This is a genomic window from Xanthomonas sp. LF06-19 (genome assembly GCF_034105425.1).
Classification (GTDB): domain Bacteria; phylum Pseudomonadota; class Gammaproteobacteria; order Xanthomonadales; family Xanthomonadaceae; genus Xanthomonas_A; species Xanthomonas_A sontii.
Window position 1 is genome coordinate 507,546 of sequence record NZ_JAXGGH010000002.1, and the last position, 57,671, is coordinate 565,216.

Genomic DNA, 57,671 nt, shown 5'->3' on the forward strand with positions numbered 1-57,671 from the left:
TTGTAGGTCTTCTGCCCGGCGAACACGCTGCGGTAGCCGGCCTCGGCCAGCGCCGTGTCGGGAAACTTGTGGTCCTCCAGCTTGGTCTCCTGGATCCCGACCACGTCCGGCGCGAACGCGGCCAGCCACTGTTGCAGGTGCGGCAGGCGCACGTTGAGCGAGTTGACGTTCCAGCTGGCGATCTTCAAGGGAAATCCGGGACGGGGAAGCCGGCCGCTATTCTGACCGCAGCCGCCGCGGCGGCCAAACCGTGGGCACCAGGCCGTTCAGCGCCGCGCGCAGCACTGCGCGAACAGCGCCGGCGCCAGGCTCAGCGCCTGCTGGCGCTGCGCCTCGTTCAAGCCGTCGAGCAGTTCCTCGGCACCGAGCGCCTGTTCCGGCGGCGGGAACGGCCGCTCCGGCGCCTGCCGCGCGGCCAGTTGCCAGGCCGCGGCGTACGGCGGATCGGCCACCGCCAGCCAGGGCGCGCGCAGCAGTTGCGCCAAGGCGTCGATCGACGTGCGGTCGCCGTGCAGCGCGCGGTCTTCAAGTTGCGTCACCACGTCCTCGGCATCGCGCTCGTCGGCGGCCGACAGCGAAGCGCGTTGCCCTTCCGCGTCGACGCTGCCGGCGCGCGCGACCAACTGCGCCACGCGCTGCGCCAGCAACTGGCGTTGCGCATCGGCATCGCCGCGCGCGGCCGCACTGCGCAGCATCGCCTCGATCTGCGCGGCATCGAGCCCGGCAACGCCGCGGCAGGCCGCGAGACGTTGCCGTTCGGCCGCCCGGCGTGCCGCGACGGCCGCGGCGTCCTCGGCGTCTGCACCCGGCAGCACCACCGGGCGGGACGGCGGCGCTTGCGCGCGTTGCCGGCAATCCAGCGCCAACAGCGCGGTGGCGGTCAGACGCTGCGCCTCGCTGGTGCCGGCCGCCAGCGCCGCATCGGGCGGCGTGGTCGCGGACATCGCCAACGGCGACGGTGCTGCCGAGCGCGGTAGAGCCGTTGCCTGCACCTTGCTCGCGGCAACGGCGGGTGCGGCCGTCGGCGGCATCAGCTTCGCCGCGAGCGCGACCATTCCCACGACCACCGCGCCGGCGAACCAACACAGCGGGCACCGCATCGCCGCCATGCTCAGCGCGCCGCGGCCGTGTAGGCGGCGCGGTCGAACGCCATCGGCTGCGCCTGGCGCAGGCGCTGCATGGCGTCGGCCGCGGCCTGCTCGCGCAGTTGCAGATCGATCTGCCCGCGCACCGCGTCGAAGCGCGCCGCGGTCTTCGCATCGAGCCGGATCAGGTGGTAGCCGTCGGGGCCGCGCACCGGCGCGGAGACCTGCTCCACCGCGAGCTGGCGGATCGACGCGTCGAACGCGTCGGCCAGGTAGCGGCCGAAGGTCGGCGACAACTGCCCACCCTCGCCGGCGGTGGCGGTGTCGTCGGACTCGCGCATCGCCAGCGTGGCGAAATCGGCGCCGCCGTCGAGCTGGCGCTTGAGCGCTTCGGCGCGCTGCAGAGCCTGCGCCTCGGTCAGGGTATGCCCGCTGCGCGGCCCGCCCTGCGGATGCAGCGCGACGAACAGATGGCGCAGGTGGTATTCGGTGTAGTCGTCCGGATGCGCGGCGAACTGCCGGCGCAGCATCGCCTCGTCGATGTGCGCGTCGGCGCTGAGCCGTGCCTGCGCGGCCTCGGCCAGGATCGCGTCGGCGGCGCGGCGCAGGCGCGCGGCCACTACCGGATCGTCCTGCAGATGCTGTTGCCGCGCCTGGTCGAGCAGGATCGCGCGGTCGGCGAAACGGCGCACCACCGAGTCATCGTCGATGCCGGCATCGCCGCGCGTGGCGTCGCCGGCCAGGGCGTGGTACTCGCTGGCAGTGAACTGCTGCGCGCCGACGCGCAGTACCACCGGGTCGGCGGTGGCGGGCTCGGCGGCCGGCGCAGCCAGGGCGGCGAACGCGGCCAGCGCGCAGGTGGCCAAGGTGATGGAGCTGGCCACGGCGGATTTGGCGAAAGACAGGGACATGCGCTTCTCCAGGAGAGGGCGGCCCACGGCGCCGGAGCGCCGCGGCCGCGACACGGCGGCCGACCGCGGGGTCGGCCGCCAGGACGTGCAAGGACTCAGTCGTGCTTGCCGCGTGCCTTCAGGTACGCGATCGCCGCCTTCGGGTCGTCGGTGGTGATCAGGCTGAACGCCTCCTGGTTGACGATGAAGTTGAGATCGCCACGGTTGTCGGCGGTGTCGCGGCCGCCGGAGTAGGAGAAGTACAGGTCCGACAGCTGATAGCAGCAGGCGCCGCTGTTCTGGTAGAACTTCCCGGCCAGCGGGCTGTCCGGAATCGCCTGGAACACGCCCACGCGCACGCCGCGCTCGCGCACGCGGTCGGCCTGGCCCTGCAGCAAGCCACCGAGCTGCTTGACGTTGATCTCCATCGCCTCCTTGGTATCGCTCCAGGCCGATATGGCGTTGTCGACATTGATCTTGGTCAGCATGTTGGTGGTGAACACCGGAATGCCGACCATGCTGGTGGTGTCGGCGCGGAACGCCGAGCGGCTCGGGTACAGGGTGGCATTGACCTTGGCGGCGACGAAGTTGGACGCACCCACCGAGAACGCGGCGTCGGCGGCGCGCGACACCGCACGCACCGAGGCGGCGTCCTTGATGTCGAACACGATGGGCGTCTTCAGGCCATGCGCCTTGAAGTAGGAGAACAGCTCATCCACGCGCGGCACGTGGTAGCCGGTGGTGGTGCGACGGTCGGGGGTCAGCAGGAACAGGCCGCTGACCACCGACCACGGGGTCACGGTGATCGACGGGTTGTAGCCCTGGTTGCTCATCGGGTCGTACTTGGTTTCGCCGGCACGGCTGGTCCACACGTTGGTGGTGCGACCGAGGTTCCAGTCGTGCAGCACCACCGGCACGCCGTCGCTGGTCATCTTGATGTCCAGTTCCACGCCGTCCATGCACTGGTCGTTGGCCAGCTGCAGCGCACCGCGCGAGTTTTCCGGCATGTCGGGGAAGTTGCCGTACTTGCCCCACAGACCGCGGTGGGCCAGCACGACGGTGTCGCCGCTGCTGTCGCCGAACAGGATGTTGCTCATCTTGGTGCCGACGGTGTCGTTGCAGTTGGCCATGGCCAGCTGCGGCACGACGGCCAGCACCGTCAGGGCGGCGAGCACGCGACAGGCGCGCGCCAGGGGCGAGGGAACGAATGCGATCTTCATTGGGCTGCGTCCGGTTCTGAAGGAAAGGGGGAGACACGGGGGACGAGCGCCGGTCAGGTCGACGCATGGCGGCATCTCGTGTGTTGCGCTCCGCACGGACGTCTCGCGCAGGAGCCTGAGCCGCCGTGATCGGCGGCGGCGTCGGGCGAGAACCTAATAACTTACTGTGAATTATTTATTTCCGGGGTGCGACCCCGCGTTGGACTGTGGACTGCGCCGCGATTTGCTGCAGTCTGAGTCGCACTGCTTCCCGGTGACGGGGCTGCGGACACGGCCCAGGGGTGGATCGCGCGTGCGAGGCCACGGGGCGTAGCGCCGCATCGGAAGCTTCGCCGATCGCGGCCGAGGCAGGCCTTGCAGGAGCGGCTTCAGCCGCGACGCTCTACCGGTAATGCTTCTTCGCGGCTCAAGCCGCGCCTGCACGCAGGTGCCCTATCGCCACCCCATGCACCCGCATCTGGACGTCGGCTACGCCCCGCTCACCGCACCAGGAACGAGAGCATGCGCGCGATCCGCGCGTACGGCGGCTTCAGCAGGTCGCTGCCGGCGCGGCGCGACTGCCACAGGATCGGCAGCGCCTTGCTGAAGGCGTCGAAGCCGGCGCGGCCATGGTAGGCGCCCATGCCGCTGGGGCCGATGCCGCCGAACGGCAGCGCGTTGGCGGCGAAATGCAGCAGGCTGTCGTTGACGGTGACGCCGCCGGCGATGGTGGCATGCAGGATCGTCTCGATCCGCGCGCGGTCATGGCTGAAGGGATACAGCGCCAGCGGCCGGTCGCGGCTGTTGATCTCGGCGATGGCCGCGTCCAGGGAGCGGTAGCTGCGCACCGGCAGGATCGGGCCGAAGATCTCCTCCTGCATCAGCAGCGCGTCGTCGCCCGGCTGCAGTACCAGCGTGGGCACGATCAGCCGTTCGCGCTCGGCACGCTCGCGCGCCACCGTGGCCAGTTCGATGACCTCCAGGCCGCGCGCGTGGGCATCGTCCAGGTAGCCGCGCAGGCGCCGGTACTGACCCTCGTTGACGATGCGGGTGTAATCCTCGGCGCTGGCGAAATCGCCGTAGCGCGCCAGCACCTGCGCACGCAGCGCCTGCACCAGCGCCGCCTCGCGGCCGGCGTCGATCAGCACGTAGTCCGGGGCGATGCAGGTCTGCCCGGCGTTGAACCACTTGCCGGTGGCCAGGCGCGCGGCGGCCTGTTCCAGCGGGTAGTCGGCGCAGACGATGGCCGGCGACTTGCCGCCCAGTTCCAGGGTCAGCGGGGTCAGATTGGGGGCGGCGGCAGCCATCACCTTGCGCCCGACCGCGGTGGAACCGGTGAACACCAGGTGATCCAGCGGCAGCGCGGCGAAGGCGGACGCCACCTCGGCACCGCCCAGCGCCACCGCCACCCGCTGCGGCGGGAACACCTCGGCCAGCAGCGACTGCAGGAACTGCGCGCTGCGCGGGGTGTGTTCGGAGGGTTTCAGGTAGACGTGGTTGCCGGCGGCGATCGCGGTGGCCAGCGGGATCAGCGCCAGGTTGACCGGGTAGTTCCACGGCGCGATCACCCCGACCACGCCGACCGGCACCGGCCGCACTTCCGCACGCGCCGGCCACAGCCGCCAGCCGGCGCCGACCCGCTGCGGGCGCATCCAGCGCTTCAGATGACGCAGCAGATGATCGATCTCGCCAAGCACGGTCATGCCGTCGGCGATCAGCGATTCGTGGCGCGAGCGGTGGCCGAAATCGGCGGCGATGGCATCGGCCATCTCCGGCAACCGCAGCTTCAGCACCGCGCGCAGCCGCAGCAGGTCCTCGCGGCGCTGCGCCCGCTCCGGCTTGGCCGACTGCCAGGCCGCGCGCAGGCGCTGCAGGGTGACTGGCAAGGCGGCCAGTGGCGTGTCGGTGGAAGCGGCGTCGGCGGCGAGGGTCGGCATGGGCGCACTATACGATGGCGGTCGCGGCTGCCGTGCGCCACGTCGGGGGTCGGCGGCATGCGACCGAGACCCCGGGTCTGACGGTGGCTCGCGTCGGGACTGAAGTCCCTCCCACAAGAGAGCAGCAGCGACCGGGCGAGATGATGCGGCATCCCGTCTCGGGACCGGCAACCCCCACCCTTCCGGGGTCGGGACTGAAGTCCCTCCCACGAGGGGCGCGCCGGCATCGCCGCGAACTGAAGTTTCCACCTGTGGGAGGGACTTCAGTCCCGACCCGATGGCACCAGGCACGCGAGCAGATGTGCTACAGCGCCGCCGGCTCTTCCAGCAACCATGCCTGCAACTGCGCCAGCGAGGCGACCTGGTGGTGCGGCACGATGCCCTCCGGCGCGGCGGCGCCGCGCGCATTGAACCAACAGGTGTGCAGGCCTGCGGCCAGGCCGCCGGCGATGTCCGCCTGCGGATTGTCGCCGACCATCAGCACCTGCGCCGGCGGTGGGTCGCCGAGTTGCGCCAGCGCGTGCGCGAAGATCCCCGGGTGCGGCTTGGCCACGCCCACCACCTCGGAAATGGCGATGACTTCGAAGCGGTCGTGCAGCCCGGTACGCTGCAGGCGCGCGTTCTGCAGCGCGCCGAAGCCGTTGGTGACCAGGCCCAGGCGCGCGCGCCCACGCAAGGCGTCGAGCAGATCCACCGCTCCGTCCAGCGGCGCACACAGCTCGGCCATCGCCGCCAGGAACGCCGTGTTCAAGGTCTCCGGCGCGGTCTGCAGGCGCTGCGCCCAGTCGGCGAAACGGCGCTGCTGCAATTGCAGCGCGGTGATCGCGCCGTTCTGGTACTGCACCCACAGCGGCCGGTTGCAGGCGGTGTATTCGGCGTAATCCGCCTCGCCGAACTGCACGCCGTAGCCGGCGAACATCCGCTGCAGGCCGGCGAAGGCATCGAAGTGGAACAACGTGTCGTCGGCGTCGAACAGGATCCAGCGGTAGCGCATGCGGCGAGATGATGCAGCGGCGGGCGGCCATGGTAGCGCCGCGACGGCCTCCCGCGCACGGACGGCGGCGCAGCGCTGCGCCGCCGTCCGCTGCCTTCATCCGCCCGTCCGCGCCAGGTCCTCGACCAGCAACTCGTAGGCATCGGCCGTGTTGCGCTTGAGGGTATAGGACAGCGCCCGGACCTGCCGCTCGCCGTAGGCATGGTCGTCGGTGCCCCGCACTGCCGTCCAGTGCGACGCCTCGTGCACCAGGGTTCCCGCCTGCTCCACCGCATCCAGGGTGAAGTACGCCGCGCACAGGTAGATCCGCTGCGGATTGTTCGGCCAGACGTATGCGATCGTGTTCTTGGCCTCGTGTTCGTCGAACTCGAACGCGGCCTTACGGTCCAGACGCTGCAGCGCCGCGACAATCTGTCGGTAGTCCCGACGGTAGCCGTCCAGATGCGCGGCCGTGCCGCGGCTGTCGAAGTGCTTGCCGACCAACCTGGCGAGCGCCTGGTCCGACAATCCGAGGACCTGGTTGCAGAGGGCCAAGGCGTTTGTGAGCGCCTGATCGGCGACCTGGAATTCCTGCTGGTTCAATGCGCGTGTCATCGTCTTGCCTCGTCATCGGCCACATGGCCGTGACGCCAGCGTGCGGCGGCGTGCGCAAGCCAACACTCGGTCGGCACCCTAGATCGGCAGATGCAGAAGCTGATGCGATCAGCGCCCGGGCCAACGCAGGACGCCGGCACGAGGCCGGCGTCCTGGTCGATGGCAGCCGTGTCGATGGCTCAGTGCCCCGACCCGCGCGAGGCGCCCAGCCCGGTCTCGGCGCGGATCTGCTGCGCCTTGAACGCGGCGCGTTCCTTGCCGGCCTGCGCGCTGCGGTCCAGCACCGAGAACAGCCAGATGCCGACGAAGCCGATGGTGACCGAGAACAGCGCCGGCGAGGTGTACGGAAACGGCGCCGAACCGGTCGGGTTGCCCAGCGTATCCACCCACACCGACGGCGACAGCACCGTCAGCACCAGCGAGGAGATCAGGCCCAGGAAACCGCCGATCACCGCACCGCGGGTGGTGCAGTTCTTCCACAGCAACGACAGGATCAGCACCGGGAAGTTGGCCGAGGCGGCGATGGCGAAGGCCAGCGACACCATGAAGGCCACGTTCTGCTTCTCGAACACGATGCCCAGCAGCACCGCGATCACGCCCAGTGCAATGGTGGTGACGCGCGACACCTTCAGCTCCGAGCCCGGGCCGGGATTGCCCTTCTTGATCACCGTGGCGTACAGGTCGTGGGACACCGCCGAGGCGCCGGACAGGGTCAGGCCGGCGACCACCGCCAGGATGGTGGCGAAGGCCACCGCGGAGATGAAGCCCATGAACACGTTGCCGCCCACCGCGTTGCCGACCAGCACCGCCGCCATGTTGGCCGCGCCCTTGCCGCCGTGGATGGTGCCGGTGGCGACGTCGGCGAACTGCGGGTTGGTCAACACCAGGGCGATGGCGCCGAAGCCGATGATGAAGATCAGGATGTAGAAGTAGCCGATCCAGGTGGTGGCCCACAGCACCGACTTGCGTGCCTGCTTCGCATCGGGGACGGTGAAGAAGCGCATCAGGATGTGCGGCAGACCGGCGGTGCCGAACATCAGCGCCATGCCGAAGGAGATCGCCGAGATCGGATCCTTGACGAAGCCGCCCGGGCCCATGATCGACAGGCCGGCAGTGGCCGCCTCTTCCGGCGAGGCGCCGCCGTTGGCCGCCACCGCGGTCTTCACCCGCACGCCCTCGGCGAACAGCGCCTCGAAGCTGAAGTTGAAGTGCCACATGATCGCCACGGCCATGAAGGTCACGCCGGTCAGCAGCAGCACTGCCTTGATGATCTGCACCCAGGTGGTGGCGGTCATGCCGCCGAACAGCACGTAGACCATCATCAGCACGCCGACCAGGCTCACCGCCACCCAGTAGTCCAGGCCGAACAGCAGCTTGATCAGCGCGCCGGCGCCGACCATCTGCGCGATCAGGTAGAACAGCACCACCACCAGCGTGCCGGAGGCGGCGAAGCTGCGGATCGCGGTCGGCGCGAAGCGGTAGCCGGCCACGTCGGCGAAGGTGTACTTGCCGAGGTTGCGCAGGCGCTCGGCCATCAGGAAGGTCAGGATCGGCCAGCCGACCAGAAAGCCGATGGCGTAGATCAGGCCGTCGTAGCCGTTGGTCATCACCGCCGCGGTGATGCCCAGGAACGAGGCCGCCGACATGTAGTCGCCGGCGATCGCCAGGCCGTTCTGGAAGCCGGTGATGCCGCCGCCGGCGGTGTAGAAGTCCGACGCCGAGCGGGTCTTCTTCGCCGCCCACTTGGTGATCCACAGCGTGCCGGCGACGAAGAAGGCGAACATCCCGATCGCCACCCAGTTGGTCGGCTGCTTGTCGGTCTGGCCGACATCGCCGCCGGCGGCCAGGGCCGCGCCGGCCGGCAGCAGCGCGGCCAGCAGCAGCAGAAGGAAGCGCAGGTGCTTGCTCATTGGCGGGCGTCCTCGAGGATGTCGGCGGTCAGCTGGTCGTACACGGTGTTGGCGCGACGCACGTAGATCGCGGTGATGGCGATGGTGAAGACCATCACCCCGATCGCGATCGGGATGCCGATGGTGGTGACGCCGCTGCCCATCGGCTGGGCCAGGAAGGCCTTGTCGAAGGCGATCAGTCCGATGAAGCCGAAATAGGCCAGCAACATCAGGATGGTCAGCGTCCAGCCCAGCGCGTTGCGCTGGCGCTTGAGCGCGTGGTACTTCGGATTGGCGTCGATCCTGGCGATCAGCGCGTCGTTGGAGAGGCTCATGAGATGGCTCCGGTAAGTGGCCGCGGCGCGGATCAGAAGCTGTACTTGGTGGTGAACTGCAGGCGGGTGATGTCGCCCGTGGCGCCGCTTTCGATCTCGCGCTTGCCGTACATCAGCTCGGCGCCGATATCGACCTTGGGCAACGGCGAGTAGAAGACGTTGCCGCGGATGCTCTGCACGCTTTTGGTCACGGCCAGGCCGGTGCGCGCGGTGTCGTTGTCGTAGTCGCTGCGCGCGTAGATCAGGTTGGTGCGCAGCTTGGGCGAGAACGCGTGGCGCCAGCCGACGTAGCCGGCGACCACCCCGACCGTGTCCAGATCGCGGTCGGCGGCGTCGTACACCGCGTTCTGGGCGATACCCAGGCCGATGTAGCGGCCGATGCCTTCGCCGCCGGTGAGCTGGTAGAACAGGCTGTCGCTGTCGCTGGCCACCCACTTGCCGCCCAGGGTCAGGCCGCCGGAGGCCTTGCTGGCATCGGCGCCGGTGGCGCGGTTGTCGACCTTCTGCTGGCCGACCACGCCGGCCACGCCGAAGCTGCCCCAGTCGCCCTTCCAGCCGTAGCGCACGGTCAGGTCCGGCAGCGCGCCGCGGTCGGAACTGGCGGTGCTGACCACGCCGGCCACGCTGCGCGTGTACAGCGTGGTTTCCGGATTCTCCAGGGCGATGCTGAAGCCGCCGTTGGTGTAGCGCAGCTGCGCCTGGCGCACGAACACCACGCCGTCGGTGGGGCCGATGAAGTCGGCCGCTTCCGGCAGCGCCGCCGGGTCCATGAAGTTGGACCAGGTCTGGCCGGCCAGCCAGTGGTTCCAGTACATGTAGGCATGGCGCAGGGTGGCGCCGTAGGTGTTGGTGGCGGTCTGGGTGCCCAGCGCGTTGCCGAAAAAGTCCAGTTCCACCAGCGCGCCGGCCTTGTTGCCGCCTTCGGTGACGCTGTCCACGCCGAAGTTGATCCGCGAGAACTTGGCATGCGCGTTGTAGTCGGTGCCGGACTTGGCCCCGCCCACCGGGGTCTGCCCGGGCAGGTACAGCGCGCGGCCGGTGGCGTCGTCGGCGAGCTGGCCGTCGCCGGTGCGGGTGGCCAGGAAGTCGGCCTTGATGAAGCCGCCGACCTTGAAGGTGGTGCCGGGCGTGGCCCCCGGGGTGATGGTGGTGACCTGGATCGGCGCCTTGCCGGCCGGCGGTGCCGGGGGTGGCGGCGGCGGCGCGGCCTGGGTCGAGCGGACCGCGGCGACCTCGGTCTGGGTCTGCGCGATCTGTCCCTGCTGCTGTTGCTGCGCCGACAGCAGTTGCTGCACCTGCCGTTCCAGCTCGGCCACGCGGGTCTCCAGCGCCTGTTCGCGCGCCGAGGGTTTGCCTTGGGCGAAGGCCGCGCCGGGCGCGACCAGGGCCACCAACAGCGCGGCCGCCAACGGGCGACGCGCCAAGGATGCGATGCGGTTGCTCATTACTCCCTCCCGAATAATGGATGGCCGCACGCATGCGCACGGCCGTAGCCCAGCGTGCGCGACCGCACCGGCCGCGCCTATTGGCCATTAGTCGAACGTCGGCTGAGTTACGACCATCGTCTAAGACCCGGCGCGTGTGCGCTTAACGCCGGATGCGGCACACTGCGCGTTGACGCGCCGCCGCATGCGGCGCCCCGTTCATTGCAGAGGGAACCATGGCCGATCTCTATCCCGTCGATCCGCAGTTCGCCGCCCGTGCGCGGGTCGACAAGACCCAGTACCAGACCCAGTACAAGGAATCGGTGGAACAGCCGGAGGCGTTCTGGGGCAAGGTGGCCGAGCGCCTGGACTGGTTCAAGAAGCCGACCCGGATCAAGGACGTCAGCTTCGCCCTGGACGATTTCCGTATCCGCTGGTTCGACGACGGCGAACTCAACGCCAGCGTCAACTGCCTGGACCGGCAGCTGGCCACCCGCGGCGACAAGACCGCGCTGCTGTTCGAGCCGGACAGCCCGGACGCGCCGTCCTACCGCGTCACCTATCGCGAGCTGTACGAGCGCGTGTGCCGGCTCGGCAACGCGCTGCGCGCGCTGGGCGTGCGCAAGGGCGACCGCGTCACCATCTACCTGCCGATGATCCCAGACGCGGCAGTGGCGATGCTGGCCTGCGCGCGCATCGGCGCGATCCACTCGGTGGTGTTCGGCGGCTTCGCGCCCAACTCGATCGCCGATCGGGTGATCGACTGCGGCAGCAAGCTGATCATCACCGCCGACGAAGGCCTGCGCGGCGGCAAGAAGATCCCGCTCAAGGCCAACGTGGACGCGGCGCTGAAGCTGCCGGGCACCACCAGCGTGGAGACCGTGCTGGTGGTGCGCCACACCGGCGGCGCGGTGGACATGCAGGCCCCGCGCGACCGCTGGTTCCACGACGTGGTCGACAGCCAGCCGGCCGAATGCGAGCCCGAGCGCATGAATGCCGAGGATCCGCTGTTCATCCTCTACACCTCCGGCTCCACCGGCAAGCCCAAGGGCGTGCTGCACACCACCGCCGGCTACCTGCTGTACGCGGCCTACACCCACGAGACCGTGTTCGACCTGCGCGAGGACGACATCTACTGGTGCACCGCCGACGTGGGCTGGGTCACCGGCCACAGCTACATCGTCTACGGGCCGCTGGCCAACGGCGCCACCGCGCTGATGTTCGAGGGCGTGCCCAACTACCCGAGCGTGTCGCGCTTCTGGGAAGTCATCGACAAGCACCAGGTGACGATCTTCTACACCGCCCCGACCGCGATCCGCGCGCTGATGCGCGAGGGCGAGGCGCCGGTGAAGAAGACCTCGCGCACGAGCCTGCGCCTGCTCGGCAGCGTCGGCGAGCCGATCAATCCCGAAGCCTGGCGCTGGTACTACGACGTGGTCGGCGACGGCCGCTGCCCGATCGTGGACACCTGGTGGCAGACCGAGACCGGCGGCATCCTGATCACCCCGCTGGCCGGCGCCATCGACCTCAAGCCCGGCTCGGCGACGCTGCCGTTCTTCGGCGTGCAGCCGGCGCTGGTCAGCGCCGACGGCGAGATTCTGGAAGGCGCCACCGAGGGCAACCTGGTGCTGCGCGATTCCTGGCCGGGGCAGATGCGCACCGTCTATGGCGACCACCAGCGCTTCATCGACACCTATTTCCGCACCTACCCGGGCAGCTATTTCACCGGCGACGGCTGCCGCCGCGATGCCGACGGCTACTACTGGATCACCGGCCGCGTCGACGACGTCATCAACGTCTCCGGCCACCGCATCGGCACCGCCGAAGTGGAGAGCGCGCTGGTTTCCCACCCCAAGGTCGCCGAAGCGGCGGTGGTCGGCTTCCCGCACGACATCAAGGGCCAGGGCATCTACGCCTACGTGACCCTGGTTGCCGAGGAGCAACCGAGCGAGGCCCTGCACAAGGAACTGGTGGCCTGGGTACGCAAGGAGATCGGCCCGATCGCCGCGCCGGACCACCTGCAGTGGGCGCCGGGCCTGCCCAAGACCCGCTCGGGCAAGATCATGCGCCGCATCCTGCGCAAGATCGCCGAGAACGCCCCCGACCAGCTCGGCGACACCTCGACCCTGGCCGATCCGTCGGTGGTGGATTCGTTGGTGAACGAACGACTCACGCGCTGACGCGCGTCGGGAATGGGGAATCGAGAATGGGGAATGGGAAAAGCCGTTCCCCGTCGCTTCGCCATCTTGGGCACCCGACGTTCCGCTTTTGCCGTTCCCATTCCCCACTCCCGATTCCCCATTCCCGGCCCCACCCATGCCCACCCTGCTGATCGCCGACGACCATCCCCTGTTCCGCGAGGCGCTGCGTGGGGCGGTGCAGCGGGTGATGCCCGGGGTGCAGTTGTACGAGGCTGACAGCGTCGAGGCGCTGTACGCGCTGGCCGATCGCCATGCCGATGCCGATCTGCTGCTGATGGATCTCAACATGCCCGGCGCGCAGGGCTTCAGCGCGCTGGTGCACATGCGCGCGCTGCATCCGCAGTTGCCGGTGGTGGTGGTGTCCGCGCGCGAGGAGCCGACGGTGATGCGGCGCGCGCTGGACCACGGCGCGTTCGGCTTCATTCCCAAGTCGGCCGACTCGGACACCATCGGCCTGGCGCTGGGCACGGTGCTGGACGGCGAGCACTGGGCGCCGCCGGAAGCGCACAACGTGCCGCCCACCGACCGCGCCGAACGCGAGGTCGGGCAGCGCCTACGCGAACTGACGCCGCAGCAGTTCCGGGTGCTGCAGATGCTCGGCGCCGGCAGCCTCAACAAGCAGATCGCCTACGACCTGGGCGTGTCCGAAGCCACCATCAAGGCGCACGTCACCGCGATCCTGCGCAAGCTCGGCGTCACCAACCGCACCCAGGCGGTGCTGCTGGCCGGCAAGCTGGCCATCGACAGCGACGCCATCGTGCTGCCGCCGGAAGAGGACTGAGCCGCGGCGACGCCTGGCGAAGGCGCAAGCGGTGCGGATGCGGCGCGTGCGCGCACGTTGGCCTTGCGCACGCGGCACGCTGGGCGCCTCCTTGTGGGAGGGACTTCAGTCCCGACGTGCTGAACGCTGAGCGCCAGTCGCACTCTTCGGCGCGACGGAAGCCACCCCACGCGGCGGCGATGCGTCGATTGCTGCATCCGGGAAATGAGGACGCGTCCGTGGCGCTGTCCTGAAGTGGCGCACACATTCGCACCTCACGCTCTATGGCTGAGTGCCACGGCGAGAGCCACATGCGCAGGGAGTGGGCATCCTCGACCTATCACGCACACACGCGTGCCGTACCGCCGCAGAGCCACCGTCGATATAGCCGCAGCTATCAAGATAAGCTGCAGGTTCGCGTGCGTTCCAGGGATGTTCGCCGCAGTTGGGCGCTGTTAGACTGCGCGTCCCCTTGGGGAGTAGCCTGCTGTCCGCCCTGCGCGGACAGCGCCCGTATCAACAGACTCGGCCGATGCGCCGTGGTACGGGCAGCCAGTTCGGTTGGCGAGACCAGCGGCGAGTGCGCAAGGCGAAGGCCGGGCGCGCGCGCTCGTCGTTGTCGCCTGTCCCGGTACGGTCCCCCATGTCGTTTCTTTCGATTCTCCTGCTCGGCATCGCCATGTCGACCGACGCGTTCGCCGCCGCCGTCGGCAAGGGCGCGGCGATGCAACGCCCACGCTGGGCCGACGCGCTGCGTGCCGGCCTGATCTTCGGCTGCATCGAGGCACTGACCCCGGCGCTGGGCTGGGTACTCGGCCAGGCCGCGTCCAAGTACGTGGTCGCCTTCGACCACTGGATCGCCTTCGGCCTGCTCGGCGCACTGGGCGTGCACATGATCGTCGCCGGCCTCAAGCCGGAGTCCGACACGCCCGAGGAGGCCGCGCCCAAGCGCCACGGCTTCTGGAACCTGGCCGCCACCGGCTTTGCCACCAGCATCGACGCGATGGCGGTCGGCGTCGGCCTGGCCTTCCTCGACGTGAACATCGTCGAGGTCGCGGCGATCATCGGCCTGTGCACGCTGACCATGGTCACCCTGGGCATCATGCTCGGCCGCGCGCTCGGCGCGCTCGCCGGCAAGCGCGCGGAGATCGTCGGCGGCGCGCTGCTGATCGCGATCGGCAGCACCATCCTGTTCGAGCATCTGCATGGTGCAGGTTGATCGACGGGGCGCTGGTGCGGCCGGGATTGGGGATTCAGGATTGGGGATGTGCGGCGACGTGCGCGCCCATCCCACACTGACGGCGCCTTGGGTCAGGCCGGCTTGGCGGTGAATTCGAGATAGGTGGACAGGATGTACTTGTCGCCGCTGCACGGCGGTAGCCACGCGTGCAGGAACATCCAGTACGGCGGAAAGATCAGCAGGCGCTCCGGCGTAGTACCAGGCATCGAGCGTGAGCATGCTTCATTGGCGAGTCCACGCCGCCGCCAGTGCAATGGCATTGCGCCGCGCCCCCCATGGAATTGGGTGGCGCGGCGCAATCAACATTCATCAGTTCTGCGGGAAGAATCCATAAATCGTCGTTACGCCACCAGAGTCCGCGAAACTTTCGACGAAGCTGGCAACATCGCCTTTCATTGACGCTTCCGCCTGCGCCCTCGCAGGAACGGCTCTGACATCCGAATCCCGCTCGACACCCCCATCGATCAAGTCATTGAAAGAGGTGACCGGAAGATTCTTGATCGTGTAGTAGTGGTCGACAAGGAGATAGCCACCAGGTGTCTGCGTGTACTTCTCGATCTGGACTTGATTGCCGACCTTGACCGGCCCCCAACCGTTACTGCTTGCTGCGGATGCGTAGGCACTAAGCGCGATCTTCACGTAGCCCAGCACGGCGTCCGTATTTTTCGCCACAGCGCAGTCGGCGCATTGAATGAAGATTTCATCGACCCTGTCGGTGACGACGGTGGCGCTTGCGCCGAACGATGCGGCGGACAGAACTACTCCCAACAGACCATATGCAAATTTCATGAGCTAAATCCTTGCCGTTGAAATTAAAGAAAGTACCGAGGAAATCCCCACAAGCAAAAAGCAGACAACAAAACACCACGCCTGGAATCGGCGCCCCATCAAGGGGCGCCAACGCCATTTCCCTTACAACAAACCCTTACGCATTAGAACTTGTACGTAGCACGCATCCAGTAGTAGCGGCCGAGCGTGTCGTAGGTGCTCACGTCGGTGTTCGCGTTCAACACGTTGTTCTGGTACATCATCGGCGGCTGCTTGTTGGTCAGGTTGTCCACGCCCAGATCCAGGCGCAGGTTGGCCCCGGCCATGTCGTAGCCCACCTGCAGCGCGTGGTACATGTAGCTGCCGTAGTTCAGCACCACACCCTTGTCATGCCCGTCGGCGGACATGTTCTGGCTCAGGTCGCCGCTGCCGACCTGCATCTTGCCGACCCAGCGGGTGGTCCAGCTCGCATCCCAGTTGCCCAGCTTCCAGCCGAACAGCGCATGCGCGCGCCAATGCGCGTAGTTGCCATAGGACGAGTTGTAGCGCCCGGCCATGTGCACCACCGTGTCTCCGGTGTCGATGTCGTAGCGGTGCAGGTAGGTGCTGTCCACGGTCACGGTGAACTTGCCGTAGTCGGTAGCGGGCAGCGCGTAGCTCGCGCCGAGGTCGATGCCCTGGGTGTTGAGCTTGCCGATGTTGACCACCGGCGTCTGGATGTGGTCGATGTTGCCGGCGCTTGGGGTGCCGGCGGCGTAGCGGTGGAGGTAGCTGCAGTACGGGCTGTTGTCATCGTTGTAGCAGAGGTCGGCTACGGTCTGCGCGGAGATCGGCTGGATCAGGTCGTCGAGCTTGACCTTCCACCAGTCGAGGTTGACCGACAGGCCCGGTACGTACTCGGGGCTGTACACCAGGCCGTAGTCGAACGAGGTGCCCTTCTCCGGCTTGAGCTGGTAGCCCACGTAGGTGGCGCCGGACTTGATCGCGTTGGTCTGCGACAGGCCTGTGCCGCTCCAGCCGGCCGGCACACCGGCGCAGGCAGTGGCGTGGCCGCTGCCGCTGTAGCCGACGCAGGGGTCGATGAAGTTCGGCGCGTCGGCGGTCGGGCCCTGGTAGATGTCGGTGATGGTCGGCGCGCGGAACACCTGCGCCGCCGTGCCGCGCACCAGCAGGTCGTGGATCGGCCGCCACTCCACCTGGAACGAGGCGCTGTTATTGCCCGAGCGCACGCTGCTGTAGTCGGAGTAGCGGTCGCTCAGGGTCAGGTTGAGCGCGCCGATCGGCGAGGACTGCTCCAGCACCGGCATGAACAGCTGTGCATAGGCCTCCTTGACGTTGAAGCTGCCGCTCAGCGGAGAAGCACAGGCTTCGGAGGAAACCGCGCAAGTGTTGTCGCTGTTGATCAGCGCGTTGGCCGACACGCTGGAACTCAGGCTCTCCTTGCGGTACAGCGCACCGACTGCCAGCTGCGCGGCACCGGCCGGCATCTCCCACAGACTGCCGTTGGCGCTAGCTTCCCACTGCCGCATGATGGTGGTGGTTTCCTGGCGCGGAATCGATTCGTTGCTGTTCAGCCAGGCGACCGTGGCCGGGCTGCCCTGATCCAGGATGTTGACCTGCCCACTGTTGATCGCGTTCTGCAACGCGGCGTAATCGACGTAGCCGTGGCTCCAGTTGCGCTGGCGGTAGTGGCCGTAGTTGAAGTTGGCGTCCCACACCCAGCTACTGTCGCCGATGCCGCCCTTCAGGCCGATCACATCCTGATCGGTGGCCGTGTCGTAGAAGCCTTCGCGCTGGCCGAGCGAGGTGAAGCGCGTCTGATACTCGTAGCCGTTGGGGCCGAACTCCACGCCGAACGGGTTGTACGGATTGTTGGCGGCGACGGTGATGCCGTCGTTCTGCGCGTCGAGCGGCAGCGGCGCGATCGCGAAGTTGGACATGGTGTGGTTGTGGTAGGCGTTGACGTACGCCTGCATCGAGTCGGTGATGTTGAAGCTGCCGAGCACGAAGCCACCGACGCGCTGTTGCGGCGTCAGCAGCAGGTTCTGTGCCTCGTAGTTGTACGAATCAGCCGAGGAGCTGTAGCACTTGTAGCCGCCGTTGCCGTTGCCGGTCAGCGCGCCATCGGGCTTGCAACCGTTGGCCGCCAGAGTCGCTGCCGGCAGCTTGTAGTAGCCGGTCGGGGTCCGTGCGGAACCGCCCTTGTAGACGCTGCCGCTGGACAGGTACATCGCGTACTTGGAGAACGCGCGGTTGGCGGTGGAGACTTCCTTCTGCTTGTTGTAGTCCAGGCCGACCACCACGTTGCCGCGGTCCCAGGTCTTGCCGAAGGTGAAGCTGCCGCCCTGGCGCGCGCCGTCGCCGCGGCTGGTCTGGCCGTAGTTGGCGGAGACTTCGCCGCCTTCGAAGTTCTTGCGCAGGATGAAGTTGACCACGCCGCCGATGGCGTCGGAGCCGTACATCGCCGAGGCGCCGACCTTCAGCACTTCGACATGGTCGATCATGTTGGCCGGGATCGAGTTGACGTCGTTGTTCTGGATGCGGTGGCCGTCGATCAGGATCAGCGTGCGCTCGTCGCCGAGGCCGCGCAGCGAGATGGTCGAGGCGCCGTCGCCGCCGCCGTTGTTGACCTGCGGGTTGGTCGCGGCGCCGGCGATGCCGGGCAGCGCCTGCAGCAGATCGCCCAGGGTCTGCTTGCCGCTCTGCTGGATCTGCTGGCGATCGACCACGGCGACCGGGCTGGCGGTCTCCACATCCACGCGGCGCACCAGCGAACCGGTGACGGTGAGCTTGTCCAGGGTCACCGGCGCGTCGCCGGACGCGGACGCCGCCGGCGTGGCGCTCTGCGCATAGAGCGTGGCGGGAAGCGTCGCCATGGCCAGGCAAACGGCGTGAGCGAGTCTGTTCTTTGCTACGGACATCGGGAAGACCTCATGTGATGTGCGACAAGCGCCGGCTGCACGCAGGCGCGAACCATCCCGGGCGCGGAAACGCGCGGCGGGTGAAATGGATGCCTCGGGCCAGCGGTCCATTACAGGACCGTCAGGCACTTGTTAGTTTTTTATAAGAAGGGTGTTGTTTCGGTGTGCCAACGTGCGCCATCCCCTGACAAAAACACCGCTTCAAGCGCGGTACAGCGCACGCTGCGTTTTTGCCGTTCAACCAGCAGACGGGAACGGTTCAGACAACACGCAACGCTCAGTCGACGCGGTAGTCCCAGCGTCGCAGGAACGGCTGCAGCACCGGCAGTACCGGTGCGAAGGCGTTGCGATAGGCGTGCCAGCGGTCCAGGGCCTTGCGGTTGATGCCCTCCACCACCTGCGCGTAGCTGGGCGTGCTGATGAAGCCCTTGGCGCGCGCGTGGCGCTGGAAGTCCAGCAGCCGCTCCGGCTGCTGCAGCTGCAGGAACTGCCCCAGACGCGCCACCTGCGCCTGCGGATCGGCCACCAGGTCCTCGTAGCGCAACTCCAGCGTGCGTGGCTGCAGCAGGGCGGCGTGGTAGAGCCAGAACTCCATCGCGTCGGCATAGCCGCGCGCCAGCCGCGGCAGGCTGGCACACAGCAGGGCGAATGCCGGCGAGCGGAACGCCTGCATGTAGCAGCTCAGCAGCACGTCGCAGGGATGGCGCAGCGCCAGGATCACCGGCGCCTCCGGGAACAGGCGCCGGATCAGCGGCAGGCGCAGCAGGTTCAACGGGTTCTTGTCGACCAGGCGCTGGCCCGGCTGCAGCTGCACCACCCCGCGCACCGCCTGCCAGTACTCGGCGCGCAGCGCGTCACAGGCGGCATCGTCGAGCTCGCCCAGTCCGTCCGGCCAGGCCACGCCGCGCGCCTCCAGGCGGTCGGCCAGTCCCTGCAGGAACGGCCGCTCGTCCATCGCCACCAACTGCGGGTGGGCGTCGAGCATCTGTTCCAGCAAGGTGGTGCCCGAGCGCGGGAAGCCGACCACGAAGATCGGCGAGTCGGCCATGGCCGGCGCGGTCACCGGCCACGCCGCGGCATGGCGTGCCGGATCCCAGCGGGCCTGCGCGACCGGCAATGGCGGTGCGTCCGCCGCCGCCAGCTCCGGCACCAGCGCGGCCAGGCCCTCGACCTGGCCGGCATGGCCCTGCGCGCAGGCATGCAGCGCTTCGTCGTGAAGGCCGAGGCGGTCGCAGACCCGCGCCAGCGCGAAGAACAGGTTGCTCTGTTTGCGCCGGTCGACCGCACTGCCATCGGCCAACAGCCCGCGCAGCAGCGCATGCGCCTGCTGCCAGTGGCCCTCGCGCATGGCCAGCACCGCCAGCGCATTGCTGGCGTCCTGGCGCACGTCCGGGTCATCGATGCGCTCCGGCGGCGGCAGCTGCGCGGCGGCCTCGCGCGCCTGCGGCAGGCGGTTGGCGCGCTCGAGCACCAGCACCAGCCGCGACCAGGCCCGCGCCGGCTGCGCCATCGGCCCCTTGGCACAGGCGCGCAGCAGGTCGCCGGCCGTGTCGGTCTCGCCGCCCTGCGACAACAGCCAGGCCAGTTCCACGGTGGTGTCCGGATCCAGCGGCGGCCACTGCCGCCAGTCGGCGATCAGCGCCTGCACGCGCTGGAAGTCGCCGCACTCATGGCAGGCCATCGCCGCGTGCACGCACAGCGGCGGCGCCTGCGGCGCCAGCGCGTGGGCATCGAGCAGGTGTTCGCGGGCCGCGGCGTAATCGCCGGCGTCCATCGCCAGCAGGCCGAGGTTGTGGTGCGGCAGCGGATCGTCCGGCGCCAGCGCGCGGGCGCGCAGATAGGCCTCGCCGGCCGGGCCGGGGTCGCCGGCCTCGCGCAGCGCCGTGCCGAGGTTGTTCCAGTGCGCCACCTCGTGCGGCTCGCGCTCGGCCAGCCTGCGGTACACGGCGGCGGCCGGCGCCGGCTGGCCCTGCATCTGCAGGCTCATCGCCAGCAGACTGCTGGCCAGGACATCGTCGGGGCGCTGCCGCAGGTAGGCGCGGGCGCCGCGTTCGAGGGTCTGCGCCTGGCCGGCCTCCAGCGCCGCCAGCAGGTCCGGGAGCGGGGGGATCGCGGCGTCGTCCAGGGAGGTCATGCGCAGGCGGGTCGTGGGCGGCCCTCCACCTTAGCCGCCCGCCCGCGCCGTGCGCCATGCCGGTCGCGCCGACGGCTGCCACACAACCCATACATTGCCGTTACGAAGGCGCGCGACCGCTCCTAGATCGGGTCGTGGTAGGCGGTGAGGAAGGCGCGCAGCGAGGCCGGCTTGACCGGCTTGGTCAGCAGCCGGTAGCCGCGCTCGCGGGCCTGCAGCTTCAGTTCGTCGCGGCCGTCGGCGGTGAGCAGCGCGCCGGCCACCGGTCCGGGCATCGCCGCGCGCAGCGCATCCAGGGTCTCCAGGCCGTCGAGCCGGTCGTGCAGGTGGTAATCGACCAGCATCACGTGCGGCGCGCACGCGGCCTGCGCCAGCGCCTCGTCGACGGTGCTGGCGCAGATCACCTCCACCTGCCAACGGCCGAGCAGCGCGCGCATGCCGTCGAGGATTTCCTGATCGTTGTCCACACACAGCACGCGCAGCCCGGCCAGCGAGTCGGCCGCGGCCGCTGCGCGTGGCGCGCGTTGCAGCGCCTGCGGCGGTGGCGCCGCCCGCGGCACGGTGATGGAGAACATGCTGCCGTGGCCGACGCGGCTGCGCGCATCCAGGTCGTGGCCGAGCAGGCGCGAGATGCGCTGGCAGATCGACAGGCCCAGGCCCAGCCCCTGCTCGCCCCAGTCGAACGGCTGCTGGTAGCGCTGGAACTCGTCGAAGATCTGCTGCATGTGGTGCGGCGGAATGCCGGGGCCGGTGTCCCAGACCTGCAGTTCCAGCGCCGCGCCGCGGCGGCGCATGCCCAGCACGATGCGGCCCTGGCGGGTGTAGCGCAGCGCGTTGGCGAGGAAGTTCTGCAGCACCCGGCGCAGCAGCCGGCGATCGCTGCGCACCCACAGCGGCCGCGCGTACACGTGCAGGCGCAGGCCGCGGCCGGCGGCGATCGGGCTGTACTGCGCGGCCAGTTCGCGCAGCAGCAGGCCGGCATCGACGTCCTCGATGGTCGGGCGCAGGCCGCCGGCATCCAGCCGCGACACGTCGAGCAGGCCGTCGAGCAGTTCCTCGGCCGCGCGCAGCGAGGCGTCCACGCGCTCGGCCAGATGCCGCTGCTCCTCGTTCTGGTGCGCATCGCGCAGGGCCGAGGCGAACAGGCGTGCGGCGTTGAGCGGCTGCAGCACGTCGTGGCTGATCGCGGCCAGGAAGCGGGTCTTGGATTGCTGCGCCAGTTCGGCCTCGCGCGAGCGCTCGGCCACGCGCTGCTCCAGGGTCTCGTTGGCTTCGAGCAGCGCCTGCTCGGCGCGCTTGTAGTCGGTGATGTCGTTGTAGCTGGTGACGTAGCCGCCGCCGGGCAGCGGCTGGCCGCGCATCTCGATCACCTTGCCGTCGCTGCGGGTGCGTTCGAACACGTGCGGGGTGCCGGCGCGCATGTGCGCGATGCGGCGGGCGATCTGATCCTCCACCTGGCCGCCGCCGAGTTCGCCGCGCTCGGCGTTGTAGCGGATCAGGTCGGCGACCGGCCGGCCGACGTAGAGCATGCCGTCGGGATAGCCGAACATCTGCTGGTAGCGGCGGTTCCATGCGGTCAGGCGCATCGCCGGATCCACCACGCTGACCCCGGCGCTGATGTTCTCCAGCGTGGTGGACAGGATCTCGCGGTTGAAGCGCAGCTCCTGCCCGGCCTCGTCGAGCACCGCCACCACCTCGCCCAGGTCCATGCCCGAGCCGCGCAACAGGCTGGTCAGCACCAGACGCGCGGAGGCCGCGCCGATCGAGGCGGCAAGCAGGCGTTCGGTGAACTGCACCCAGACGCGGTCGGCCACCGCAGTGGGCTGCGGTTCGCGGCCGAGCAGTTGCGCCTGTTCGGCGAAGGCGCGGCGGGCATGGCGCTCGCCGACCATGCGCTCGGCCAGCGCCTGCAGATCGACCACGCGCACCTGCCCGAGCCAGTCGCCGGCCACCGCCGGGCGCTGCGAGTACGGCTCCAGGAACGGCGCGGCGCGCAGGCGCTCGTCCAGGCCCGGTCGCCAGCGCGCCGACACCAGCATCATCGTGCCGACGTTGACCAGCAGCGACCAGAACGTGCCGTGCGCCAGCGGATCCCAGCCGCTCATGCCGAACAACTGCTGCGGGCGCAGCCAGGAGATGCCGAACGGCCCATCCAGCAGCCAGGCCGGCGCCAGCCAGCCGGCCTGGGTCAGCGCCGGTAGCAGCAGCGTGTAAATCCAGGTGGCGAAGCCCAGCACCATGCCGGTCTCCACGCCCTTGCGGCTGGCGCCGCGCCAGTAAAGCCCGCCGATCACGCCCGGCGCGAACTGCGCCACTGCGGCGAAGGCCATCAGGCCGTAGGACGCCAGCGTCGTGTCGTTGCTGCTGCTGCGGTAATAGCCGTAGGCGATCAGCGCCAGCAGCAGGATCGCAAGGCGGCGGATCCACAGCACCTTCGAGGCCACGTCGGCACCGGCCGCCTGGTGCCCGCGGCGCCGCAGCAGCACCGGCATCACCAGGTCGTTGCTGATCATCGTCGCCAGCGCGATGCTGGAGACGATGACCATGCCGGTGGCGGCGGAGAACCCACCCACGTAGGCGACCAACGCCAGCGCGGTGCGGCTTTCGGCCAACGGCAGCGCCAGCACGATGCTGTCGTCGGCCACGTCGCCGCCGCCGAACAGGGCGATGCCGGCGGCGGCGATCGGCACCACCATCGCCGAGATCAGCACCAGGTACAGGCCGAACAGCCAGCGCGCCTTGCGGATGTCGCCAACGTCACTGCACTCCACCACCGCCACGTGGAACTGCCGCGGCAGGCACACCAGCGCCAGGAAGCTGAGCAGCGTCTGCGAGATGAAGCCCACCGGCGGGGTGTTCTGGAACAGCGTGCGTGCCGACGCCATCACCTGGCCGCCGTCGCGCACGGACAGCCACACGTAGGCGAACACGCCCACCGCCACCATCGCCAGCAGCTTCACCACCGACTCCAGCGCGATCGCCAGCATCATGCCGTGGTGGTGCTCGGTGGCATCGACCTGGCGGGTGCCGAACAGCGTGGCGAACAGCGCCATGCCCAAGGCCACGTACAGCGCCGGATCGGCATAGAACGGCGCACCGGCGCTGGACTGGCCGCTGAGCACCTGCAGGCTCATCGCCACCGCCTTGTACTGCAGCGCCAGGTACGGCACCACGCCGACCAGCGCGATCACCGCCACCAGCGCGGCCAGGCGCCGCGAGCGGCCGTAGCGCGAGGAAATGAAATCGGCGATGGACACGGTGTTCTCGCTACGCGCGATCAGCGCCAGGCGCTCGACGATGCGCCAGCCGAACAGCAGCATCAGCAGTGGACCCAGGTAGATCGGCAGGTAGCCGGCGCCGTTGCGCACCGCGCTGCCGACCGCGCCGTAGAACGTCCACGACGAGCAGTACACGGCCAGCGCCAGGCTGTACACCGCCGGCCGCAGCCACGGCCGCTCCGGGTACAGCGGACGGCGATCGCCCCACCACGCCACCGCGAACAGCAGCGCCGCATAGCCGACCGACACCAGCAGCAGGATCCAACTGGAAACCAAAGGCGAGCCCCCACGACGATGCGTGCAGTCTAGAGGGTGGGATGCGTTTCGGCGTAGTCGGGAGTTCTGGACTCGCTGCGTCTCGCTTGGGCTGCGCGTGCACCGGGTTGGGCGCCGCGAGGCAGGTGAGGCGGCTGCGCCTACACGCAAGCGCTCTCCCCAACGGCGAGCACGGCGCTTCTCGCCTCTTTTCCTGCGCCCCCTTTGCACGCAGCCCAGTTAAGCAGAATCACCGCTCGGTAGCGGTGCGGCATCCAATGTCCGCGGCAGACGCAGGCATGCCGCTGGCTCTGCTTCTGCTTCTGCTGTTGATTTGTAGGGCCCTTTTAGCGCTGCAGCCACGGCAAGGCAGAGCTTTCGCCTTGCGGCGAGTTACTTTTCTTTGCTTGTGCAAAGAAAAGTAACCAAAAGAAAGCACACCCTGCCTCGCGCCCTCCGCGCTAACGCGCTCCGGGTCCGCGTCCAGCCCGGGGATCCGCGGAAGGGGCATCCTGCCCCTGCCGCGGACGGCGCACGTCCATGTGCGCCGCCCCTTCGGGGTTTTTCCCCACGCTGGCCGCCGCTTCGGAAGGGAACCCGATAAGGCAAAGGCAACAACCAAAGCAACCGCACCAGCAAGGGCAATCCAACCTGCAACCAGCCACAGCAGCCCCACCGGCGCTCGGGCTAAGATGCGCGCGGTGACCACCTGCGCCCGCTCCCGCTGATGTCCGGCATCCCGGCCGCCGTGCCGACGCCCCCGCCGTCGCTGCAACAGCAGACGCAGCGCCTGCTTACGCAGGTGCAGCAGGCGCAGTCGCGCCAGGCGCAGGCCGATGCGGATATCGAGCGGCATCTGCCGGCGGTGGAGCAGGCCGTGGCCGCGATCCGGCGCCGGTTCGCTGCGCACGCCAGGATCGCGGCGCGGGCGGCGGTACGGCGCGAGCGCCGCCGCGCCTGGGGACCGGCGCTGCTGCTGCGGCCGCTGCTGCCGGATTGGCGCTGGCGCGCGGCCTTGATCGGCATGCTGGTGCTGGTCCTGCCGTGGACGAGCGCACACTGGCTGGGCGAGACGCGCAGCTTCCTCGTCTGGTGGCGCCAGGTCGGCCTGCACGGCGATGGCGGCCTGCTGCTGCAAAGCCTGCTGCCCTCGCTGCTGGCGTACGGTCTGCTGGTCGTCGCCGGCGCGCAGTTGCTGGCGTGGCACCACAGCCATGCCGAACGGCGCGCACTGCAGGCGTTCGCACGCCTGCCGCTGGCGCTGGTGCAGGTGGCCGATGCTGGGTCGCGCGATGCGGGGACGACGTATCCGGTGACCCGCGCGCCATGGCCGCAGCGCGCCCTGCACGGGCGCTGGTCCATTCCCGCCACACAGGGCGACCTGTCCGGTGCGCGGCTGCTGGCCTTGCACGACGGCAGCGAGGACCCGCGGCTGCAGGCGCTGATCGTGCTGCCCGATGCCCGCCATGCAGCGGCCCTGATCCTGCTCGACGCCGACCTGGCCGCCGACGCTCCGCCGTCGCTGCAATCGCTGGCGCTGGCACTGGCCGAAGACGCCGCCGTCGATGTCGCACCGATCGCCGCGCTGCACGACCACGTGCAGGCCTGGGAGGTCGCGCGCGGCCAGCAACGCGCGCTGCAGCAGCGGCTGCAGAGCCTGGATGCGGTGCAACGGCACTGGGCCGACGTCGCCCTGCCCGACGCCACGCTCGACCAGATCCTGAAACTGGTGGACCTGTTCGTGTCCGGGCGCCAGCCGGCACCGAAAGGCATGCTCCTGCACGGGCCGCCGGGCACCGGCAAGACCCTGATCGCGCGCAAGCTCGCGCGCCACGCCGGCTGCCATTTCGAGGCGCTCGGCGTGGCCGACCTGAAGGCCGCGCACGTCGGCCACACCGGCCCCAAGGTGCAGGCGATCTGGCAGCGCTGCCGCGCGCAGGCGCCGGCGATCCTGTTCATCGACGAGTGCGAAAGCGTGTTCGCGCGCCGCGGCGGCACCGACAGCGACAGCTTCGGCGCCGAACTGGTGCAGACCTTTCTTGCCGAATGGGACGGCTTCCATGCCGCGCACGGCCAGGTGCTGGTGATTGGCGCGACCAACCGCCCGGCGCTGCTGGACGATGCGATCCTGTCGCGCTTCACCGCCAGCATCGGCATCGGCCTGCCCGACGCCGCGGCGCGCGCGCGCATTCTCGGCGCCGAACTGCGGGGTGCCGGTTTCGCGCTGGAGCCGGACGCGCAGGCGATCGCCGACAGCACCGGCCTGTCCGGTCGCGACCTGCACACGCTGGTCGCGCGCGTCGCCGCCGAGTGCGTGGACGGCACGCTGGACAACGCCACCCTGCTCGCGCACCTGCGCGCGCTGCGCGGCAAAGGCTCCACTGCCGTCGCCACGCTCGGCTGGGACGACATCGTGCTGCCGGCGGCCACCGTCGAGGAGTTCGTCGGCCTGGGCAAGGAACTGCGCAATGCCGAGACCCTGGCCACGCTCGGCGTGCCGGTGCCGCGCGGGATCCTGATGGTCGGCCCGCCGGGCACCGGCAAGACCCAGGTCGCGCGGATTCTCGCCAGCCAGTCCGGGCTGGCCTTCATCGCCCTGAGCAGCGCCGACCTCAAGGCCGGCTACCTTGGGCAATCCGGCCAGCGCGTGCAGTCGGCGTTCGAGCGCGCGCGGACGCAGGCGCCGTGCATCGTGTTCGTCGACGAACTGGACATCGTCGCGCCGGCGCGCGGTGCCGACGGCGACGACGCCTTCACCCGCGAGATCGTCGGCCAACTGCTGCAGGAACTGGACGGCGTCGCCAGCCACGCGGGCCAGGTGTTCCTGCTGGCCGCCAGCAACCATGCCGCCGCGATCGACCCGGCATTGCTGTCGCGGCTGGATCGGCAGATCGTCATCGCCCTGCCCAACCACGCGGCGCGCGTCGCCATCGTCGCGCGCCTGCTGCGCGGCAAGCCCCTGGACCTCGACGCCGACGCCGCGGCGGCCTGGATCGCCGAGCGCAGCGAAGGCCAGTCCGGTCGCGACCTGCAGAACTGGATCAGCCGCGCGATGCGTCGCGCCGTTCGCCGCACCTTGCAGCACAGCGACGATGCGTCCGGCACGCGACTGCAGTGGGACGACCTGGTCGAGACGGCGAACGCGACGATGTAGACGCCTTGCGGGAAGATGCAAGCACGGGGTGCGGAACCAGGAGTGCCGGCTGGAGTCCCTGTGGGAGGGGCTTCAGCCCCGACGCCAGGATCCACACAGAACCCATTTGCCACGGCGCACATCTCAACAACAGCGCAAGACCCCGTACAGAAGCGCTGACGTCCACACGACGCCCACGCTGGCATCATGCGGGCGACCCCACGGGACCGCAGCGCGTGACTCACATCCCCTCATCCCCGCCGCAACGCGCCGAAGCCATCGTCGTGATGGGCGTGTCCGGCAGCGGCAAGACCAGCGTCGCCCAGGCGCTGGCGGCCCACTACGGACTCACCTTCCTGGACGCCGACGACTTCCACAGCGCCGCCGCCAAGGCGCAGATGGCGCACGGCATTCCGCTCAGCGACGCGCAGCGCGCACCCTGGGTCGCGGCCCTGGCGCAGCGCCTGCGCGCATCGGTCGATGCCGGGCAGAGTGTCGTGCTGGCCTTCTCCGGCCTGCGCAAGGCGCATCGGCAACAACTGCGCGAGACAGGCGTGCCAATGCGTTTCGTGTTCCTGCACGCGGCCGCGCATGTCATCGCCGAACGCCTGGCCGCGCGGCATGGCCACTTCATGCCACCGGCGCTGCTGCAAAGCCAAGTCGACACGCTGGAACTGCCGCTGGACGAGGCAGACGTGATCTCGGTGGACGTGGACGCACCGTTCCCCACAGTCGTGGCCGATGCCATCGCGCAACTGGATGCAAGCGCCGCGATCGCCTAGCGTGTGCCTTGTCGGCATACCCTCAGCCATGCGTCCGTTTGTGGCGGTGGTGACGCAGGTTGCCCACCGTAGGAACGGCGTCAGCCGCGACGAACGAAGCGAAGGTCCCTGAGGAAATGCGTTCGTCTCCGGGCCAAAGCGCCTTCCGTCACGACCGCATTGCGACCTTTCACTCGTGACGGCGGGCGAGGCGCCGACCCTCTTGCAGCGTGTAGTGCGACGATGCCTACAAGCGCCACGCTACCCACGCCGCCTCACCCGCCCCACCACGAAGCGCGACACGTTCGGCTCGTCGGGCACATGCCAGCGCCACGGCGCGTCCATCGCCTTGCTGATGCCGATCCTTGTGGTGACGACCGGCGTGGTCGGCGGCGGCGTCCCATCCTGCCCCAGCCACAGGTGCGACCGCCGCGTGGTCAGGTCCAGCCCGTTGTCCGCACCCGTAACACCCAGCGCCTTGGCCAGGCGCCCCGGCCCACGGGTGAGATCGGCGGCGCGCGCGGCACCGCGTGCCGACTGCATCGCCTCGATCCCGGCCACAGGCGCCAAGGCGCGGATCAGCACCGCATGCCCCGGCGCGCCACCGCATACCGCATTGAGCGCCCAATGCATGCCGTAGATGAAGTACACGTACAGATGCCCGGGCGGGCCGAACATCACCCGCGTGCGCGGGGTCATGCCGCGGAACGAGTGCGCCGCCGGATCCTCTGCACCACGGTAGGCCTCCACCTCGACAATGCGCCCGCAACGACCGTCGGCAGCGATGAGCAGCTTGTTCAACAGCTCCGGCGCCACCACGCGGGCATCGCGCGCATAGAACGCACGCGGCAAGGGCTTGGCGACAAGCAACTCCATGCGGTCAGTCTAAGCCCTGCAACGAGGTCGGGTCGTGAGCCACCACCGGTGCATCCGCATCTCCACGGTCTCAATCGAACACGCCATCTCGCCGACCGCACCGCATGCTGCAGCTTGTGGGAGGGACTTCAGTCCCGACGCATGGAGTCTCCAGGACCAGGATCATTGTCCTGGTCCCCCGATCGCGGCAGCGCATCGCGGTGAGCGGCGGCGGTCCTGTATCGAGGCATCAGCGCGGGTACAGAGCATGTTCGTCGCTGTGACGGCGACCAGGCCATGCCGCAGCCGCATCAGGGCACAGGGCACAGGGCACATCACATGCCCTGCCCGATTCTGCTCGAAGCAACGCCAAACGACGCCCGCATCCCCAACCTGCCCCACTCACTCCTGCGGAACGTTCAACTCCTTCAGCAATTGCGGCGCCGGATACACCTTGGCCATCAACCAGCGCAGATAGCGCATGTCCACATGGATGGCGCGTTTGTAGCGCGGGTCGTACCACCAGCTCGCGCTGACCGCCTCCCAGTTGCTGTCGAAGTTCAGCCCGATCAATTCGCCGCGCGCATTGAGCACCGGCGAGCCGGAGTTGCCGCCGGTGGTGTCCAGATTGGTCAGGAAGTTCACCGGCTGCGTCTTCGACTGCGGATCGACCGTGCTGCCGAAATCGCCCCTGGCGATCGCCGCCAACAGCGGCTTGGGCGCATCGAACGGCTCCTTGCCGGTGTTCTTCTCGACGATGCCGGCCACCGTTGTCAACGGCGCGAAGCTGACCGCATCGCGCGGCGCCAGCGGCTCGACGCGGCCATAGCTGATCCGCAGCGTGCTGTTGGCGTCCGGATACACCGCACGCCCCTGCTGCTTGCGCCAGGCGAACAGCGCACGCATGTAGGCCGGGCGCAACCGTAACTGCTCGCCCTCGCGCGCCTTGCGCTCGTCGTCCAGCCGCAGCTGCGCCGGCACCAGCGTGGCGGCCAGCGCCAGCAACGGATCGGCCGCAGGCGCCTTGCCCTCGCGCGCGGCGGCGAAGCGCGACAGGCGCTCGGCCTCGGTGCCCAGCGCCGTGCCGGCATAGGCCTTGTCCAGCACCGCCTGCAATTGCGCCGGGGTCCGCCCGAACGCCGCATCGAACTCCGGCACCCGCTGCGCCTCCGGCAGCTGCTGGTAGCGGGTCAGCAGCGTCGTCAGCAGTGCCTTCTCCACGGTGGGCGAATAACGACGCTGCACCTGCTTGAGCATGCCCTCGATCAGCGCCAGATCGCGCTGTTGATAGCCGCTCTCGCGCCGATCGTCCGGCTTGGCCGCCTCCAGTCGCAGCCGTTCCAGGGTCAGCGCCGAACGCAGCACCTGCGTCTGCGTGGCGATCAACCCCAGCAGCAGATCGCGCTCGCGCAGCGCCGAGGCCTGGCCGAGCAGCTTCTGCAGCGCCGCGATGTCGCGCGCGTCGGTGCCATGCGTGGCCGCGAGCATACCGCGCTCGTCCTCCGCGCGCAGCCGCACCGCATCGCTGCGCTGCAGCCCTTCCAATTCGCCGGCGGCCCGCTTGCGGTTGTTCTTCAGCGATTGCAGCTGCGAGGCGTAGCGCGTGCGCGCCTCCGCATCGGCCTTGCCCGCTGCCTCGATCACCCCGATCAACTGGTCCAGCACCGCCACCCGCTGCGGCAGCGTCGCCTCCACCTGCTCGGCGAACTCGGTCGCCGTGCGATGCCGGTAGGTGATGCCGGGGTAGCCGGCCAGCATCGCGAAATCGCCGGCCTTCAGCCCATCGGTGGCGATCTGCAGATGCGCTGGCGGCTGATAGGGCACGTTGTCGGCGCTGTAGTCCGCCGGCTTGCCGTCCTTGCCGACGTAAGCGCGCAGCAAGGTGAAATCACCGCTGTGCCGCGGCCACATGAAGTTGTCGATCTCGTCGCCGTAGTTGCCGATCGCCCGCGGCGGCGCATACACCAGGCGCACGTCACGCAGTTCCAGCTGGCGGATCCGGTAGAAATCGGTGCCGTAGTACATGTTGGCGACACTGCAACGCACCCCGGCCTCGCGCTCGCAATCGGCGACGATGCGCTTGCTCGCCGCATCCACCGCATCGTAATAGGCGCGCCCGGTCTTGCCCTTGGCCGGCCCCAGCACCTGCTCGGTAACCTTGTCGAAGCCCACGGTCACCAGCACCCGGAAATCCGGATTGGCCGCGCGCTCGTCGGCGCGGTCCCGCGCGATAAACCCGTTCTCAATCAGGTTCTCCTTCGCCGAGGTGTTGTACTGGATCACCCCGTAGGCGACATGGTGATTGGTCAACAGCAACCCATCCCCGGACACGAACGCCCCGGTCCCGCCTCCGACCTTCACCACCGCACTTAACGGCGGCTGCGTGACCTCGGCCAGAGCCTGCGGATCGCCCTGGAACCCGGCCTCGCGTAGCGGCTTGGCCAACTCCGGCAGCTGCGATGGCATCCACATGCCTTCGTCGGCGCGGGCGGTGGCGGTGGCGGTCAGGGCGAGGCTTAGTGTGAGAGAGGCTGCAAGGGAGTTGGGCAAGGGCATGCGGAAATCGAGGCAAAGAACGTAACCGCGACCTTAGCCGGCCAGTGCGATCGCAGCAACCAAGACGCCGATCCATTCATCGATGGAGGTGATCTTTACAAAGAAAGATGCAGAATGCTTTCGATAAAAAGAGCGCAGAGTCAACTTACTTCCTCTGACCGTATCCGTAGATGCCTTCTATTGATTAGGTGAACCTGCCCCCGTTACCGCTCGATTCGGTCATCGCTGCACATCGGTAGCTACACAAGACAACCCGTAAAAATAATAAGGCCCGCAGCGATGCGGGCCTTGCGTTAGCTTGCCGAGATAATCCACTGAGCTCTTTAGTCGGCCTTCCGCCTCTTAAAATACCACACCTTTTCGATGTATAACGCGCCGGCTGGCTGCTCGTCGCCACGCCAAACATATGTCCCTGAAACATCAACCGAAAAAACTCTAATCGTATGATCTGAAAGTTTTCCGGCCACAGCAGCATCGAAGCGCCGAATACTCTCCACATCCAATTTTGACTCTTCAGCGTCAAATGGGATGACAACCACTGAGGGACATTTTGGATCAGTGATTACGCTTCGCTCTAGCAGATCACTGGTAAAAATCGCTCGGACTCGCACTTGTGCTCCGCCGGCCTCCTTCCCTCTCTGTGTCAACTCGCAAATTGAAGAAATGGCGTCGCCAGAATGTCCAGAAAGAGGCTCCAGTTTACTTGCCACTGCGATTGATGACAATTCAATCTGGACAGCAAGACTGAAAGCAAGAGCAAGGAGTCGATTCAGTTGCATGCAGGATTTCCTTTACACCATGTATCGGTCGAAGCAGCAGCACCAGCAGCAATTTCTTGCGGAGTAGAAAGCCCGAGATTCATGCCTAAACCCTGCCCAACAGCGGCCTGAGTCTGATAAGCATTCATTTCAGTCCTATATTCCGTCGCCCTAGAGTTCGGGTACCCAATTCTCTGATAGTCGAGCTCGTGGCGCCCCTCATGAGCCAGTGCTGCCGAACCTCTCGCATTGCCTATATCACCGGCAGATTTTCCCGGATTTGCAGTCAAGAACGCCGACGAAAAACTCGCAATCTGCTTTAGATCAATTTTGATGTTTCCATTAGGCCCTGCACTGGCCAGCGTGTTCTTCGCAAGCGATGAAGGAGTGATAGTTACTCCATTCTTATCCCCAACCTTTCCAAGGTAATTTGATACAGCATCGAGCTTCTTGTATTTATCAGAATTAGGGTTGAGATTCTTCATCGCACTGCTAATTCCAGTCACGAAGCGGTCAACTTGCTCTGACTGCTTCACACTGCAAGGTCCACCGGCAGACGCTGTGCAGTCATATCGCCCATCAGGATCAGTAAACCGAAAAGGGTTATTACTGGCATACTTGTAACGATTGAAGTTTACGCCCGTGTTCGGATTAGGTCCAACAGGATCAACGGAAGGGAACCTACCAATATCCGGGTCGTAATAGCGCTGCTGCATGTATGTAAGTTTGGTCGCAACATCCATGATATGCCCTGTATAGCCAGGCCCATCCTTAATCGGATGATTCAACAAACTACCATATGGTTCATACTCGCTCCGCTCAACAGAGTTCCGATCCTTGTCCGTGATCAATACCACTGATCCTAGACCATCGGTATGGATATAGCGGACCGTCTGCGCCGAGGCGCCAAAAGCGACGAGCAATGAAAGAACGGTAGCAGCCATCAGGCGCATTACCACATGAATCCCCTGGAAATTTGACATCACTCGTCCTTGCGAGTTGGAACCATCGATACGCGATGTAGATTCGACTTTTCTCATGTACGTCGGATCGACAACGCTTCCCCTAGCAACATTTCGGTGCAACGTACTCAACGGAATCTACGGAGCAGACTCCGCCAGAGCAGGCTTACTTCAAGTAGATCTCGACGATGTCGCAGCCATTGGTCTGCACATCGATCTTGCGCTTGTTCACCAATGCCGTCATCAAGACCGCCAGCAGCGCCTTACCGCCGGGCTGGTCGTCTTGAAAATGCAGGACGTGGTTGCCAGATGTGGCCTTGCATTCCGCTGGCGTGTCCGACAGCCAGACAAAATGATCGGTGTGGGCTTGATACGTTCCCAACTGCACGACGTCGAGGTTCTGCATCGATTCGTTTGCCGATGCTTGCCAACTCAGCAAAGCGAGCATCAACGGCAGGCCCATTTTATATTTCATATTTCTTCTCTTCTTGAAAATGGATCAATCTGCGCCGTGCAAAAAAGCGCGACGCCCTCCAGATCCTTACTTCTTCAGCCGTATGGAAATGACTTTGGTGCGATCGCCGAAAATGCATACACCCGGATCGACCAAGACTTCGACATCTAAATTCTTGGTGTATGCGACGAGTGCCATCGCGGTAAGTTCTTGGTAAGACGGATGATTCTTGTCGATCGCGAAGTCGTTCAGGGGAGCCGAACACCCGGATGGGCCATCGTTGGAAGTATGAATAGCCATACCTTCACCGAACCAGCCGTTTTCAATAACGGTAATTTTACCCGCCCCGACCACTGTGATGGCTTGCGCCTGGTAGGAAAAGCATGATGCTGCGATCGCCAGCGACATTCCCATCTTCAAATTCATCTCACACCCGCCTTTTTTAATCCGTTGTTGATCGCGGTCGTTTACTGTCTCTGTGTCTTCGAACCGCGACAGTCAGGTATTCCACCAGTCCTCAGCGGACTTAGTCATTCAGCAGCAGCTGATACAGCAACGGCACAATATCCACCGCAGGCCGCTGGTCGTGCGTCACGTTCGAAACAGCGGTGCAGTTGCCGTCTGCCGTGCATGCAGTCACGCGATACGAATAGGTCCCTGCCGGCCTGGCCAACGAGGTCCAGTTGCCCTGGCTGCCTTCGTACACAGAGGTCCAGGTGACACCATCCACGCTCTCTTCCACCACATAGCGGGTCGCGCCGGAGACAGGGTTCCAGTTCACGTAGTCCTTGACCGACGCGAGCTGGCCCAGCGGCCAGTCGGCTTCGGCGACCAGGCTGCCGCCCAGCAGGATGTAGTCGGTGGATTTGGACTGGCGCTGGTTCTTCTGGAAGCGCAGTGCGCCGGACTGGTCGTACAGCGAGCCGATGTTGCCGGCGCTCTGCAGCGCCAGCGTGCGGCGGCCGTTGCCGTCGTAGCGGTAGGTCTCCTTGCCGGTCGCCTGGCGCAGGCGGTTGCCGTAGTCGAACACGAAGGCCTGACCGTTCTTGTTGCTGAGGTTGCCCTGCGGGTCGTAGCTCATGCCAATGACCGTGCTGCCGCCGCAACTGCCGGTCTTGACGTTGGTGAGCTGCCAGTTGGCGTCGTAGCAGTAGTAATGGTCGCGGCCGGGCGCGACGACGTGAGTCAGGTTATCGAGCACGTCATAGCTGTAGGTGGCGGTGCCGAACATCGGCGACTCGGCCTTGGTCAGCCGGTCCAGGCCGTCATAGGTCATGGTGCGGTTGCCGCGCTGATTGCGCCCGGTGGCGCCGTCGCTGATGGCCGCCACGTTGCCATTGGCATCGTAATCGTAGCCGTCGCTGAGGAACGCCGTGCCGCCGTAGGCATCCTGGCTGGTGTCCGGCAATTGGCGCGCGTTCTGCGTCAGGGTGTGGACGATGCCGTTGCCGTAGGTGAACTGCTTGATCGCACCGTTCGGGTAATAGCTCACACCGGTGGCATAGCTGCCCGCCTGGGTCGGTTGGCCCAAGGCATTGGGGGCGTAGTCCACCGTCTGTCCCGATGGATAGCGGTGCGCAGCAAGGTTGCCGTTGGCATCGTAGGCATAGCCCAGCGCCCAGGTCTCGCCATCGGCCTGGCCCTGGCTCTCCGCAATCAGCAAGCGGCGCTTGTTATAGGCGTAGCTGTTGTAGGTGGCAACGCCGTTGTTGGTGGTGGTGATCTGCTTGACCGCCCCATCCGGCCAATAGCTCCAGGCCTGGTTGCCGTTGCCATCCGGGAAGCTCAGCGCCTTGATCCGGTTGCGCACGTCGTAGCTGCGATCGACCCGGCGGCCGGAGGCAAAGGCGGAATCCGCATCGCATGAGGTGGTGCTGGGCAGCGACAGGCCCGCCGCACTCCAGACGAGATTGCCCGCAGCGTCGTAGCCGTTGGCGGTGGCACCGGTTTCCGGTTCCACCGTCTTGCACAGCTGCTGGTAGGTGTCGTAGACGTAGCTGCGGGTGACCGCCACGGTGCCGTTGGCGTCGTGGCGGCGGATGGACAGCGGCTTACCAAAAATATCTCGGTTGATCTCAGTGGTGGCACCTTCAGGGTGCTGGATCCAGACTGGCGTCTTGTAATCAGGCTGATCGAACACTTGGTAGCCAGCCACGGTCCTGTTGCCACGTGGATCGGTTACGCGCGTCTGATTTCCCGCTAGGTACTCGGTCAACGTTGTCAGCGTGCCCAGCTCTGAATCCAGAGACACTGACGTCGTCCGACCTAACGTGTCGTACTGGGTTCTAGTACCGGTACTGAGCGCATCAGTGGTTCCCGCGAATGACGCAAAGGCCACTCGACCCTTATAGTCATAAGAGAAACGTTGATAGCGCCCAGTTGCTCCTGGATTACCGGCGTCATATTCATATGTAACAATCGGCCGCAGAAATCCATCGAAATACAGGACCTTGCGCGCATTTCCAGTAGCGGTTGTTTGCCGCCAGTGGCCGGCAGGCAAGCCATATTCCGACGACCCAACTTGCTCGAAGGTCGCCGTTGTCGTGTTCCAGTTCTGACTATCCCCTGTCGGATAGGTGACGCTCGTCAGGCGCCCCATCACGTCGTAGCTATAGCCTGTCGTCGCGCCGGACTCATCGGTAACGGATGTGATCCAGCCATAGTCGTTTACATTCGCGCTGATCGCCGCTCCATCAGCGAAGCGGATAGATGTAGGCACCCCCCGTTTCCAATTCGAAAAGCTTGTGGAATTGTTAGCCCCGTCAACGGAAGAGGAGAGTGTTCCATCAGAGTTGTAATAGAACTTCTGCCGTAACTTTCCATACTCATAGGAAATTGCAGGCAGACCGGTTACCGGATCGTAGTCGACCTGCGACTCCACTAACCCAGTGTCACTATTAGTGCGCTTGGCTACCTGGCCCAGGATCCACTTCTCGTAGTTATCGCTGTAATCCAAACGATCGGATCGCTGGTGCCAAGGGCTGTAGCGATTAGCAGCCGACATCCGGCCAAAGACGTCGAAACTAGTCGCTTTATAATTATAGGAAGAACCAGATTCAGTGATGGCTCGACCTGAAACCGGAGAAATCGTGCCGACCTGAGCGTTATTGATATTGTCGAGTAGCACACTTCCTATCACCTTGGGCCACGGGCCTGCCGAAGGCGATGCATATGTCGAGTCTTCGCGACGCAGCAGTGTTGATCCAACTGCACCGTCATAAATTTCGGTGCTCAACAGTTGACTTTCTGTAGAGTCGTAACGATTACTGAAGGTATACCGGCTTGCCGCTCCTGTTGGCGACTTAAGATCTGTCCAGACAGTGGTAGCGCAGCCAGATGCGCAGTCCTTGGCCCAGCTCCCCTGGGGGGCTGAGTAGCTATATGTCCAAGTCTGCTCTGACACACCGGGACCGGAAATGCGCTCAGACAGAATGTTGATACCCTTTGTAATATTGGGGATTTCGAGGGTCAACTTTCCAGGAGAGCTAGAGTCACATAAAAACGGAACATAAGAGCGCCCACGGATCAAAGTTCCAACACTAAAGTTCCCTATCAATCCGGAAGGATGTTTCAGCGAGATGTTTGCGGAGCCCCCACTTTGACGATAACTGAACGAAGAACACCCGTCATAAGCATCATAAGTGATGGTTGAAAGATCACTAAACCTCGCGAGCCCAGAGACGTCCATCGCCCAAGAGCTGCCATCCGGGAGGATCGCACTGGTCAAGTGCACCTTGGAGTCAGAAAGCGTGGCATACGAGTAACTCCAGGTTCTGGACGGAGCGTCAGAGGCCTGAAGTGTCGCGGTGGTTATTCTGCTTCCTACATCAGACGTATTATTTCCGGTCCACGTTTCATAATTCAGGATCAGCGAACGCCCATCACTCGACTGGATCTTTACGAGATTTCCGTTAGCGTCGTACTGATAAGAAAGGCTGTTACCAAAGCGGTCCTCAATGCGGGACGTCATCATCATCGCCATCTGGCGGGCAACGCCCCCGAATCCGGGTTGCGCGAATCCGACATTGTCGTAGCCTCGGTAGATCAGCCAATCCATCCAGTATTTGGTACCATCGGGCGAAACCACCAGGAATCCCTGCCCGCCTTGCCCATTGGAAGTCTGCGCAAGGCAAGTGACCATCCAATGTTGTCGCGTGACGATCGGGAATGACATTTGATTGCCGCTGGCATCTTTCATCCGCGGCGAAAGCGTATTTGAACTATCTCGGCGCAGCAGATCCTGGCGCCCCATTCCGGGAATAATGAGCTGGTAGCCGCCCCACCATTGCTCGGCAGTATAGATAACCGGTGCTTGACGGCCGACATTGAGCACCACTGCAGGCGCTTTGGCAAAATTCGTGCAACGATCACCACGAAAGAATTGATTTTCGTTCGTGGTCAGCGTTTGAATACTAGGAAGTTCCAGCCGCCAATCGGCAAAGGCCCGTGCCGTTCCTTCCCTTGAGCTTGAGTCGGACGGATCGAACGTACGTATCAGTTGAATCGGCAACCCAATACCAGGCTGATCGATATCCACCTGCCTGAAGGTCAGTGCGCCGTTGTAAAGGCTGATTTCTTCGCCAAAAGGCTTGTCACCCAGGGGCTGTATCTCACGAGATGTCCGAATGCGCTTATCGAACTCGTCTTCCGGCGTGACCGCCAGAGCGCTCTGCAGACCAGATACGGACAGACACACGAATAGGACGACGATGCGCCATCCCTGCCGCTGAGTGAACATTGATTGCCCCTGTAGACGTGCCAACGCGACGCTGGCAGCACTGTCAATTACACAGTACCGCCGGAATTTGTCAAGGCAGTTTCATCGTCGCAGGGCCGCGCACTACTTCTCCTTCCGCCAATTCACCGACCCACGGTTCTCCACCGTGCTCGATTCCACCTCGGCGTCGAAGCCGCGGCCCAGCAGATATTTCAGCGTCAAGACCGAGCCGCTGCCGATCAGCGACACGCCGTAGCTGACGTAGAGTTTCGGCGAGAGATATTTGCCGAAGCCCACCACCGAGCCGCCGAGGGTGCGCGACTGGCTGACGCCGGCGTCGTCGAAACCGAGCCTGGCGCCGAGCTGCGAGGCGAGCAGGCCGCTGCCGGCCGACAGGGCGCTGGCCGCGGCGGTGACCTGGTCGGCTTCGGCGCTGCTGGTGTTGCTGAGGCTGCGGCCCAGCACCAGGTAGGACATCGCCTCCGATTGCGACATCGACGGGTCCGACCACACGTCCGCATGCGGGGCGGTGGCGCGGCCGGTGACGTCGATGCCGGCGGTGACGTCGCCGACCTGGCGCTGCGCGCGGATGTTGATGCGCGGGTCGGAGACGATGTTGTTGCTCCAGGTGAGCTGGCCGCGGGTGATGGTCAGGTCCTGGCCGTACGCCTTGTACTTGCCGCTGACGTCCAGCCCGCCGGTGGCGGTGGTTTCGCGGCCCGGCCGCGAGCGCACCTGCATGGCGCCGGTCAGCGCACCCTTGAGGCCGAAGCCGGCCATCTTCACCTGGTCGCCCAGGGTCACGCGCAGGTCCATCTCCAGCGGCGAGGTCGGCGTGGCCTCGGGGTCGGCCGGGTCCAGCACCACCACGTCCTCGGACAGCGAGGTGCCGCGGTCCAGCCGCTCCAGGTCGATGTCGGCCGAGGGCACGGTGACCTGGCCGCTCAGCATCATGGTCTTGTTGGCGATGCCGAACTGCAGGTCGGGATTGGCCACCGCGCGCAGTTCGGCGGTGTTGGAGACCAGCACGTTGGTACCGCGGATGTTCAACTGCAGCGGCGTGCGGTCGCCGTACCAGGACAGGCCGCCATCGACGTTGAGCGTGCCTTCGCCGGACTTCACCGAGGCGACGATGCGCGCCGAGCCGTCCGGCTGCGCGTCGAAGCGGCCCTTGCCCTCGCTCAGGGTCAGGCCCAGCGCCGGCAGTTCGCCGGTGAAGTTGCTCAACGTGGCGTCGCCGCCCATCGCCGGCTGCGAGCGGGTGCCGCGCAGGCTGACGTGGCCTTCGACCAGGCCCTTGGGCCGGACCAGATCGGGCGAGAACAGCTCCAGCCAGTACAGCCGCGCCATGTTCATGTAGATCTCGCCGGTCAGCGGCGCATACGCATCCCAGCCGGTATCGACAGTGGCGTCGACGAAGCCGTCGCCCTGGAAGCCGATGCCGAGCTTGGAGTGGATGTGCTGCGCGCTGAAGTCGGTGACGAAACTGAACTGGTCGTAGCGCAGCAGTTCGCCGCGGGCGTTGTCGCCCAGGCGCAGGCCGCCTTCGCGCGAGGCCAGGCGCAGCGAACCCTGCCAGGCGTTGCCGGCCGGCTTGAAGCTGCCGTCGATGGACAGGTCACCGCGCAGATACATCTTGCGGCCGTTGCTCGGCGGCAGCCACGGCTGCACCAAGGCCAGCGGCAGCGCATCACCGCGCAGGGTCAGGCCCTGCTTCGGCCAATCGGCGGACACGCACAACGCACCGCCGCTGCCCGGGGCCAGGCAGCTCTCGGAGAGGCTGAAGGCGCTGCCGGCCACGCTGAAATTGGCAGGCTGCCGCAGTTGCCACGGTTCGCCCTTGGCCGGGGCGATGCGCAGCGTGTTCAAGGCGCCCTGCCAGCGCGCGCCGTCGCGGCGCACCTGCCCGGCCAGGGCCAGCGCGCCCATGTCGTTCTCGGTCTTGGCGTCGAGTTGCAGGTTCTCGACCGCGCCGCGCGCATCCACGCTCAGCGTCTGCAGCAGCACGCCGGCATTGATCGCACTGCCGCGCAGGGCGAGTTCGCCGCCATTGCCGCGCCAGGGCAGGCGACCGCGCAGGCTGAGGCTGTCGGCACTGTAGCTGTCCCACTTCACGCCGTTGCCGGTGAGGTCGGCGGTGAGATCGGGCGCGTCGCGGCGGCCCTTGACCTGCACGCTGCCGCGCAGGCTGCCGGCGCCGCCAGGCAGCAAGTCGGCCAGTTGCAGCGGCTGCAGTTGCGCGTCCACGTCGAGCTGGTCGCCGACCTTGCCCTGCGCCTGCAGGCGGCTGTCGCCCAGGCTCAACTGCAGCTTGCCCTCGCCCTGGCTGCCCTGCAGGGCGAGCTTGGCGTTGGCATCGAGCGGGCGGCTGCGCAGGCGTCCGTTCAAGCGCGGGATGTCGAGCGTGGCCTGGTAGCCGGCGGCGCTGCCGTCCGGCCGCGCCGGCAACTGCTTGCCCTGCGAGGCGAAGGTGCCGGACAGCTTGCCGTCCCAGCCCGGTGCGAAGTAGCCGGGATCGAACCCGGCCAGCGTGCCTTGCACGTCCCAGTTCAACTCCGGCACCCAGGCCACCTTGCCGCCCAGGTCGAGGGTGCCGCTGGGCATGGTCGCGCGCACCTGCTTCAGCTGCGCCTGGCGATCGTCGCCGCGCACGTCCAACTGCAACTTGGCGCTGTCCTTGCCGCGGGCGACGGTGGCTTCGCCGTAGGTGGCCCACTGTTTCATCGTGCCGGCCACGCCCAGGTTGGCCTCGACCAGCTTGATCGGCACTGCCGGTGCGTCCGGGGTGGACGGATCCGGCGCGGTGGCGAAGCTCATGCCGCTGGCGTTGACCGCAAAGCGCAACTGCGCATTGTTCGGGTCGCGCAGATCGGCGGTGCCGCGCAGGCGCAGTTGCCCGTCGAACGCGCGCAGTTGCAGCGGCGCGACGGTGAGCACCTGGTTGTCCAGGCTCAGGCGCGAGGGATCAAGAACAATTTTCTGCCCGTCGCGCGACAGTTCGCCCTGCAGGTCGGCATTGCCGCCCTTGCCCTTGGCGCGCAGGTCGAAGGCCAGCGGCACGGACGCCGGCGCATCGTCGGCCGGCGGCACCAACAGCGACGGATCCAGCGCCTTGCTGCTGGCGGCGAATTCCCACACCGGATCGGTGCGGCCGGTGAACACCAGCGTGGCGCGCAGCGGCGCCGGTGCGTTGCCGGCGATGGCCACTTCCATCTTGTCCAGATCGCCGCGCGCGACCAGGCCCAGGCGCGCCGGGGTGCGCCCGCGCGCGGCCGGCAGCACGGCGCTGGCGGTGAGGTCGGCCTTGTAGTCCTGGCCCGGCAGGTAATCGCCATTGATACGGAAATCGCCGCGGTCGCTGTTCACCACCACCTGGGTGGCACGGAACTCACCGTTGGCCACTTCCACGCCGCCGCGCAGCGTGCGGATGTCGATCATCGGCTGCTGCGCCTGGGTGATGCGCAGGCCGTCGATGGCGATGCGGTCGGCCTGCAGCGCCAACGGCACTTCGATCTGCGGCAGCGACTGCGGCCAGCGCGGCAGTTCGAACGGTTCGTCGCTCTTGGCCAGGTTGAGCGTGGCGTTGGTTAGTTCCAGCGCATCCAGTTGCAGCTTGCGCCCGAGCAGCGGGCGGATGTCCGGATCCAGGTAGGCGCGCTCAGCGGTGAAGTGGATCTCGTTGTAGCGGAAATCCAGGTGATGCAGGGTCAGCGGACCGGCCAGCGGCCCTTCGGCGCGTTCCCAGGTGAGCGTCGAACCGGCCGGCAGCCGTGCCACCACCTGCGCCAGCAGCACATCGCGCCCGGCCACGGTCTGCAGCAGCCAGTACAGCGCGATCGCCGCCAGCAGCACCAGGCCGGCAATGGTCAGCGCCGAGCCCCACCAGAAGCGCTTGCGCCGGTAGAAGCGCGGGCGCCGCGGCGGCGGCGCGGCGGGCGACGTCGGCTCGATCGGCGCGCTCACAGATTGGCTCCGATGTTGAGGTAGAGCTGGAACTGCGAGTCGGGATCGTTGAGGCCGTGGGCGATGTCCACCCGCACCGGCCCGACCGGCGAGCGCCAGCGCAGGCCGAAGCCGACGCCGGTGTGCCAGTCCGGCGTGTCGTCGAAGGCACTGCCGCTGTCGACGAACACCGCGCCGCCCCAGGGCCCGCCCTTGAAGTAATGCTCGTACTCGGCGCTACCGGTGAGGATGTGCTTGGCGCCGAGCGCGAAACGGTCCGGCCGCGGCGTGCGGGGGCCGACTTCGCGGAACGCATAGCCGCGGATGCTGTTGTCGCCGCCGGCGAAGAACCGCAGGCTCGGCGGCATCGCCACCAGTGCGTCGGTCCAGGTACTGCCGGCTTCGCCGCGCAGGATCAGGCGGTCGTTGTCGCCGATGCCGTGGAACCAGTTCACCCGCATGTGCGCCTGCACGAAGCTGGCATCCGAGCCCACACCCTCGGCGCCACCGCGCAGGCTGATGTTGCCGCTGAAGCCCTTGCGCGGGAACACCTTGTCGTCGACGCCGACGTAGTCGGCTTCGATCTGCGGATAGAACAGCGTCGAGGTCTGGTACAGCGCGCCGTCGAAGACCTCATCGGTGGCGTAGCGCCAGCGCTCGCGCAGCGCGTTGATCGAGGCGATGGCGGTCCAGTGCTCGTTGATCTGGCCGCTGCGGCTGCCGGTGAGCTTGACGTTGCGCAGATCGATGTAGTCGGTCTGCTCGTCGTAGACGCGCAGCGAGGTGGTGTACCAACCGTCGAGCCAGCGGAACGCCGGGATCCGGTAGCTGGTGATGAAGCTCTTGCGCTTCTGCGCGTAGTCCAGCTGCGTGCTGAGCTTGTGCCCGCGCGCGTTGACGTAGCGGCGGTCCACGCCCAGGCGCACGCCGGCGCCGCTCTCGCTGCCGTAGCTGAGGCCGGCGGTGTAGATGCTGCGCTTGGCGCGGGTGAGGTTGACGTCCACCGGCACGTCGCCGTTGGCGTCGGCCTCTTCCGGCTTGGGCTGGATGTCGATGACGCTGAAGTAGTCGAGCTTGACCAGCGACTCGCGCAGGCGGTCGAGCTTGCCCTCGTGGTAGTAGCTGCCTTCCTTCCAGTACACCAGCGGATCGAACAGCTTCTGGTTGAAGTAGTCCTGGTGGAAGCGGATCGGGCCCATGTTGTAGCGGCGGCCGCTGTCCCAGCTCAGGTCAATGTCGGCGGCGTGGTCGGCGCGGGTCACCTCGACCTTGCGCTGGGTGAAGTCGGCATCGAAGTAGCCGCGCTCGGCCAGGCGCCGGGTGATGGTGACCTTGCTGGTCTCGTAGACGCTGCTGACGAAGATGTCGCCCTTGCGCGGCCGGAAGTTCTTCAGGTCCTCGCCCAGGTAGCGGTCGTCCTCGGCCGGGCCAGTGATGCCCACCTGGAAATTGCGCACCCGCACCGGCTCGCCCTTGTCCACGTGCACCACCACGGTCAGCTTGTCGTCCTGGCGTGGCGCGTCGACGGTGATCTTGGGAGTGAAGTAGCCGAACGGCTCCAGCGCCTGCCGGGTCTGCCGTTCGGCCTGGCTCAGCAGGTACTCCAGGCGCGACTCGCCCTGGTCCTTGCCGATGGCATCGTACAGCGACAGCGAGACCTGGATGTTCTCGATCATCGCCGCGTCCTCGTCCTTGTTCAGGCCCTGGATCTGCACCTTTTCGATGACGCCACGGGCCTCGGCGAGGCCGGCCAGGGAGAGCAGGGACAGGAAGGTGGCGAGACGGGGGATGGGTCGCATGGGCGTCAGAATACCGGCACCCCATGTGAAGCTGTTAACTAGACGTTTGTTACATGTGACCGGGATGTCGGGTGTAAGGCATTTGCGCAGGGACATCCGTGCTTTCCGGAGTCACGGCATTCGGAGCGTCTACGCCGGGAACCGCGCTGCGCCTGCGCCCTTGCCAAGCCACGGCGACGGCGCCACGCTGACGCCTCGACCCGCAGGAACGCCGCATGTCCACCGTGATCGCCACCGCGCGCCTCGTACTGCGCCGACTGGACCCCGAAAGCGACGCCGCGCCGATGCTGGCCCTGCTCAACGACCCCGGCTTCCTGGCGCACATCGGCGACCGCGGCGTGCGCGACGAAGCGCAGGCCAGCCGCTACCTCGCCGACGGCTCGGTGCGCAGCTACGCCGAGCACGGCTTCGGCCTGTATGCCGTGGAACGTCGCGACGACGGCGCCTGGCTTGGTGTGGCGGGGCTGGTGCTGCGTCCGACCCTGCCCGCCCCTGATCTGGGCTATGCCCTGCTGCAACCCTATGCGGGCCAGGGCTACGCCAGCGAGGCGGCGCGCGCGGTGCTGGATTACGCGCGCACCGTGCTCGCGCTGCCGCGCGTCTACGCCATCGTGGCTCCGGGCAATGCGCGCTCGCTGCGGCTGCTCGCCGCGCTGGGCTTCGTCGCCCAGGGGCGGGTACGCCTGAGTCCGGAGGCGGCCGAGGTCGAACTGTATCATTGCGAGTTGGATGCACCCGAGGAGCACGCCTGAGCATGGACACCTTGCACACACTGCGGCTGTTCGCCAACTACAGCCAATGGATGAACCAGCGTCTCTACGCCGCGGCCGCAACCCTGCCGGACGCCGCGATCACCGAGCCGCGCGGCGCCTTCTTCGGGTCGCTGTTGGGTACGCTCAACCACTTGGTGGTGGCCGATACGATCTGGCTGCAGCGCTTCGCCCAGCATCCGGCACGGCACCCGGCGCTGCAGGCCATCGCCGCCACTCCGGTCCCCACCGCCCTGGATGCGCCGCAGGCCGACTGCCTGGCAGACCTGCGGACGCAACGCGAGTCCCTGGATGCGACGATCGCCGAGTGGATGTCGCAACTGCATGCCGACGACCTCGACGTGGCGCTGCGCTATCGCAACACCCGTGGCGAATCGCACGGCCGGCGCTTCGGCGACCTGCTGCTGCACTTCTTCAACCACCAGACCCACCATCGCGGCCAGGCCACCACCCTGCTCAGCCAGGCGGGTGCCGATGTCGGTGTCACCGATCTGCTGGCGGTGATTCCGCAGGTGGAGATGGGGTGATCCTGCGATCGCGGGGCGCTGCGCTTGGTGCGTGCCTTGATGTTTAGGGTACCTGTAGTAACGCGCCTTGCCGCGGTTTTGCGGTGGGTCTGCCGCCGCTCCCACAAGTGAGCTTCTTTGATTAACCAGAGGCTTCGTTTAGAAGCCCATCCACGCAGCGTCACCCGTGCGCGAGCTGCGCCTGCAACTGCGCCACGATCTCACGCAACTCCGCCACCTCGGCCTCCAGCGCCTGCAACCGCCCTTCCAACTCATCGTTGCCCGAGGCGGTCGGCCGCGCCTTGAACGTGGCGGCCAGTGCCTCCGCGTCCACCGGACCGGCAAGCAAGTGCATGTAACGGTCCTCGCGCTGCCCGCTGGCACGCGGCAACTGCACCGCCAACTGACGCTGCGCCAGCCGTTCCAACTGATGGCGGACATCGTCCGCATCGGCGAAGCGCGCCATGCGCTCGGCCCGCGTCAGCAACTCGTTGGCGGTCTGCGGACCGCGCAACAGCAGCAGGCCGAGCAGGGCCACCTGTTGCTGGGTCAGATCCAGCGCCGACGCCAACCGATGCTCGTAGCGCTCGGCGCGCGAAGAGAACTGCTGCCTTACCAACCCGCGCCCCTCCAGTTGCCGCAGCGCGTGTTGCACATCGCCCGGACTCAACGTCATCACCGGCTCGCGCGAGGTCTTCTGATTGGCCGCCACCACCGTCGCATTGACCGTGAGCGGATACGCATCCGGCGTGGTCGCCTCCTTTTCGATCAGGCAGCCGAGGGCGCGGGCTTCGATGGCGGAGAGAACGGGAACGGCGGCGGTGTCGGTCATCGTATGGACTGCTTGCTGGTCAGGGGCGAAGCATACCGCTGGAAAGCGGTGATTCGGCATGGCAGGGTTCCAGAACAATATTCTGACCAATGTTCACTGGCATGCGACCTTATAAATTCCCTGGCGCCTTAACTGAAACAATAAAGAAATCCTAAAATTCTACATGGCTTGAAAAGAAAGTAAATCTAAAATTATTTTTACTTTATCGAAATCCTCGGGGTGACACTGAAGATATTTTTCGCATGCTAGTTTAATGCAGTTAGAGCAAGCCTCTTCACTCACAACAACAGTATTCTCAATCCCGGGAGGATATCCATAAGAGAACTCAACACCATCAAAATGATCTTCATCAAAAAAGCTATTTCTATCTGCGAAATTACAGTACGCGCCATCTGTACTGAATCCCCACTTATTCACTAAATACCCCAATGCCTCCAAGAGGAAGCCGTCAGCGTACATTCTATTGAAATAGGATTTAATAATCCAATACGGATCTGATTCATCGTCTGGCTGATCGAACAGTTCTTTCATGCAGGCATCGCTTTACCATTTCGCCTCGAATAGACGTTGTGAGTTGAACCCACCCTACAGCGCAACTCGGCATAGAAACTAAGATGAGCGCTTTAACTTCTTAGCGGGACCCTTGGCTAATACGGACACTTTGCTCAGGCCGGCCGCGGCGTTAAGCACCATGCCCGCACACCGTAAAATACCAGTTGTTTTCTGCGGCCACTATTATTCATTATATTTAAATTCCACTCTTACCTGCCCACCCAATCTGTAAGAAAAAACAAAGGAAGTCCAACATTCTCCACGTTGCAAAGCGCTTTCTCTAAGGCGCTTTACTAGGACATATAATGCCGCATCATTGATATCTGTCTTAGCTTCAGTTGTCGCGCGCCCCTCACTTTCAACTATCAACTGCGTGTCGATATAACCGTCACCCACTTTAACCTCAAAAACGAAGGAATCATAGCCATCGACTATGCCAGAATCTATAATTGAAAAAATCTCGTTGGCTGTCTTCAGGTCTTCAGTGATCATTTCTTACCCCATGAGATTTTTAGTAGCTTTCTTCGCCCCAAGATCCTGGTAGACCGGATGGCGAAGGCGATGTTCTGCGAGGCCAGCTCCGTGTTCTTCCATGTCGCACTGTCAGCATTGGAGAAACGGCTGCCGACACTGGCCTGCACATAGGCATAGACGCAAATCTGTGCGACGACCGCGGCGCCCACGCCTACTTCCAATACGGCGTTGCTGCCCTTGCTCTATTCCGAATCCGAGGACTTACCTGCTTCCAGTACCAAATTGCGCTCTGCGTCCGGGCTGAAGGTGTGGAGTATGTCGATCTAGCGGCTTAATAGCCAACTTCAGTAGACCACCGTCATCTTAGATTTATTAATTTCCTGCGATGTATGACCAATACTCCGAACCGTCCGATTTCTTTATCCAGATTCGACCACATGCGGGGCAAGCAATAGCGTCATGACTAACTGCGTCTATCCGATTAAAGAATTTATCAAAAGAAATCTTACCCTTATCGATCAATTCTGCCAATTCATATAGCAGCGCGTTTGGAACGACAGTTAATTGTTCCGGAGCCGGAGAGTTAGTAAGGCTAATTACATAGGAGCATTTGCATGAGAATTTGGCCACCTTAAACTCCAGAAATTTATTAAGTTATATATAAAATTATCCAGGTATCGCCCATATGACCCTGATGGCGCTACTCTATTCGCGATCGGTCGAGCTTTGCCGCGCAACGTGGTGTCGCCCTTCGAGTGAGGGCGATGTTCTACTTGGCCAGCTCCGTGTTCTTCAAGGTGGTTGTCGGCGTTGGAGGAGTGACTGCCGACGCTGGCCTGGGCATAGACAAGACGCCAGTCTGCGCGCCGACCGAGGCGCCCACGCCCACTTCAAGGCCCGTGTTGCTGCCCTTGCTTTGTCCAAGCTCCCGGAGAATTAGCGAGGCTAATAATATAGAAGCATTTGCATGAAAAATTAGCCACCTCCACCTCTAACAATCCACTAAATTGGATGGAGTCTCGTCCGCATCTCGCCAAAGTGATTTGGCATAGGCCACGATGGCGACTATCTGAAGTAACTTAAGTTTAGTTCATCAATAAACTCCGCAATGATTTTGCGGTCAGAATCGTTTTTTGCGAACCTATTAAGGACGGGAATCATATGATACAGCAGCAAATCCGTATTAGAATCGCTCATCGGTAAACGTTCTTTGACACAATCCAGAAGATGTCCTGTTGACATGAATGAAGCAAATGCCTCATACCCTCTCGCGCTAGCGAAAGGTAACTTCCTGAAGTAGTACCGTGCTAGTCGCTTCTGGTCGGATCTTTTCCAAGAACGATGGGGAATCAACAGCAGAGCTTCACCATAATCCATCGACCCTATCGGGTATTTTTCCATTAGCCAGTCAGCAGCCTGCTCGGAATCCATCTTTGCAAGCTGCATACATAGAATGCTCTGTTTTTCATTCATTTTTCAACCTACTTCGAATTAAATGAATCTTGCGGCAAGCCGGCATTACCGTTTAACGTGGCGGGCGGCTTATAATGCTCAGAGTCATTAGTCCACCTGGTTATTTTTCCTCGACTTGGGTCACCATTATTTCCAAAACGTACAGAGCCTGCATACTTAACCTCCCCGCCACCACTCAACCCAAGGTGTGTTGAAAAATCCTGATTCACATTTGGTCTGGCAACCCGAGTGCTTCCATTCGGCATAGTTACAAAATCATAGGAGCCGGATGACGTTATTCTATTTCCCGTCGAGCTTTGCAGCCAGTAGCGGCCAGACTTATCCTGTACAAGCGTCCTCACTGGCCGCTATGCAATAGGAACATCATTAGGGTGCATATGCCGGCGTTGCCGGCCATTGTGCTGATGGTACTGGCCGTCTGATAGCCGTTGGCCACTGCCGCCATGCCCTGCATCGCCGAGAGCCTGCCGTCGGAGTTGCGCGCCGCATCGACGTTGTTGATCAGGTCGATCAGTGGCGATTTCACCCGCGCGAACGCGCCGATTTTCAGCGTGTCGTCCTGCGAGGACGCGGCGTGGCTGTCGTTGGCGGTGAGCAACTGGATGGACGCGGCAGTCACGTCCACGTCCTTGGCCGCGACCACGTTGCTGGCGCTCTGTGTGTAGGTGCCGCCCGCACTCAGATTGACGTTGCCGCCCAGGCTGCCGACGCTGCTGGCCACCTGCGTCACCGTGGCGTTGTCGTCGCGGTGCTTCTCGGTGTGATAGCCGGAGAAGCGCTCGGTGTCGGAGATGACTACCGTACCGATCGCCTTGTTGTCCGAGACATTGGCGTTGCCAGCGGTGTCCTGCCCGCTCTGGATGGTCAGGTCGCCAGCGGCGTGCATGTTCACATCGCCCTTTGCCGCGATGTTGCTCGCGGTCAGGGTGATGTCGCCCTGGGTCGTGCTCAGGCTGGCGTTACCGCCCACCGACAGTTGCGTGCCGGTGATGGTGTCGGTCTGGCAGCTGTAGGTCGCAGGCGATGGCGTCGCGGGTGGGGTTGGTCAGGTCGCGGCCGGCGATCTGGCCGCCGAGGTTGAGCAGGTTGGCCTGCGGCGCCACCGTGCCGCTGGACACTATGCGGCGCTGGTTGAGCAGGTTACCGGCGTTAGCGCTGACGTTAATGCTTAAGGATATGACTTGACACTTCAGGGAATGCACTCTGGATGTGTTTGTTGAGGCCCTCCAAGTCATCATAAGCGATAGGACCAAACCCTGGCTCATATGCGGCTAAATATTGGCTCGAGGAGAGACCCAACTTTAATGCCTGCTCTTGTACTTCCCACAATCTGCTTGGCCCTATTGTCCAATTTTTCCCAGGCAAGCCCTCCCGCTTGTGCTCATGCAACATCCAGCGAACCCTCCCACAATAATTTTCTACTGCAACTTTAATCCTATTTATGATTGCCTCACACTCATTTTCAAATCTAAATGCAATATATGGCGGGTATTCACTTCGATCCACCTTCTCAAAATGATCGCCAAACCAAACGTTTGGCTGTCGCTGCTGATATCTCCTCCACTCCAAAGGACTTATTTCATATAGAAAGTTCAGCAACCATCCCTCAGGCGCTTCAATTTTTTTAACGTCCATTTAATCCTCTCAACTTATCTGAAATAGTCACGCCTCTGGGATTCATACCTCTGATATGACGCTCCCAATCCCCTTTTGGGATCGGATTAGGTGACAATCGAGGATCATATACATAACGACCATCTGTGTAGACCTGATGGTAGAACTGACCTGACTCCTCCGCACCATTCTCAAACAGCGTCAAATTGCCAGGTTGCCTCGGTCTAACTTCAATGACTTTACCTTTACCACCCGCAACGTTAAATAATTTGTCGGCAATTTCTGAACAATCCACATGTTCACATGCAGTCATGTTTTTAATACTCGGGCTTCCCATAGCATCAACAACCGACTTGTCCGGTGGAAAGTCTGGATTAACAGATCGGAAGGGACGATTCATGCCTGGCGGAATAAAGTCTCCGGCAAGATCCGTTCCCTTTCTTGCAGCTTCCAGGGCCTCCTCGGACGCATAGATTTCGCCAACTGGTCCCTGGATGACCAGATCACCTTCAGAATTATATACCCGCCTAAATCCCTGCGGGAGCCCGCCAGTCTCATTAGCTGCTGCCCCAGCCGAGTTCATGTTGCGATAGCCTGGAGGAAGCTCCGGAAAACCGCTCAAGGCCGAGGTATAGATCGCGTTGCCTCTCGGCACATCAGACGCGATGTTCGACGCCGAGACGTCGTCACCCCAGCGCAGAACCGTCCTTCCTGCCGTACTACCAGCCGCTTCAGAAACCTGACCTACCGGCTTCAAAGCATTGACCGGCTCAAGGGTTGTGATAGGCAACGTCGTGGCTGACCTTCCCAGACCGGGAACCACACCGGACGGAACAAATCCAACCAGGGAATAGAGCGCTTCTGCGTAAGGCGTTGGCAACCCTGTTTTGCTCAGCAACATCCCGCCTAACGTAGACGTTGTCTCGCCCGTCGCTACGGTTCTAGCGCCGGCAACAGCCTGATCGGCCCCCCAAGGTATGAGCAAACATGAAATGCCCGTCTCTGCACATCCTGCTGCACCTGTCGAAATGGCCGCCGAGCCCGCTGCAGTTTGCAGCACGCCGCCCAAGCGAGCCAAGGGATGCCCGTTACTGTTATCCCATTTGATTACACCATCTTTTGCGGCATCCCCTAAGTCGTAATCAAAAAGCTGTTTTTCAGATGGGATCCCTGTTTTCGCGGCAGTATAGGAACTGTAGTCCTTGTAAATTTGCTCCGCGAGCAAGTCGCCTAGCTGCTTGTACTCATCGCTCGCTCCCTTCGCTTCGAGTGCACCCCAGAATGCTTTTTCTGGAGTTCCATCAGCAAATTGTGCTGAGCATCTCACTCGTGCGCACGCAGCAGCAGTGAGGTCCGCCTGCAGTTGGACATCGCCCTTGCTTAGTTCCTTGATCCGGTTAATTTCTGTATCCGTCGGCATGCGGTTGTTTTCGACCGCATTTCGTGCAATCGCACTGCCGACGGCGACGTCGCTCAGACTGCCGCCTGTCATCCCGCCCACCAGCGCGCCTACCGCTTGCGACAGCGCCAGGATCGTCTGCTTGTCTTGCTCGGATAGATCGCTGGGCTTGGCGTCGGCGCCGTAGAGCGTCTTGGTCAGGTACCGGGCCGCCAGCTCACCACCGGCGCCGACCAGTGCACCGCCTGCGGCCGAACTGCCGTTGGCCTCGGCCAGCACTGCGCCCAGCAGTGCATGCGAGAGCAATTGCGCGGCCGCATTCGGGTCGCTGCCGTGGTCGCCATCGAAGGTCCGCCCGATCAGTTGCGCCGCATACGGTGCCAGCGCGTTACTCGCCACCTGTGTGCCGCTCTGCCCGGACACACCACCCACCAGCGCAGTGGTCACCGCCTGCAACGCACGGCTGTACTCACCGCCGGTACCCCATTGGGTTTGGCTGGTATAGGCATCTCGGTAGGCTGCACTCTGGCTCAGCAACAGATCCTGTTGCTGAGTTGGATCCAGTTTCGCGAACGCCGCTTGCTGATCGCCGTTCAGCCCTTTCAGGTAGGCATCGCGCGCCTCGGCGGTCTTCTTCGCTGCACTGGCCGCGATGTCGCCAGCCACCTGCCGACTGGTCTCCAGCACCGTCCCGGCGGCCGCGCCCATCGCCTGCTGCTCGGCCAGCACCTTGCGCACGTCCGGCAGCGTCGCCAGCGCTTCGTTCGCCTTGCTGGCATCGGTGTTGATACCCGTCTCCGCTGCCGTGGTGCGCTTGCCGCCGATCGTGATGTTGCCTTCGGTCAGCGTGGCGCGCGTGGTCGTGCTGTCGTTGCCGCTCTGGGACATCGGCAGTCCGCCGCCCAGCCCGCCGCTGTTGGCTGCGCCATAGTTCCCATTGGCGATATTGCTGCCGATGTTCTTGGCCTGGTCGCCCGCGCTCACTGCCACCGGGTTGCCATTGGCATCGGTGGCCGGCGTGCCGCTGTAGCCGAACCCGCCAGCGAGACTACCGGAGCTGGCCGAGTAGCCCATTCGGTTCTGCAGGTCGCTGAAGGTCAGCGAGGTGGCAGTCAGGTCGCTGTTGTCCGCATTCGTGCTGGCGATGGCGCCGCCGATCAGGTTCACGTTGCCCGCATCGACGTGGTAGCCGCCCTTGCCGGCGAACAGGCCCGACTGTTCGGTCACGCCGGAGGAGTTGCCGTTGGCCTTGGCCGTGCTGGCGTAGCCGCTGGCGTCCCAGGCGGTGCCGAAGGACACCTGGATGCGGCCGCCATAGCCGCTCTCCTTGGACTGGATGTTCGAGGTGTCCTGCAGCGACTCGATGGTCAGGTCGCCGCCGGTCTGCACGTCGATGCGGTCGGCCTTGGCCGCCGCACCGCGCAGCGTGGTATCGCCCTTCGAGGTGAGGGAGATGTTCTGCGCGGCCAGCTCCGTGTTCTTCCATGTCGCGCTGTCGGCGTTGGAGGAGTGGCTGCCGACGCTGGCCTGCACATAGGCATAGACGCCGGTCTGCGCGCCGACCGAGGCGCCCACGCCCACCTCCAATCCGGCGTTGCTGCCCTTGCTCTGTTCCGAGCCCGAGGACTTGCCTGCTTCCAGCACGAGGTCGCGTGCTGCGTCCAGGCTCAGGGTGTCGCCGGCCTTCAGGTTGCCCTGCACCACGTGCAGGTCGCCGCTGGTGCTGGTCAGGCTGACGTTGCCGCCGCCGCTGATGGTCGAACCTTGCGCGGTCTGGCTGCCGGCCTTGTACTTCTCCGTACTGGTGGCGTAGCCCACGCCCGCTTCCACGCTGACCAGCGCGCCGCTGCCGGCGCCGCCGGCCATGCTGCTGATGGCACTGGCCGCTTGATAGCCGTTGGCCACTGCCGCCATGCCCTGCATCGCCGACAGCCTGCCGTCGGAGTTGCGCGCCGCATCGACGTTGTTGATCAGGTCGATCAGTGGCGATTTCACCCGCGCGAACGCACCGATCTTGAGCGTGTCGTCCTGCGAGGACGCGGCGTGGCTGTCGTTGGCGGTGAGCAACTGGATGGACGCGGCAGTCACGTCCACGTCTTTGGCCGCGACCACGTTGCTGGCGCTCTGCGTGTAGGTGCCGCCCGCACTCAGATTGACGTTGCCACCCAGGCTGCCGACGCTGCTGGCCACCTGCGTCACCGTGGCGTTGTCGTCGCGGTGCTTCTCGGTGTGATAGCCGGAGAAGCGCTCGGTGTCGGAGATGACCACCGTGCCGATGGCCTTGTTGTCCGAGACGTTGGCGTTGCCGGCGGTGTCCTGCCCGCTCTGGATGGTCAGGTCGCCGGCGGCGTGCATGGTCACATCGCCCTGTGCCGCGATATTGCTGGCGGTCAGGGTGATGTCGCCCTGGGTCGTGCTCAGGCTGGCGTTACCGCCCACCGACAGTTGCGTGCCAGTGATGGTGTCGGTCTGGCCGGTGCCGTTGCCCTTCTGGTTGTAGTTACCGAACGGCAGGCCCGCCGCATTGTTGAAGCTCCAGCCCTTGCCGCGGCTGTCGTTGCCGCTGGACTCGGTGGTATGCGCCACGCCCAGGTCGATGTTCTGGCTCGCCAGCAACAGCGCGTTGCCCTCGGCCGACAGTTGCGTGCCCTGGCTGGTGATCGAGCCGTCGCTGGCGAGCAGGGTCAGGTTGCCGCCGGCGCTGACTTGGCTCACCCGCGCGGTGCTGGTGCTGTCGTTCTGGTTGGCGTTGGAGCGGTGCGAACCGGCCTGGATCACCACCGGCGTCAGCGCGGCCGCGGTGCCGGCCGTATCGCCCTCGGCGCGCCGGCTGAGCTTGCCCATGGTCGAGCCGCTGTCGGGCATGTTGCTGGTCGCCGAATCGCGTGCGCTGCGATACGCCGCGGCCGGGTCGTAGGTCACCCCGATGGAGAAGCCGCTGGACTTGCTCGACTGATTGGACTGGTTGTCCACCGTGTCCTGTGCCGCGAGCAGCGCGATGTCCTTGGCCGCCAGGGTCAGGTCCTTGCCCGCGGCCACGTCGGAGGCGCCGATGGTCAGTTGATCGCCGGCACTGATCAGCAGATTGCCGTTCTTGGCACCGACCGCCGAGGCCACCTGGGTGGTGCTCTCGGTGCTGCTGTCGCTGCTGCTGCGCGACTTGCCGTAGCCGAGGCTTGCCACGCCGCCGGAGAAGCTGGCGCTGAAGCCGGACTTCTTCTGGGCGCTGCTGTGCGCCTCGCTGCTCTGGTCCTGCGCCGAGACGATGGCCACATCGTTGCCGGCCACCAGGCGCGCGTCCTGCTGGGCCAGCACGGTCGACCCGACCACGGCGATGTCGTTGCCTGCCTTGATCTGCACGCTGCCTGCGTCCAGCGAGGTGCCGACGGCCAGGCTGTCGTGCCACTCGTCATGCGTGGTCGTGGTCTTGCTGGACAGGAAGCCCTTTTTCTTCTTCTGCATGTCCTGCACGGCGTCGTGCTGCTCCTGCGCGGCGAGCAGGTTGACGTCGTTGCCGGCGGACACGGCCAGCGCGCCCTTGTCGGTGAACAGGTTGGCCGCAGTCAGGTTCACGTCGTGGCCGGACTGCAGGGCGATGTCGCCGCCAGCGGTGAACTCGCTGCCGTGGACGGTCTCGTCGCGGGTGCTGGTGGTCTGCTTGAAGCGCTTGCGCGTCTCCAGGGTGCTGCTGCTGTCGACCGTGGTCAGGGTAGTGCTGTTGAGGTCGTTGCCGGCGACCACGGCCAGGCCGTTGCCGGCATCGAGCTTGGCGGCGGTCAGGTTGACGTCGTGGCCGGCGCTGAGCACCAGGTTGCCGCCGGCGGTGAGCGCCTGCTGGTCGATGTCCTGTGTGGTCGTGGTGGTGACGACCTTGGTCTTGCCCTGGCGGCTCTGGTCGGTGACGGTGCGGCTGTCGCCCAGCACCGACGTGACATTGAGATCGTGCCCGGCCGCGGCGATCAGGTTGCCATCGGCCTTGACCTGCGCCTGGCGGATGGTGAGGTCGTTGCCGGCGGCCAGTTGCAGGCTGCCGCCGGTGGCGATGCTGGTGCGCACCGTGGCCTTGCCGTTGGCGTCGGTGACCGGGATCAGCGACAGGACGTGGCCGGCCTGTAAAGACTATTGTGTTGTCGACGGTTAGGCTGATGCCTGCACCATCAGGCAGTATTAAAAATGATCAGACATTGGCTTTTTCAAACCTATTTATTTCATCGCATACTTTGCTAAGTAAGCCCGCCTCATCCAATTCGAAGGATCTCCTTGTATTCGCATCCTCGTTATACATATCCGCAGAACAAAAAATGCTAGACAAACACTCACTCAACAAAGCCACGTCTTTAATCATAATCCCTCTGTCGCGCTCTATTCTCCAAAGCTCTATGTACGCCTCAGAAAAAACGTGCGCATCCAATCTACCTAATGCGAAAGACTTTGCGAAATCAAAAAGAACAATACTCATCTAAGAACACCATTTTTAATGAAATTTTCAAACTGTCGGCTCCCGGGGTATAGCTTAAATCCTGTTACAAAGCTCCCTTGGTCGTCAACAACAACCACGTTGTTTGTCTGCGCATTGAAAAAAACCCTCGAGCCTTTTGAAAAACCATAAGTTCCATTTTCCACTGTATCCGGGGAATTCATGTGCCTCTCTAACGCCAATCTAAACTGCTCGACTGTTTGAGGGTTTTTTCTTGCTTCAATAATACCAAAATCAACTGCATGTTTAAACTTGTCACGAAGCTGCTCAAAACTCGCTGTCAGTTGTTTCTTTAAAATTGGAACAGAATAGTCATCTGGAGCAGGATATCTTGATGAATAACTAAATGTCTCCGTCACGTCAACCGAGTTAGGCTTTGGCTTATCAGCCACAACGTTAATCACGTCTAAGGTCTGGACCTCACCCTTATTGAAGCCAACTTCCACCACCTTGTCTTTTTTTACCAAAAGCTCAAATGCGGGCGGCCCATCACCGGACCGCGTACTACGCGGAGCCAAGACCTCAACGGCACCCGCAACATCGTACATGCTTGCACCAAATTGATTTGCCGCAGCGACTTGCTCCGGGCTACCGCCAAAGAGAGCTGTCAATCTCGCTGGAGAACCAAAGATACCCAAGACTGCTGTATCTAGACGATTCCTGTCTTCAAGCGAACCCCCGCCGATCAGCGCTTTAACTTGCTGCCCATTCCAATCCCTCTCCGTCAGCAGCTGATAGTCGAGGCTGTAAGACGATCCAACGCCGATTGTGCTTTTTGAGGCAGCTTGTGCTACGCCTGCCGCAAGTATCGCTTCATATTCCTGGGTGCCTGGCTTAAGACTCAGCAGCGCTGCTTGCTGCTCCGGAGTCAGGTAGTCGAAGTACCGATCCTTCATCTCACGGCTTTGCGCAAGACTGACGTCATCCCACTTTCGCTCTACATTCTCTCGGCATTCTTCCGTCGTGCACTTGCTGAGTTCACGCGCCTTTTCATCGCGTTGCGGATGACTGAGATAGTTGTTCACCACCTCATTGCTGGCCGTCGCAGCACCCGCAGTGCCGCCCGCCATCGCACCCGCCGCTGTCGATGCCAAGGCGGTCAACGTGTCCGCCAATGGCCCGGTGACGCCTGCCTCCCGCAGCGCGGTTGCCACAGCGGGCGCGGCAAGCGTTCCTGCAGCGGCGCCCGTCGCACCCTCTAGCCCGCCCGTGAGTCCCCCGACCACGGTGTGCGCCAGCACGCGCAAGCTGCCGTTATCGCCCCACTGGCTTTCCAGTTGGTCGGCCTGTGCGGTCAGTTGCGCCTTCTGGTCAGGTTCGGTCGTGTCATTGGCCTGCCGACGTAGGTCTGCCGCCTCCGTCATCTTCTTCTCGGCGTAGTCGCCAATCACATGCGTGGCCTGCTGCCCAAACGTCGCCGTGATCTGCGCCTGCGCCGCCACCTGCTCCTGCAGCTTCTGCCCATCCCATTGCTTGGTCAGGCCATTGGCGTCATCGCCCGTAACGACATCGCGCTTCAGGCCCGCCAGCGCGTCCGCTACGCTCTTGCCGGTCTTGGCTTGCTGCCCCGCTTCGTCGGTGATGACCAGCGCCCCGCCACTGATGCCGCTGTGCGTGGTGGATTGCGAGTTCCCACTCTCATGGCCATAGCCGGCCGCACTGCCGTTGGCGCCGGTGTTGTAGTTCTGCCAGGACCACTTGCTGCCATTGTTGGTGGTGGAAGGTGTCTGGCC

General features: G+C 65.0%; 41 protein-coding genes (2 of these 41 cut by a window edge). 7 read left to right on the forward strand and 34 right to left on the reverse strand.

Annotated elements, in window-relative coordinates; translation table 11 throughout:
• From xth to SLW55_RS06300, 10 genes are all read right to left on the reverse strand, one after another.
• Positions 1-188: the 5' portion of an exodeoxyribonuclease III gene (gene xth, locus SLW55_RS06255; RefSeq protein ID WP_017915013.1), read on the reverse strand. The gene continues 589 nt to the left of window position 1, outside the view; only the first 188 of its 777 coding nucleotides appear in the window; it begins with the start codon at positions 186-188; its stop codon lies beyond the left edge, outside the window.
• 78 nt (positions 189-266) lie between these two features.
• On the reverse strand, positions 267-944 hold the full coding sequence (locus SLW55_RS06260) for a hypothetical protein (RefSeq protein WP_267098862.1): 678 nt from the start codon (positions 942-944) through the stop codon (positions 267-269).
• A 167-nt stretch (positions 945-1,111) separates the two neighbouring features.
• On the reverse strand, positions 1,112-1,996 hold the full coding sequence (locus SLW55_RS06265; RefSeq protein ID WP_267098863.1) for a peptidyl-prolyl cis-trans isomerase: 885 nt from the start codon (positions 1,994-1,996) through the stop codon (positions 1,112-1,114).
• A gap of 95 nt (positions 1,997-2,091) precedes the next feature.
• On the reverse strand, positions 2,092-3,195 hold the full coding sequence (locus tag SLW55_RS06270) for a glycerophosphodiester phosphodiesterase family protein (RefSeq protein WP_295935992.1): 1,104 nt from the start codon (positions 3,193-3,195) through the stop codon (positions 2,092-2,094).
• Between the two features lie 479 nt (positions 3,196-3,674).
• Positions 3,675-5,111 (reverse strand): coniferyl aldehyde dehydrogenase, encoded by a 1,437-nt coding sequence (locus SLW55_RS06275; protein WP_320744826.1) that lies wholly within the window; start codon positions 5,109-5,111, stop codon positions 3,675-3,677.
• 304 nt (positions 5,112-5,415) lie between these two features.
• The gene (gene yjjG / locus SLW55_RS06280) at positions 5,416-6,105 is read right to left on the reverse strand and encodes a pyrimidine 5'-nucleotidase (RefSeq protein ID WP_152236948.1); all 690 of its coding nucleotides are present in this window, start codon (positions 6,103-6,105) and stop codon (positions 5,416-5,418) included.
• Between the two features lie 96 nt (positions 6,106-6,201).
• Complete coding sequence (locus SLW55_RS06285; RefSeq protein WP_267116728.1) at positions 6,202-6,699, reverse strand: M35 family metallopeptidase; 498 nt, start codon at positions 6,697-6,699, stop codon at positions 6,202-6,204.
• Between the two features lie 179 nt (positions 6,700-6,878).
• Entirely contained in the window at positions 6,879-8,609 is a 1,731-nt protein-coding gene (locus SLW55_RS06290; protein WP_267126521.1) for a cation acetate symporter, read from the reverse strand.
• Positions 8,606-8,923 (reverse strand): DUF485 domain-containing protein, encoded by a 318-nt coding sequence (locus SLW55_RS06295; protein ID WP_267126522.1) that lies wholly within the window; start codon positions 8,921-8,923, stop codon positions 8,606-8,608. The genes SLW55_RS06290 and SLW55_RS06295 overlap by 4 nt, the downstream gene beginning before the upstream one ends.
• A gap of 32 nt (positions 8,924-8,955) precedes the next feature.
• Positions 8,956-10,368 carry a DcaP family trimeric outer membrane transporter gene (locus SLW55_RS06300; RefSeq protein WP_152239921.1) on the reverse strand — a complete coding sequence of 471 codons (1,413 nt, stop codon included), beginning with the start codon at positions 10,366-10,368 and terminating at the stop codon, positions 8,956-8,958.
• A 215-nt stretch (positions 10,369-10,583) separates the two neighbouring features.
• On the opposite strand from SLW55_RS06300, the gene acs reads away from it, so the two are divergent.
• From acs to mntP, 3 genes are all read left to right on the forward strand, one after another.
• Positions 10,584-12,527 carry an acetate--CoA ligase gene (gene acs, locus SLW55_RS06305; RefSeq protein WP_267126523.1) on the forward strand — a complete coding sequence of 648 codons (1,944 nt, stop codon included), beginning with the start codon at positions 10,584-10,586 and terminating at the stop codon, positions 12,525-12,527.
• A gap of 136 nt (positions 12,528-12,663) precedes the next feature.
• Positions 12,664-13,329, forward strand: a complete 666-nt coding sequence (locus SLW55_RS06310) for a response regulator transcription factor (protein WP_010342764.1) — start codon at positions 12,664-12,666, stop codon at positions 13,327-13,329.
• A 622-nt stretch (positions 13,330-13,951) separates the two neighbouring features.
• Positions 13,952-14,527: a manganese efflux pump MntP gene (mntP, locus tag SLW55_RS06315; protein WP_017908356.1), complete on the forward strand. Its 576-nt coding sequence runs from the start codon at positions 13,952-13,954 to the stop codon at positions 14,525-14,527.
• Between the two features lie 92 nt (positions 14,528-14,619).
• Here mntP and SLW55_RS06320 read toward each other — a convergent pair whose 3' ends face one another.
• From SLW55_RS06320 to SLW55_RS06340, 5 genes are all read right to left on the reverse strand, one after another.
• A complete protein-coding gene (locus SLW55_RS06320; RefSeq protein WP_267126524.1) occupies positions 14,620-14,754 on the reverse strand; it encodes a hypothetical protein in 135 nt (44 codons plus the stop codon).
• 103 nt (positions 14,755-14,857) lie between these two features.
• The gene (locus tag SLW55_RS06325; protein WP_150409502.1) at positions 14,858-15,337 is read right to left on the reverse strand and encodes a hypothetical protein; all 480 of its coding nucleotides are present in this window, start codon (positions 15,335-15,337) and stop codon (positions 14,858-14,860) included.
• Positions 15,338-15,480: 143 nt separating this feature from the next.
• A complete protein-coding gene (locus tag SLW55_RS06330) occupies positions 15,481-18,192 on the reverse strand; it encodes a TonB-dependent receptor (protein ID WP_267113592.1) in 2,712 nt (903 codons plus the stop codon).
• Positions 18,193-18,514: 322 nt separating this feature from the next.
• Positions 18,515-20,371, reverse strand: a complete 1,857-nt coding sequence (locus SLW55_RS06335) for a sulfotransferase (RefSeq protein ID WP_320744827.1) — start codon at positions 20,369-20,371, stop codon at positions 18,515-18,517.
• Between the two features lie 122 nt (positions 20,372-20,493).
• On the reverse strand, positions 20,494-23,925 hold the full coding sequence (locus SLW55_RS06340) for a PAS domain-containing hybrid sensor histidine kinase/response regulator (protein ID WP_284467995.1): 3,432 nt from the start codon (positions 23,923-23,925) through the stop codon (positions 20,494-20,496).
• A gap of 706 nt (positions 23,926-24,631) precedes the next feature.
• On the opposite strand from SLW55_RS06340, the gene SLW55_RS06345 reads away from it, so the two are divergent.
• Positions 24,632-27,058, forward strand: a complete 2,427-nt coding sequence (locus tag SLW55_RS06345; RefSeq protein ID WP_320744828.1) for an AAA family ATPase — start codon at positions 24,632-24,634, stop codon at positions 27,056-27,058.
• A gap of 266 nt (positions 27,059-27,324) precedes the next feature.
• The gene (locus SLW55_RS06350; RefSeq protein ID WP_152181504.1) at positions 27,325-27,819 is read left to right on the forward strand and encodes a gluconokinase; all 495 of its coding nucleotides are present in this window, start codon (positions 27,325-27,327) and stop codon (positions 27,817-27,819) included.
• A gap of 240 nt (positions 27,820-28,059) precedes the next feature.
• Here SLW55_RS06350 and SLW55_RS06355 read toward each other — a convergent pair whose 3' ends face one another.
• From SLW55_RS06355 to SLW55_RS06395, 9 genes are all read right to left on the reverse strand, one after another.
• Positions 28,060-28,674, reverse strand: a complete 615-nt coding sequence (locus SLW55_RS06355; RefSeq protein WP_320744829.1) for a DNA-3-methyladenine glycosylase — start codon at positions 28,672-28,674, stop codon at positions 28,060-28,062.
• Between the two features lie 381 nt (positions 28,675-29,055).
• Entirely contained in the window at positions 29,056-31,209 is a 2,154-nt protein-coding gene (locus SLW55_RS06360) for a S46 family peptidase (protein WP_320744830.1), read from the reverse strand.
• A gap of 323 nt (positions 31,210-31,532) precedes the next feature.
• Positions 31,533-31,988, reverse strand: a complete 456-nt coding sequence (locus SLW55_RS06365) for a hypothetical protein (RefSeq protein ID WP_320744831.1) — start codon at positions 31,986-31,988, stop codon at positions 31,533-31,535.
• Positions 31,979-33,007 (reverse strand): RHS repeat-associated core domain-containing protein, encoded by a 1,029-nt coding sequence (locus SLW55_RS06370; protein ID WP_320744832.1) that lies wholly within the window; start codon positions 33,005-33,007, stop codon positions 31,979-31,981. Before SLW55_RS06370 ends, SLW55_RS06365 begins: the two co-directional genes overlap by 10 nt.
• Positions 33,008-33,095: 88 nt before the next feature.
• Positions 33,096-33,404, reverse strand: coding sequence for a hypothetical protein (locus tag SLW55_RS06375; protein ID WP_320744833.1), 309 nt, complete (start codon positions 33,402-33,404; stop codon positions 33,096-33,098).
• A gap of 66 nt (positions 33,405-33,470) precedes the next feature.
• Positions 33,471-33,809 carry a hypothetical protein gene (locus tag SLW55_RS06380; RefSeq protein ID WP_320744834.1) on the reverse strand — a complete coding sequence of 113 codons (339 nt, stop codon included), beginning with the start codon at positions 33,807-33,809 and terminating at the stop codon, positions 33,471-33,473.
• 100 nt (positions 33,810-33,909) lie between these two features.
• On the reverse strand, positions 33,910-38,121 hold the full coding sequence (locus SLW55_RS06385; RefSeq protein ID WP_320744835.1) for an RHS repeat protein: 4,212 nt from the start codon (positions 38,119-38,121) through the stop codon (positions 33,910-33,912).
• 102 nt (positions 38,122-38,223) lie between these two features.
• Entirely contained in the window at positions 38,224-42,063 is a 3,840-nt protein-coding gene (locus SLW55_RS06390; RefSeq protein WP_320744836.1) for a translocation/assembly module TamB domain-containing protein, read from the reverse strand.
• Positions 42,060-43,841, reverse strand: coding sequence for an autotransporter assembly complex family protein (locus SLW55_RS06395; protein ID WP_148828859.1), 1,782 nt, complete (start codon positions 43,839-43,841; stop codon positions 42,060-42,062). Before SLW55_RS06395 ends, SLW55_RS06390 begins: the two co-directional genes overlap by 4 nt.
• 215 nt (positions 43,842-44,056) lie before the next feature.
• Between SLW55_RS06395 and SLW55_RS06400 the strand changes: the two genes are divergently transcribed.
• Entirely contained in the window at positions 44,057-44,593 is a 537-nt protein-coding gene (locus SLW55_RS06400) for a GNAT family N-acetyltransferase (protein WP_043093722.1), read from the forward strand.
• A 2-nt stretch (positions 44,594-44,595) separates the two neighbouring features.
• Positions 44,596-45,138, forward strand: coding sequence for a DinB family protein (locus SLW55_RS06405; RefSeq protein WP_320744837.1), 543 nt, complete (start codon positions 44,596-44,598; stop codon positions 45,136-45,138).
• A 160-nt stretch (positions 45,139-45,298) separates the two neighbouring features.
• Here the strand turns inward: SLW55_RS06405 and SLW55_RS06410 are convergent, their stop codons facing one another.
• From SLW55_RS06410 to SLW55_RS06455, 10 genes are all read right to left on the reverse strand, one after another.
• Positions 45,299-45,949, reverse strand: a complete 651-nt coding sequence (locus SLW55_RS06410) for a DUF480 domain-containing protein (protein ID WP_320744838.1) — start codon at positions 45,947-45,949, stop codon at positions 45,299-45,301.
• Positions 45,950-46,108: 159 nt separating this feature from the next.
• On the reverse strand, positions 46,109-46,480 hold the full coding sequence (cdiI, locus tag SLW55_RS06415; RefSeq protein WP_152236321.1) for a ribonuclease toxin immunity protein CdiI: 372 nt from the start codon (positions 46,478-46,480) through the stop codon (positions 46,109-46,111).
• Positions 46,481-46,684: 204 nt separating this feature from the next.
• Positions 46,685-46,993 (reverse strand): hypothetical protein, encoded by a 309-nt coding sequence (locus SLW55_RS06420; RefSeq protein ID WP_152236320.1) that lies wholly within the window; start codon positions 46,991-46,993, stop codon positions 46,685-46,687.
• Between the two features lie 1,047 nt (positions 46,994-48,040).
• Positions 48,041-48,448 (reverse strand): hypothetical protein, encoded by a 408-nt coding sequence (locus SLW55_RS06425; RefSeq protein WP_267093158.1) that lies wholly within the window; start codon positions 48,446-48,448, stop codon positions 48,041-48,043.
• 337 nt (positions 48,449-48,785) lie between these two features.
• Entirely contained in the window at positions 48,786-49,418 is a 633-nt protein-coding gene (locus SLW55_RS06430) for a hemagglutinin repeat-containing protein (protein WP_320744839.1), read from the reverse strand.
• Positions 49,408-49,566 (reverse strand): hypothetical protein, encoded by a 159-nt coding sequence (locus SLW55_RS06435; protein WP_320744840.1) that lies wholly within the window; start codon positions 49,564-49,566, stop codon positions 49,408-49,410. Before SLW55_RS06435 ends, SLW55_RS06430 begins: the two co-directional genes overlap by 11 nt.
• A gap of 43 nt (positions 49,567-49,609) precedes the next feature.
• Positions 49,610-50,083, reverse strand: coding sequence for a hypothetical protein (locus SLW55_RS06440; protein WP_150409482.1), 474 nt, complete (start codon positions 50,081-50,083; stop codon positions 49,610-49,612).
• Positions 50,073-55,559 (reverse strand): hemagglutinin repeat-containing protein, encoded by a 5,487-nt coding sequence (locus SLW55_RS06445; protein ID WP_320744885.1) that lies wholly within the window; start codon positions 55,557-55,559, stop codon positions 50,073-50,075. The genes SLW55_RS06440 and SLW55_RS06445 overlap by 11 nt, the downstream gene beginning before the upstream one ends.
• 79 nt (positions 55,560-55,638) lie before the next feature.
• Positions 55,639-55,920 carry a colicin immunity domain-containing protein gene (locus SLW55_RS06450; RefSeq protein ID WP_152235900.1) on the reverse strand — a complete coding sequence of 94 codons (282 nt, stop codon included), beginning with the start codon at positions 55,918-55,920 and terminating at the stop codon, positions 55,639-55,641.
• Positions 55,917-57,671 carry the 3' portion of a hemagglutinin repeat-containing protein gene (locus SLW55_RS06455; protein WP_320744841.1) on the reverse strand. 2,454 nt of this gene lie beyond the right edge of the window, so 1,755 of the gene's 4,209 nt are visible here — the last part of the coding sequence; the start codon falls outside the window, past its right edge; the stop codon is at positions 55,917-55,919. The genes SLW55_RS06450 and SLW55_RS06455 overlap by 4 nt, the downstream gene beginning before the upstream one ends.

Bases quoted from the DNA above. Each gene is read 5' to 3' on its own strand.
- SLW55_RS06285 (WP_267116728.1), bottom strand. From the start codon at position 6,699: ATGACACGCGCATTGAACCAGCAGGAATTCCAGGTCGCCGATCAGGCG.
- SLW55_RS06380 (WP_320744834.1), bottom strand. From the start codon at position 33,809: ATGAATTTGAAGATGGGAATGTCGCTGGCGATCGCAGCATCATGCTTT.
- SLW55_RS06345 (WP_320744828.1), top strand. From the start codon at position 24,632: ATGTCCGGCATCCCGGCCGCCGTGCCGACGCCCCCGCCGTCGCTGCAA.
- SLW55_RS06265 (WP_267098863.1), bottom strand. From the start codon at position 1,996: ATGTCCCTGTCTTTCGCCAAATCCGCCGTGGCCAGCTCCATCACCTTG.
- SLW55_RS06400 (WP_043093722.1), top strand. From the start codon at position 44,057: ATGTCCACCGTGATCGCCACCGCGCGCCTCGTACTGCGCCGACTGGAC.
- SLW55_RS06335 (WP_320744827.1), bottom strand. From the start codon at position 20,371: ATGACCTCCCTGGACGACGCCGCGATCCCCCCGCTCCCGGACCTGCTG.
- SLW55_RS06360 (WP_320744830.1), bottom strand. From the start codon at position 31,209: ATGCCCTTGCCCAACTCCCTTGCAGCCTCTCTCACACTAAGCCTCGCC.
- SLW55_RS06275 (WP_320744826.1), bottom strand. From the start codon at position 5,111: ATGCCGACCCTCGCCGCCGACGCCGCTTCCACCGACACGCCACTGGCC.
- SLW55_RS06330 (WP_267113592.1), bottom strand. From the start codon at position 18,192: ATGGCGACGCTTCCCGCCACGCTCTATGCGCAGAGCGCCACGCCGGCG.
- SLW55_RS06425 (WP_267093158.1), bottom strand. From the start codon at position 48,448: ATGAATGAAAAACAGAGCATTCTATGTATGCAGCTTGCAAAGATGGAT.
- yjjG (WP_152236948.1), bottom strand. From the start codon at position 6,105: ATGCGCTACCGCTGGATCCTGTTCGACGCCGACGACACGTTGTTCCAC.
- SLW55_RS06385 (WP_320744835.1), bottom strand. From the start codon at position 38,121: ATGTTCACTCAGCGGCAGGGATGGCGCATCGTCGTCCTATTCGTGTGT.
- SLW55_RS06295 (WP_267126522.1), bottom strand. From the start codon at position 8,923: ATGAGCCTCTCCAACGACGCGCTGATCGCCAGGATCGACGCCAATCCG.
- SLW55_RS06270 (WP_295935992.1), bottom strand. From the start codon at position 3,195: ATGAAGATCGCATTCGTTCCCTCGCCCCTGGCGCGCGCCTGTCGCGTG.
- SLW55_RS06410 (WP_320744838.1), bottom strand. From the start codon at position 45,949: ATGACCGACACCGCCGCCGTTCCCGTTCTCTCCGCCATCGAAGCCCGC.
- SLW55_RS06290 (WP_267126521.1), bottom strand. From the start codon at position 8,609: ATGAGCAAGCACCTGCGCTTCCTTCTGCTGCTGCTGGCCGCGCTGCTG.
- SLW55_RS06375 (WP_320744833.1), bottom strand. From the start codon at position 33,404: ATGAAATATAAAATGGGCCTGCCGTTGATGCTCGCTTTGCTGAGTTGG.
- SLW55_RS06310 (WP_010342764.1), top strand. From the start codon at position 12,664: ATGCCCACCCTGCTGATCGCCGACGACCATCCCCTGTTCCGCGAGGCG.
- acs (WP_267126523.1), top strand. From the start codon at position 10,584: ATGGCCGATCTCTATCCCGTCGATCCGCAGTTCGCCGCCCGTGCGCGG.
- SLW55_RS06300 (WP_152239921.1), bottom strand. From the start codon at position 10,368: ATGAGCAACCGCATCGCATCCTTGGCGCGTCGCCCGTTGGCGGCCGCG.
- cdiI (WP_152236321.1), bottom strand. From the start codon at position 46,480: ATGAAAGAACTGTTCGATCAGCCAGACGATGAATCAGATCCGTATTGG.
- SLW55_RS06355 (WP_320744829.1), bottom strand. From the start codon at position 28,674: ATGGAGTTGCTTGTCGCCAAGCCCTTGCCGCGTGCGTTCTATGCGCGC.
- SLW55_RS06440 (WP_150409482.1), bottom strand. From the start codon at position 50,083: ATGGACGTTAAAAAAATTGAAGCGCCTGAGGGATGGTTGCTGAACTTT.
- SLW55_RS06420 (WP_152236320.1), bottom strand. From the start codon at position 46,993: ATGATCACTGAAGACCTGAAGACAGCCAACGAGATTTTTTCAATTATA.
- SLW55_RS06320 (WP_267126524.1), bottom strand. From the start codon at position 14,754: ATGCCTGGTACTACGCCGGAGCGCCTGCTGATCTTTCCGCCGTACTGG.
- SLW55_RS06260 (WP_267098862.1), bottom strand. From the start codon at position 944: ATGTCCGCGACCACGCCGCCCGATGCGGCGCTGGCGGCCGGCACCAGC.
- SLW55_RS06350 (WP_152181504.1), top strand. From the start codon at position 27,325: ATGGGCGTGTCCGGCAGCGGCAAGACCAGCGTCGCCCAGGCGCTGGCG.
- SLW55_RS06325 (WP_150409502.1), bottom strand. From the start codon at position 15,337: ATGAAATTTGCATATGGTCTGTTGGGAGTAGTTCTGTCCGCCGCATCG.
- SLW55_RS06405 (WP_320744837.1), top strand. From the start codon at position 44,596: ATGGACACCTTGCACACACTGCGGCTGTTCGCCAACTACAGCCAATGG.
- SLW55_RS06370 (WP_320744832.1), bottom strand. From the start codon at position 33,007: ATGAGAAAAGTCGAATCTACATCGCGTATCGATGGTTCCAACTCGCAA.
- SLW55_RS06450 (WP_152235900.1), bottom strand. From the start codon at position 55,920: ATGAGTATTGTTCTTTTTGATTTCGCAAAGTCTTTCGCATTAGGTAGA.
- SLW55_RS06365 (WP_320744831.1), bottom strand. From the start codon at position 31,988: ATGCAACTGAATCGACTCCTTGCTCTTGCTTTCAGTCTTGCTGTCCAG.
- SLW55_RS06395 (WP_148828859.1), bottom strand. From the start codon at position 43,841: ATGCGACCCATCCCCCGTCTCGCCACCTTCCTGTCCCTGCTCTCCCTG.
- mntP (WP_017908356.1), top strand. From the start codon at position 13,952: ATGTCGTTTCTTTCGATTCTCCTGCTCGGCATCGCCATGTCGACCGAC.